Source organism: Saccharothrix violaceirubra (assembly GCF_014203755.1).
In the GTDB taxonomy this organism is placed as follows: Bacteria; Actinomycetota; Actinomycetes; order Mycobacteriales; family Pseudonocardiaceae; genus Actinosynnema; species Actinosynnema violaceirubrum.
Genome location: NZ_JACHJS010000001.1, coordinates 3,196,419 through 3,252,319 on the forward strand (window position 1 = coordinate 3,196,419; position 55,901 = coordinate 3,252,319).

Annotated in this window: 57 protein-coding genes (1 of these 57 only partly in view); 19 read left to right on the forward strand and 38 right to left on the reverse strand. The window is 71.9% G+C overall.

The window, feature by feature from the left end:
- Positions 1–151 carry the 3' portion of a DUF397 domain-containing protein gene (locus F4559_RS15185; RefSeq protein ID WP_312865664.1) on the forward strand. It extends 17 nt beyond the left edge of the window, so only the last 151 of its 168 coding nucleotides appear in the window; its start codon lies off the left edge, out of view; it ends in the stop codon at positions 149–151.
- 38 nt (positions 152–189) lie between these two features.
- On the opposite strand, the gene F4559_RS15190 is transcribed toward F4559_RS15185, so the two are convergent.
- Entirely contained in the window at positions 190–597 is a 408-nt protein-coding gene (locus F4559_RS15190) for an Imm1 family immunity protein (RefSeq protein WP_184669349.1), read from the reverse strand.
- Positions 591–1,316, reverse strand: a complete 726-nt coding sequence (locus tag F4559_RS36360) for a DddA-like double-stranded DNA deaminase toxin (RefSeq protein WP_221447243.1) — start codon at positions 1,314–1,316, stop codon at positions 591–593. Before F4559_RS36360 ends, F4559_RS15190 begins: the two co-directional genes overlap by 7 nt.
- Positions 1,317–1,651: 335 nt before the next feature.
- Here F4559_RS36360 and F4559_RS15200 point away from each other — a divergent pair, with 335 nt between their 5' ends.
- Positions 1,652–2,230, forward strand: coding sequence for a TetR/AcrR family transcriptional regulator (locus F4559_RS15200; RefSeq protein WP_312865665.1), 579 nt, complete (start codon positions 1,652–1,654; stop codon positions 2,228–2,230).
- Positions 2,231–2,300: 70 nt separating this feature from the next.
- A complete protein-coding gene (locus F4559_RS15205; protein ID WP_184669351.1) occupies positions 2,301–3,449 on the forward strand; it encodes an MFS transporter in 1,149 nt (382 codons plus the stop codon).
- On the opposite strand, the gene F4559_RS15210 is transcribed toward F4559_RS15205, so the two are convergent.
- From F4559_RS15210 to F4559_RS15220, 3 genes are read right to left on the reverse strand one after another with little or no spacing between them, the layout of a single operon-like run.
- Complete coding sequence (locus F4559_RS15210) at positions 3,424–3,864, reverse strand: SRPBCC family protein (RefSeq protein WP_184669353.1); 441 nt, start codon at positions 3,862–3,864, stop codon at positions 3,424–3,426. The two genes, F4559_RS15205 and F4559_RS15210, sit on opposite strands and share 26 nt — an antisense overlap.
- A gap of 10 nt (positions 3,865–3,874) precedes the next feature.
- A complete protein-coding gene (locus F4559_RS15215; protein WP_312865666.1) occupies positions 3,875–4,624 on the reverse strand; it encodes an SGNH/GDSL hydrolase family protein in 750 nt (249 codons plus the stop codon).
- Positions 4,625–4,677: 53 nt separating this feature from the next.
- Positions 4,678–5,397: a class I SAM-dependent DNA methyltransferase gene (locus F4559_RS15220; protein WP_184669357.1), complete on the reverse strand. Its 720-nt coding sequence runs from the start codon at positions 5,395–5,397 to the stop codon at positions 4,678–4,680.
- 121 nt (positions 5,398–5,518) lie between these two features.
- Here F4559_RS15220 and F4559_RS15225 point away from each other — a divergent pair, with 121 nt between their 5' ends.
- Complete coding sequence (locus F4559_RS15225; RefSeq protein ID WP_184669359.1) at positions 5,519–5,818, forward strand: DUF1540 domain-containing protein; 300 nt, start codon at positions 5,519–5,521, stop codon at positions 5,816–5,818.
- A gap of 169 nt (positions 5,819–5,987) precedes the next feature.
- The gene (locus tag F4559_RS15230) at positions 5,988–6,479 is read left to right on the forward strand and encodes a Gmad2 immunoglobulin-like domain-containing protein (protein WP_184669361.1); all 492 of its coding nucleotides are present in this window, start codon (positions 5,988–5,990) and stop codon (positions 6,477–6,479) included.
- A 1,165-nt stretch (positions 6,480–7,644) separates the two neighbouring features.
- Here the strand turns inward: F4559_RS15230 and F4559_RS15235 are convergent.
- From F4559_RS15235 to F4559_RS15245, 3 genes are all read right to left on the reverse strand, one after another.
- Entirely contained in the window at positions 7,645–8,487 is an 843-nt protein-coding gene (locus F4559_RS15235) for a beta propeller repeat protein (RefSeq protein WP_184669363.1), read from the reverse strand.
- A gap of 329 nt (positions 8,488–8,816) precedes the next feature.
- Entirely contained in the window at positions 8,817–9,332 is a 516-nt protein-coding gene (locus F4559_RS15240; protein ID WP_184669365.1) for a hypothetical protein, read from the reverse strand.
- A 67-nt stretch (positions 9,333–9,399) separates the two neighbouring features.
- Positions 9,400–10,053: a Crp/Fnr family transcriptional regulator gene (locus tag F4559_RS15245; protein ID WP_312865667.1), complete on the reverse strand. Its 654-nt coding sequence runs from the start codon at positions 10,051–10,053 to the stop codon at positions 9,400–9,402.
- Positions 10,054–10,222: 169 nt separating this feature from the next.
- Here F4559_RS15245 and F4559_RS15250 point away from each other — a divergent pair, with 169 nt between their 5' ends.
- Positions 10,223–12,007: an ABC transporter ATP-binding protein gene (locus tag F4559_RS15250; protein ID WP_312865668.1), complete on the forward strand. Its 1,785-nt coding sequence runs from the start codon at positions 10,223–10,225 to the stop codon at positions 12,005–12,007.
- A 176-nt stretch (positions 12,008–12,183) separates the two neighbouring features.
- Positions 12,184–12,873: a G1 family glutamic endopeptidase gene (locus tag F4559_RS15255; RefSeq protein WP_184669367.1), complete on the forward strand. Its 690-nt coding sequence runs from the start codon at positions 12,184–12,186 to the stop codon at positions 12,871–12,873.
- Positions 12,874–12,882: 9 nt separating this feature from the next.
- On the opposite strand, the gene F4559_RS15260 is transcribed toward F4559_RS15255, so the two are convergent.
- The 16 genes from F4559_RS15260 to F4559_RS15335 form a co-directional block, all read right to left on the reverse strand.
- On the reverse strand, positions 12,883–13,188 hold the full coding sequence (locus tag F4559_RS15260) for an STAS domain-containing protein (RefSeq protein ID WP_184669369.1): 306 nt from the start codon (positions 13,186–13,188) through the stop codon (positions 12,883–12,885).
- Complete coding sequence (locus F4559_RS15265; protein WP_184669371.1) at positions 13,185–17,234, reverse strand: SpoIIE family protein phosphatase; 4,050 nt, start codon at positions 17,232–17,234, stop codon at positions 13,185–13,187. The genes F4559_RS15260 and F4559_RS15265 overlap by 4 nt, the downstream gene beginning before the upstream one ends.
- Before the next feature lie 102 nt (positions 17,235–17,336).
- Complete coding sequence (locus F4559_RS15270) at positions 17,337–17,975, reverse strand: response regulator (RefSeq protein WP_184669373.1); 639 nt, start codon at positions 17,973–17,975, stop codon at positions 17,337–17,339.
- Positions 17,972–18,892 (reverse strand): sensor histidine kinase, encoded by a 921-nt coding sequence (locus tag F4559_RS15275; RefSeq protein ID WP_184669375.1) that lies wholly within the window; start codon positions 18,890–18,892, stop codon positions 17,972–17,974. Before F4559_RS15275 ends, F4559_RS15270 begins: the two co-directional genes overlap by 4 nt.
- A 4-nt stretch (positions 18,893–18,896) precedes the next feature.
- Entirely contained in the window at positions 18,897–20,249 is a 1,353-nt protein-coding gene (locus F4559_RS15280) for an alpha/beta hydrolase (RefSeq protein WP_184669377.1), read from the reverse strand.
- 56 nt (positions 20,250–20,305) lie between these two features.
- Positions 20,306–20,986 (reverse strand): energy-coupling factor ABC transporter ATP-binding protein, encoded by a 681-nt coding sequence (locus tag F4559_RS15285; RefSeq protein ID WP_184669378.1) that lies wholly within the window; start codon positions 20,984–20,986, stop codon positions 20,306–20,308.
- Positions 20,983–21,534 carry a biotin transporter BioY gene (locus F4559_RS15290; RefSeq protein WP_184669379.1) on the reverse strand — a complete coding sequence of 184 codons (552 nt, stop codon included), beginning with the start codon at positions 21,532–21,534 and terminating at the stop codon, positions 20,983–20,985. Before F4559_RS15290 ends, F4559_RS15285 begins: the two co-directional genes overlap by 4 nt.
- Positions 21,535–21,578: 44 nt before the next feature.
- Positions 21,579–22,196: an energy-coupling factor transporter transmembrane component T family protein gene (locus F4559_RS15295; RefSeq protein WP_184669380.1), complete on the reverse strand. Its 618-nt coding sequence runs from the start codon at positions 22,194–22,196 to the stop codon at positions 21,579–21,581.
- Positions 22,197–22,341: 145 nt separating this feature from the next.
- Positions 22,342–22,623, reverse strand: coding sequence for a helix-turn-helix domain-containing protein (locus F4559_RS15300; RefSeq protein WP_184669381.1), 282 nt, complete (start codon positions 22,621–22,623; stop codon positions 22,342–22,344).
- A gap of 151 nt (positions 22,624–22,774) precedes the next feature.
- The gene (locus F4559_RS15305) at positions 22,775–23,953 is read right to left on the reverse strand and encodes an alpha/beta hydrolase (protein WP_184669382.1); all 1,179 of its coding nucleotides are present in this window, start codon (positions 23,951–23,953) and stop codon (positions 22,775–22,777) included.
- Positions 23,954–24,024: 71 nt separating this feature from the next.
- Positions 24,025–25,239 (reverse strand): MFS transporter, encoded by a 1,215-nt coding sequence (locus F4559_RS15310; RefSeq protein ID WP_184669383.1) that lies wholly within the window; start codon positions 25,237–25,239, stop codon positions 24,025–24,027.
- Positions 25,240–25,303: 64 nt separating this feature from the next.
- On the reverse strand, positions 25,304–26,632 hold the full coding sequence (locus F4559_RS15315) for a sodium/calcium exchanger protein (RefSeq protein WP_184669384.1): 1,329 nt from the start codon (positions 26,630–26,632) through the stop codon (positions 25,304–25,306).
- 120 nt (positions 26,633–26,752) lie between these two features.
- Complete coding sequence (locus F4559_RS15320; RefSeq protein WP_184669385.1) at positions 26,753–27,919, reverse strand: class I tRNA ligase family protein; 1,167 nt, start codon at positions 27,917–27,919, stop codon at positions 26,753–26,755.
- 129 nt (positions 27,920–28,048) lie between these two features.
- On the reverse strand, positions 28,049–28,684 hold the full coding sequence (locus F4559_RS15325) for a GGDEF domain-containing protein (protein WP_184669386.1): 636 nt from the start codon (positions 28,682–28,684) through the stop codon (positions 28,049–28,051).
- A gap of 130 nt (positions 28,685–28,814) precedes the next feature.
- On the reverse strand, positions 28,815–29,870 hold the full coding sequence (locus F4559_RS15330; protein ID WP_184669388.1) for a GAF domain-containing protein: 1,056 nt from the start codon (positions 29,868–29,870) through the stop codon (positions 28,815–28,817).
- A gap of 298 nt (positions 29,871–30,168) precedes the next feature.
- On the reverse strand, positions 30,169–31,605 hold the full coding sequence (locus tag F4559_RS15335; RefSeq protein ID WP_184669390.1) for an MFS transporter: 1,437 nt from the start codon (positions 31,603–31,605) through the stop codon (positions 30,169–30,171).
- Between the two features lie 79 nt (positions 31,606–31,684).
- Between F4559_RS15335 and F4559_RS15340 the strand changes: the two genes are divergently transcribed.
- Positions 31,685–32,383, forward strand: a complete 699-nt coding sequence (locus F4559_RS15340) for a TetR/AcrR family transcriptional regulator (RefSeq protein WP_184669392.1) — start codon at positions 31,685–31,687, stop codon at positions 32,381–32,383.
- A gap of 39 nt (positions 32,384–32,422) precedes the next feature.
- Here the strand turns inward: F4559_RS15340 and F4559_RS15345 are convergent, their stop codons facing one another.
- Positions 32,423–33,232, reverse strand: a complete 810-nt coding sequence (locus tag F4559_RS15345) for an SDR family NAD(P)-dependent oxidoreductase (protein ID WP_184669394.1) — start codon at positions 33,230–33,232, stop codon at positions 32,423–32,425.
- A 256-nt stretch (positions 33,233–33,488) separates the two neighbouring features.
- Here F4559_RS15345 and F4559_RS15350 point away from each other — a divergent pair, with 256 nt between their 5' ends.
- From F4559_RS15350 to F4559_RS15365, 4 genes are all read left to right on the forward strand, one after another.
- A complete protein-coding gene (locus F4559_RS15350; RefSeq protein WP_246445215.1) occupies positions 33,489–34,418 on the forward strand; it encodes an ABC transporter permease in 930 nt (309 codons plus the stop codon).
- Between the two features lie 30 nt (positions 34,419–34,448).
- Complete coding sequence (locus F4559_RS15355; RefSeq protein WP_184669397.1) at positions 34,449–35,504, forward strand: sugar ABC transporter substrate-binding protein; 1,056 nt, start codon at positions 34,449–34,451, stop codon at positions 35,502–35,504.
- Complete coding sequence (locus tag F4559_RS15360; RefSeq protein WP_184669399.1) at positions 35,504–37,000, forward strand: sugar ABC transporter ATP-binding protein; 1,497 nt, start codon at positions 35,504–35,506, stop codon at positions 36,998–37,000. The genes F4559_RS15355 and F4559_RS15360 overlap by 1 nt, the downstream gene beginning before the upstream one ends.
- 346 nt (positions 37,001–37,346) lie before the next feature.
- Complete coding sequence (locus tag F4559_RS15365) at positions 37,347–38,633, forward strand: MFS transporter (RefSeq protein WP_184669401.1); 1,287 nt, start codon at positions 37,347–37,349, stop codon at positions 38,631–38,633.
- A 37-nt stretch (positions 38,634–38,670) separates the two neighbouring features.
- On the opposite strand, the gene F4559_RS15370 is transcribed toward F4559_RS15365, so the two are convergent.
- Positions 38,671–39,555, reverse strand: coding sequence for a PLL family lectin (locus F4559_RS15370; protein ID WP_312865669.1), 885 nt, complete (start codon positions 39,553–39,555; stop codon positions 38,671–38,673).
- Between the two features lie 328 nt (positions 39,556–39,883).
- On the opposite strand from F4559_RS15370, the gene F4559_RS15375 reads away from it, so the two are divergent.
- Entirely contained in the window at positions 39,884–40,330 is a 447-nt protein-coding gene (locus tag F4559_RS15375) for a MarR family winged helix-turn-helix transcriptional regulator (protein ID WP_184669405.1), read from the forward strand.
- A gap of 57 nt (positions 40,331–40,387) precedes the next feature.
- On the opposite strand, the gene F4559_RS15380 is transcribed toward F4559_RS15375, so the two are convergent.
- Positions 40,388–40,975, reverse strand: a complete 588-nt coding sequence (locus F4559_RS15380) for a snapalysin family zinc-dependent metalloprotease (RefSeq protein WP_184669407.1) — start codon at positions 40,973–40,975, stop codon at positions 40,388–40,390.
- Positions 40,976–41,235: 260 nt separating this feature from the next.
- Between F4559_RS15380 and F4559_RS15385 the strand changes: the two genes are divergently transcribed.
- Both F4559_RS15385 and F4559_RS15390 read left to right on the forward strand, forming a co-directional pair.
- On the forward strand, positions 41,236–42,672 hold the full coding sequence (locus F4559_RS15385) for a GMC family oxidoreductase (RefSeq protein ID WP_184669409.1): 1,437 nt from the start codon (positions 41,236–41,238) through the stop codon (positions 42,670–42,672).
- A gap of 237 nt (positions 42,673–42,909) precedes the next feature.
- The gene (locus F4559_RS15390) at positions 42,910–43,758 is read left to right on the forward strand and encodes a class I SAM-dependent methyltransferase (RefSeq protein WP_184669411.1); all 849 of its coding nucleotides are present in this window, start codon (positions 42,910–42,912) and stop codon (positions 43,756–43,758) included.
- Positions 43,759–43,776: 18 nt separating this feature from the next.
- Here F4559_RS15390 and F4559_RS15395 read toward each other — a convergent pair whose 3' ends face one another.
- Genes F4559_RS15395 through F4559_RS15405 form a run of 3 tightly spaced genes read right to left on the reverse strand, consistent with a single transcriptional unit; the run spans position 43,777 to position 46,272 of the window.
- The gene (locus tag F4559_RS15395) at positions 43,777–44,568 is read right to left on the reverse strand and encodes an ABC transporter permease (RefSeq protein WP_184669413.1); all 792 of its coding nucleotides are present in this window, start codon (positions 44,566–44,568) and stop codon (positions 43,777–43,779) included.
- On the reverse strand, positions 44,565–45,332 hold the full coding sequence (locus F4559_RS15400; protein ID WP_184669415.1) for an ABC transporter permease: 768 nt from the start codon (positions 45,330–45,332) through the stop codon (positions 44,565–44,567). The genes F4559_RS15395 and F4559_RS15400 overlap by 4 nt, the downstream gene beginning before the upstream one ends.
- A gap of 1 nt (position 45,333) precedes the next feature.
- Positions 45,334–46,272 carry an ABC transporter ATP-binding protein gene (locus F4559_RS15405; protein WP_184669416.1) on the reverse strand — a complete coding sequence of 313 codons (939 nt, stop codon included), beginning with the start codon at positions 46,270–46,272 and terminating at the stop codon, positions 45,334–45,336.
- Between the two features lie 118 nt (positions 46,273–46,390).
- Between F4559_RS15405 and F4559_RS15410 the strand changes: the two genes are divergently transcribed.
- On the forward strand, positions 46,391–47,545 hold the full coding sequence (locus F4559_RS15410) for a hypothetical protein (RefSeq protein ID WP_184669417.1): 1,155 nt from the start codon (positions 46,391–46,393) through the stop codon (positions 47,543–47,545).
- Here the strand turns inward: F4559_RS15410 and F4559_RS15415 are convergent.
- The 5 genes from F4559_RS15415 to F4559_RS15435 form a co-directional block, all read right to left on the reverse strand.
- Positions 47,476–48,264 (reverse strand): MBL fold metallo-hydrolase, encoded by a 789-nt coding sequence (locus tag F4559_RS15415; protein WP_184669418.1) that lies wholly within the window; start codon positions 48,262–48,264, stop codon positions 47,476–47,478. The two genes, F4559_RS15410 and F4559_RS15415, sit on opposite strands and share 70 nt — an antisense overlap.
- A complete protein-coding gene (locus F4559_RS15420; RefSeq protein ID WP_184669419.1) occupies positions 48,261–49,463 on the reverse strand; it encodes a M16 family metallopeptidase in 1,203 nt (400 codons plus the stop codon). Before F4559_RS15420 ends, F4559_RS15415 begins: the two co-directional genes overlap by 4 nt.
- A gap of 306 nt (positions 49,464–49,769) precedes the next feature.
- Positions 49,770–50,027 carry a transcriptional regulator gene (locus tag F4559_RS15425; protein ID WP_184669420.1) on the reverse strand — a complete coding sequence of 86 codons (258 nt, stop codon included), beginning with the start codon at positions 50,025–50,027 and terminating at the stop codon, positions 49,770–49,772.
- Positions 50,028–50,053: 26 nt separating this feature from the next.
- On the reverse strand, positions 50,054–51,136 hold the full coding sequence (locus F4559_RS15430) for a hypothetical protein (RefSeq protein WP_184669421.1): 1,083 nt from the start codon (positions 51,134–51,136) through the stop codon (positions 50,054–50,056).
- Between the two features lie 118 nt (positions 51,137–51,254).
- Positions 51,255–51,467, reverse strand: coding sequence for a hypothetical protein (locus tag F4559_RS15435; RefSeq protein ID WP_184669422.1), 213 nt, complete (start codon positions 51,465–51,467; stop codon positions 51,255–51,257).
- A gap of 409 nt (positions 51,468–51,876) precedes the next feature.
- On the opposite strand from F4559_RS15435, the gene F4559_RS15440 reads away from it, so the two are divergent.
- On the forward strand, positions 51,877–53,226 hold the full coding sequence (locus tag F4559_RS15440) for a helix-turn-helix domain-containing protein (RefSeq protein ID WP_184669424.1): 1,350 nt from the start codon (positions 51,877–51,879) through the stop codon (positions 53,224–53,226).
- Positions 53,227–53,248: 22 nt separating this feature from the next.
- Entirely contained in the window at positions 53,249–53,641 is a 393-nt protein-coding gene (locus F4559_RS15445) for a hypothetical protein (protein WP_184669426.1), read from the forward strand.
- A 283-nt stretch (positions 53,642–53,924) separates the two neighbouring features.
- Here the strand turns inward: F4559_RS15445 and F4559_RS15450 are convergent, their stop codons facing one another.
- Positions 53,925–54,419: an Imm1 family immunity protein gene (locus F4559_RS15450; RefSeq protein WP_184669428.1), complete on the reverse strand. Its 495-nt coding sequence runs from the start codon at positions 54,417–54,419 to the stop codon at positions 53,925–53,927.
- On the reverse strand, positions 54,416–54,922 hold the full coding sequence (locus tag F4559_RS15455; RefSeq protein WP_184669430.1) for a DddA-like double-stranded DNA deaminase toxin: 507 nt from the start codon (positions 54,920–54,922) through the stop codon (positions 54,416–54,418). Before F4559_RS15455 ends, F4559_RS15450 begins: the two co-directional genes overlap by 4 nt.
- Before the next feature lie 48 nt (positions 54,923–54,970).
- On the opposite strand from F4559_RS15455, the gene F4559_RS15460 reads away from it, so the two are divergent.
- Positions 54,971–55,210 (forward strand): hypothetical protein, encoded by a 240-nt coding sequence (locus tag F4559_RS15460; protein WP_184669432.1) that lies wholly within the window; start codon positions 54,971–54,973, stop codon positions 55,208–55,210.
- A gap of 243 nt (positions 55,211–55,453) precedes the next feature.
- On the opposite strand, the gene F4559_RS15465 is transcribed toward F4559_RS15460, so the two are convergent.
- Positions 55,454–55,858 carry an NUDIX hydrolase gene (locus F4559_RS15465; RefSeq protein WP_221447244.1) on the reverse strand — a complete coding sequence of 135 codons (405 nt, stop codon included), beginning with the start codon at positions 55,856–55,858 and terminating at the stop codon, positions 55,454–55,456.
- Positions 55,859–55,901: the final 43 nt, after the last annotated feature.

The following is a 55,901-nucleotide window of genomic DNA, read 5'->3' on the forward strand; positions in this document are numbered from 1 at the left end:
TCGTTCCGGCGCGAGCAACGGCGGCGGCGACGCCAACTGCGTCGAGGTCCATGCGAACCTCGACGCGATTCGTGACTCGAAGAACCCGACGGCCGCGTTGAGGTTTCCCGTAGTGGCGGTGCGCAACTTCGTTGCCGCCATCAAGCGCTGATCTGTCGGGGGCACCCTACGTCGGGTGCCCCCGGCCGTTCAGGGAATGCGCTTTTGCCACTCGACCCCGGTGGGTCGTTCACCCCTGGTGGTCATGAACTCGTGTGCGGCCTGCCGTGCGACGTCGATCGGAACCTCGCTGTGCGGCGGGTATTCGTGGTCGTTGTCCATGTAGTAGTAGAGGATCGTCTCGGCGTTCGACGGCTGCGACGACCTGCTGAACCACCCGGTCTCGTCGCCGGAGTAGTAGACGACCCCGACTCCCTTCCCGCCGTTCAATCCGACCTCGAACACCGCGCGCAGGATGTCGTCCTGGACGTAGAGGGCCACGAGGATCGGGTCTTCCCACCCCACGACGATGTCCAGCACCGCGTCGAGTTCGGCGGCAGTGGTCACGATCGTGGGATCGTCGCTGTCCCCGTCGAACCAGGCCCTCAGTGTCACCACGTCGTCGATCCTCCTGTGTAACGGGTCTTGGTGCGGTTGCCGCGCCGGTCGATGCCGTGAACGGTGAGTGTGTACCCCTCGGGCAGCAGTACTGGCAGGAGCGTGTCGCAACTCAGGTCTCCCCGGCAAACCCGGTGGTTGATCACCAGGGTGGCGTGCCGAATGCCGGTCGCCGCCATTTCCGCCGCGATCTTCATCTCGACATCGCTCAGGACCGCCACTGTTCTGCGCACGCCGGCGTCGTACAGCCGCTGCCTGGCGAGTTCGGACCGATGGTCTTTTCCGCTGACCACGTTGCGTACTTGGCCGTCCGGACCCAGCCACCGTCCGTGCGTCTTCTGTCCGCTTCTCGGCGTCACACGCGGAGGCAGGCTGTTCCGCATCGATTCGACAAGGTGGTCGGGCGTCGTCGTGCGTTCGTCGACTGCCGCTGAACTTGGCCCGGTCGCGTCGAGTCGCCCGGTCAAGCGGGCGCGGATTCGTATCATCGCGTCCGACAGTCGGTCGACATCGGCGAGCAGAACCGCGACACGGTCGAGGACCGCGCCGAAAGCGTTCGCCGCAGGCCCGATGTCGACAGAACCGTCCAACACGCCGACGAGGTCCGTCCGTGCCGCCTCGGCCAGGTCTCGTGCGGCCACCAGTTCGCGGCGACAGCGCGACAGGAGCCACCACGCCCGCCCGATCTGTTCCGCTACGTCGCCGACCGAAGTCACCACGGCACCGACGCTGCCGGCCGGTGCATCATCGGCGGGCGGGAATGGGGTGCGGTAGTGGGGAATTCACGCGATCGAGTGGCAGGACGCGCACCCGGCCCGCCACGGCCGGGTGTCGCGTCCTGGCGGCCGACCGCCGGGGGTCGTGGGTCGGCCGCCATGGGGAGCGGTGTTCTGGGGGTGTGTGCACCGCTCGTGGCCTCGTGGTTTCACGATGGCACGGGCTATCGGGTCCGCGCAGGGTCGTAAGTCCCGTCCGTTCGGGACGTCGGGCGGCGTTCGTCACCCGACCTCGAATTTTTGACCCATTGGTACACAAGGGGCTACGCTCCGGAGTCGTGGGTCGACCACGGGAGTTCGACGACGCGACGGCCGTCGAGGCCGCGATGGACGTGTTCTGGTCGAAAGGCTACGAAGGCACCTCGACCCAGGATCTGTGCGAACACACCGGTCTGGGGCGGGGGAGCCTTTACAACGCCTACGGCAGCAAGCACGCCTTGTACGAGGAGGCGTTGCGGCGCTACGCCGACATCGGGTTCGGCGGCCAGTCGGAGATCCTCGACCGGCCGGGGTCGGTCCGGGAGCGGTTGCGGGCGTTGATGATGTGGGTCGTCGACACCGATCTCGACGACCCGTCGCGCCGGGGTTGCCTGGCGGTCAACGCGGCCGTCGACGTGGCCGGTCGGGACGACGCGGTCGCGGAGCAGGTGCGCCGCCAGTTCGCCCGGCTCGAAGGGGTGGTCGCCGACCTGATCTCGGTCGGGCAGCGGTCCGGCGAGCTGTCGGCCGACCAGGATCCGCTCACATCGGCCCGGTTCTTCCTTGGCGCGTACTACGGGCTGCGGGTGCTGGCCAAAGTCGTGGACGACCGTAAGGCGTTGGTCGACGTCGTGGAAGGCGCTCTCGCCCGGCTGTAGGTCGCGGTCCGTGTCGGGGCGAGCGCTGCCCACATTTTGTACAGAACGGTAAACAAAGGGGGATCCGCATATGCCACCGGCCGTCTACGTGCTGAGCCTGGGCATCTTCGCCATGACCACCAGCGAGTTCATGGTGTCGGGGATGATGCCCTCGCTCGCCGCCGGGTTCGGCGTGTCCGTCGCCGCTGTCGGCTACCTGGTCTCGGCCTACGCCGCGGGCATGGTCGTCGGGGGACCGCTGCTCACCGTCGCCCTGCTGAAGGTGCCGCGCAAGAACGCGTTGCTGCTGCTCACCGTGATCTTCCTGGTCGGCACGGTGCTCGGTGCCGTCGCCACCGACTACGCGGTCATGGCCGTCGCGCGCGTGATCACGGGCATCGCCTCGTCCGCGTTCTTCGGCGTCGCCCTCGCGCTGTGCGCCGATCTGGTCGGGCCGTCGCTGCGTGGCCGGGCGTCGTCCGTCGTGCTCGGCGGCCTCATGGTCGGCACCGTGCTCGGCCTGCCCGCCGCGACCCTGCTCGACCAGCACCTGGGGTGGCGGGCCGCGTTCTGGATGGTGGCCGCGCTGACCCTGGTGGCCGGGTCGGCCATCGCGAAGATCGTGCCCGACCTGCCCAAAGCCGCGGAGATCGGCCTGCGCGCGGAATTGGGTGCGTTCCGGAACGGCCGGTTGTGGGCCGCCTACGCCGTCAGCGGTCTGACCATCGGCTCGGTGTTCGCCGCGTTCAGCTACTTCACGCCGATCTATCTCGACGTCAGCGGGTTCGCGGCGGGCGTCGTGCCGCTGCTGCTCGCGGTCTACGGCGTGGCCACCGTCGTCGGCACCGCGGTCGTCGGCCGCCTCGCCGACCGGCACGCGACGCGCACGATGGCCGTCGGCCTGGCCGCGATCGCGGTGTCCCTGGCGCTGTTCGGACTGTTCGCCGGGGACAAGGCGGTCGCCGTGCTCTGCACGGTCGTGCTCGGCCTGGTCGGCGTGTCCCTGAACCCGGCCATGGTCACCCGCGTCATGCGCGCGGCCAACGACCGGCCGCTGGTCAACACCGTGCACACGGCCGTGATCAACGTCGGGATCATGGTCGGCCCGTGGGTCGGCGGCCTCGCCATCACCGCCGGGTTCGGGCTGACCGCACCGCTGTGGGTCGGGGTGGGACTGGCCGTGCTCGGGCTGTCGGCTGTCCTGTTCCGGACGTCTAGCGCCGTTCGGCCACGGACTTGACGTGGTCGTGCCGCACCCGGACCAGCCGGGGCAGGTAGCGGTCGAGCACGACCCGTTCCACGAGCCGGCCCAACGGGCCCAGCGGCGCGGCGAAGTCGACCAGGTCGTGCATGACGGTGCCGCCGTCGCCGTCGGAGGCGAACCGGTGCTCGTGCCGCCACCGGCGGAACGGGCCCGACACCTGCTCGTCGACGAAGAGGCCCGGCGGCGAGTGCACGACGACCCGGGCCGTCATCCGCCACCGCAGGCCGAGGTGGCGGGCCTCGAACGTGATCGTGTCGCCGAAGTCGCGCACCCCGCCCGCCGAACCGACCACGCGCTCGCCGAGCGCGGTGTGCGTGGCGATGTCCAGGCACAGTTCGAAGACGCGCGTGGGCGGCGCCGCGATCGCCGTCACGACCTCGAAGCGGGTCATGGCCCGGAGTCTAAGCCGGGTGCGGCGTCTCGACCGTCGTCCACGCCACGTGCTTGCCCAGGCGGTTGTCACCCGAGGACCGGCCACGCGCCCGACGGGCCAGCCACGGCAGCACGTGCTCGCGGTAGTAACGGACCTCTGTGGACAGTCGGCGCGGATCGGCGGGCGTCGGGGCGACCGCGTGCGCGGCCACGTCGTGGCCCAGTGCGGCCAGCACCAGCGACGCGACCCGGCGGTGGCCGTCCGGTCCCAGGTGCAGGCGGTCGGGCGACCAGTACGGCGCACGGCGGATCTCGGCGTCGTTGAACACGTCCACGAACACGAAGTCGTGCCGCCGGGCCAGACCGGCGACCGCCGCGGTCAGGGCCTTGCCCCGGCGGCGCACCGTGCCGCCGAACGGCAGGCCGTCCGACGGGTCCGCGCCGGACAGCAGCACCAGTCGCACCCCGGCGGCGGCGCAACTGCGGATCACGTGCTCGGTGAGGTCGACCAGCCGCCGACCGTCCACGCCTTGGCGCATCATGTCGTTGCCGCCGCCGTTGAACGTGATCAGCGTGGGCGCGGGCGTGAGGGCCAGCGCGGCCTCCAACTGGCCGGTGACGATCGGTTCGAGCAACCGGCCGCGCACCGCCAGGTTCGCGTACTCCACGGGTGGGCCGCCGGCGGCCAACCCGGCGGCGACCAGGTCCGCCCAGCCGCGCGGCGAGCCGTCCACGCGCTCGTCGCCGATGCCCTCGGTGAAACTGTCGCCGATCGCCACGTACCGCACCCGTACCCCCGATTTCCTCGACCGCCCAGCATAGGCGTCGCGGATCAGGCCGGGCGGCGGGTGGTGAGCACGGCGAACGCGGGACTGCGGCGCAGATCGGCCCAGAACGCCGGGTCCCCGGCGGGGACCACCGTCGGGTGCCGGACGGGCTCGGCCAGGCCGACCCGGGCGACGGCCGCCTCCACGGCGCCCGGCGCCCAGAAGTACGAGGCGAAGTCGAACGGCGGCTCGCCCGACACCTGGACCGCGACCGGTTGACGGCGCGCGGGCGGGCCGGTGCGCACGATGCGGTAGCCGTAACGGGTGTAGTCGGCGACCACGTCCCAGTCGACGTCGGGATTGGGGATCAGCAGGGCGAGCGTGCCGTCCGGGGTGAGGTTCGCGGCCAGGTTCGCGATCATGCGGTCGAGGTGGGCGTCGTCGTCGGCGTAGGCGAGCAGCCAGATCGCGGTCACCACGTCGAATTCCCCGAGCACGGGCAGGTCCGTGGCGTCGAGGTGGTGGTAGTCGATGTCGTCGCCGGCGCGGCGGGCGCAGGCGAGCATTTCGGTGGAGGAGTCGACGCCCACGATCCGCGTGGCGCCGAGCGTGCGGAAGAGGCGGGGGTAGAAGCCGGTGCCGCACCCGACGTCGAGCACGGTGCGGCCGGCGAGGTCCGGGAGCGCCTGGAGGAGCGTGGCGCGTTCGGCCAGGCCCGAGGGGATGTGCTTGACCCGCTCGTAGCGTTCGCCGAGTTCGTCGTACTGCGCGTCCGACCACGACATGGCGTCGAGCTTATCGGATTCGTGAATTAGGTTAGGCGTTCCTAATTCTTTGCCGGGTTGCGGGCGCACTGGGCCGGTGGCAGCGTTTTCTGTACCTGGTACAAGGTGAAAAGGAGTTTCCATGACCACCACGGAAATGCCCGCCGTCCACGAGTGCACCGTCACCGGATGCTCGTACAACCACGACGGGTGCCACGCTTTCGCGATCACGGTCAGCGGCACGAACGGCGCGGCGGACTGCGGCACGTTCGTGCCGTTGCAGACCAAGGGCGGTCTGCCGAAGGTGATCGCCCAGGTCGGAGCCTGTTCCCGGGCGGACTGTACGCACAACACGAATCTGGAGTGCACAGCGTCCGGCGTCCGGGTCGGACCGGGCAGCGGTGATCACGCGGCGAACTGCCTGACCTACGACCCGCGCTGATCGAATACTCCTCGTCCCGCCCGGTCGGAGCCGGGCGGGACGTTTTTGTTTTCGACTCGAATAGGCAGGCCATCACCCGAACGCACCCGGGCCTTTGGACCACTTACGCCCGGACCGCCGGCCGGAGGATCGTGGGAGATCCTTGTTCTCCGCGCCGGAGGTGGACTCCATGTCGATCGACGTCCAGATGCCCCGCCCGTACTCGCTGGTGGACAACCACATCCGCATCGGCGGCGTCGCGGGAGGCGCCTTCGAGGCCCAGTACTCATACCGCGTGCACGAGGGGCACGACGAGGTGACCGGTGGCTTCATGGCGGGTGACGGCGTCGGGGGACACGGGCAGTTCCAGTTGGTGGTCGACGTGTCGTCGGCGGCGTTCAAGCTGGAACGGATCTTCGTCGAGGTGTTCCACACGTCGCCGAAGGACGGCGCCGAACTGGACCGCGTGGTCGTGCCGATCGTGCTGGGCCCGATCATCCTGCCGGGCTACCGGGTGTACCTGGAGCACGTGGTGGTGGCAGGCGAAACCTTATGGGGCCTGTCCACCCGCTACTACGGGTCGGGAAACCTGTACCACCGCATCGTCGCCGCCAACCCGGGCACCATCACGGACCCCAACCTCATCCGGCCGGGTGACGTGCTGCGCATTCCGCAGACGTGACACGAGGGCGACTCGTGATGTGGCGGTCGGTTCCGGCAGTGGTCCGGTGACCCTCGTGGTGTGAGAGGGGAAGTCGCTCCGGATTCCGGGACAGCGGTGCGCCGGTCGGTGGCGGACGTTTCGGCTCGTGCGTGCTGCTGCCGCCCTACGGCTCCGCGTCGCCCGCCTCGGACCGGGCCGGCCGCGCATCCGGCCCGAGGCGGGCATCGTGGCCACGGCCTACTCGGGCCTACTCGCACAAGTCGGCCGGACAGGCCCTGCGAACCCGCCGTGTCACCTTCACCTGCCTCGAACGCAAGGGCCGGATCGCCCGCCGCGCGACACTGGGCTCACGCGGCGGACGGCCACCGGCCTTCGACGCCGAGCGCTGTAGGCAGTGCGACGCGATCGAAGGCCGGTGGGTGTTCGAGGGTTCGGCTGCGGCGCCGTTGGCTGGTCGACCGGCTCCGTGCTCCGGGATCGTGGCCGGGATGCCCCGTGTCGCGCAGGTGGGTGCGGAGTGTCTTGGACGACTGGCCTTGTCCGCAACGGCATGGGCCGGCCCGGCCGTGGGCACCCCATTCAGCCATGACGGTGGCGAACGAGGTGCGGTTGTCGATATCGCCGCCGGGGTCGGGACGAGCGACCGCAGTCGGCCGTGGCCGTCGCGGACCGGGTGGATTTCGTTGGTGAGCCTGCCTTTCGGGCGAACGATGGCACTGTCACCCGGCTCGCCGTGCCCGCCGCACGACCCGACCATCCCCGTGTGAGCGGCGGTCGGGCTTCGGCGGCGGGCCGGAACGATGCCGGAATCGACCGGGACACCTCGACCTGCCTCGGCGACCACCCGTACCCTCGCCGCCGACACGGTCGGAATGCCATCGAGTGGCCGACATCGGGACCGGTGCGCCGCACCGCTGGCGTCGGGACCGGTCGTGGACCGTCGGCCACGGCCACGGCCACGGCCACGGCCACTGTCAGGTCCGGCGGGCCACGCCACCTCCGTCCCCACCTCGGACGACATCCCGTCGGCCATCCGACGGTCGACCGCCTGTGCACGGCCCTTCGCGGCCGAAGCGGGTGGCGACGGTCCGATCGCCCGCCACCGCCCATCGGTCGACTCGTCCCCGCGCACCGCGACCCAGGGCCGAGCCGGATCGACCGCGGCCACTGTGACGACACGCCCCTACCTGATGGGGAGTGGGTGCCAGGTCGTGCCGCCGTCGGTGGTGTGGAAGAGGTTGTCCGGAAGGGCTGGTCGGAGGGTGTAGCCATGGTGGTCGTCGGTGAACACCAGGTCGGTGAGAGGGGGTTCCTCCACGATCAAGGGGGAGGTCCAGGTCGTGCCGTCGGTGGTGGCCAGGTGGACGAAGGTGGCGCCCAGGCCGACCGAGGTCAGGGCGACGCGTCCTTCCGGGCCGGGTACCGCGGCGAATGACTGGGTTATGCCTTCGCGTGGAGCCTCGGAGACGTCGACGAAACCGGTGTTTGTGTGGCGGCGGAGCAGTTTGTGCATGCGGCCCATGCCCGGGTCGTCGCCGCACAATGCGAACAAGGGTGTGCCGGGGGCGGCGGACAGGTCTGTGGCGGCGTTGGCGGGGCAGGGTGGGGTGGATTCGGTCCAGGTGTCCCTGGCGCCGCTCCAGTAGCGGCCGGCCAGGGTGGTGTGCACCCGGCCCTCGTGCACGGTGACGTCGCCGTCGGGGACGCCCGACGCGGCCACGCCGGGGACGGCGGACCAGCGGGTCGACCGGGCAGGCAGTCGGTACAGGGCGGTCGTGGTGGTGGTCGCGGCGACGAGGTATGTCGCGTGGTCGAGGGTGGTGAACGCGATCGCCCTGGCCGTGCCGGTGGCCTCGAAGGTGGTCCGGTGCCAGGTGTGACCGTTGTCGCGGGTGACGTGGACGTGGGAGCCGTCGGCGACGAAACCAGTGCCGTGGTCGGTGAAGTACACGCGGAAGCGGTCCGCCTCGCCCAGGGTGGGCAAGGTCGTCCGACGCCAGGTGTCGCCGGTGTCGTCGGTGCGCACCAGAGTCGGACAGGACCGGGTGCCGCAGGGGGCCTTGCCCAGGACCCAGCCGTGGTGGGTGTCGGGCCAGGAGGTCGCTTCCCCGACAAATCCTGGCGGTACCCGGCCGCCCTGAGTGAAACCGTCCGGCTCTGCCGTTGCTACGCCGGATGATGTTCCCAGCGCGAGCAGAACGACGGCTGCGAGGCATTTGAAGAACGACCACGCCACGATTGCCACCTCCCCCATTCCTTGGCACGAAGCCATGTTCGATCCCTTTGACTGTCCACAGCGGACTTTTATCCCCTGGTGCCAGGGTATCGGGTGGATCTTCTTTTTCGGGGTGGAAATCAACGGGGGTCGGTGGATTCCCTCGATCGGGCGCCGGGGTTCCCCGGTGGCGTCCAGAGGTAGGCCGCGTCGCCGAAACCGGGCAGTCGCTCCGACACCCGCACGATCTCCACGACTCGCGCGGACAGGACGGCCGCGAGCCGCACGGTCGGCGCGAACAGCCGCTCGTCCGGCGGACGACGGGCCGTGCGCGGGTCGGGTGGTCCGACGTCCAGGCTGACGTGCAGGCGCAACGGCGCCGGGTCGACGTTGATGTCGTCCCGGTAGTCCAACTCGTCCCCGAGCGCGGGCAGCACCGGGTCGACCAGGTCGGGCAGGAACCTGGTGTGGAAGCCCAGCGCGAAGCCGTCCCCGACGCCGGGCAGGGCACGACGGCGGTGCCACACGCGGTCCAGGCCGCACCGCTCGAACGCCGAGCGCAGGACGCGGGGGACGGCCTGGGTCAGCTTCGCCCGGACGTCCGGACCGCCGGGCACGTCGACGGTCAGCAGGGCGCGATCTGGTCCGACGGACACGGGACGAGCCTGGCGAACGGCGATCGTCCGGGTTGTCCGCCGCCGGACAGTCCGATGGTGTTCCAGGTCACATGCCGGCCACGTGGCGCAGCGCGGCCATGTCGACGACGTCCAGGCGCGGTCCCGGCCGCAGCGCGCCGACCTCCTTGAGCCGGCGCAGGTGGTCGGCCACGGTGCTGCGGGCCAGGCCGAGCGACAGCGCCAGGTCCCGCTGGGAGAACGGCACGCGGGTGGGCGGGTCCGCGGCCTCGTCGGCGAGCGCGACCACCTCCAGCAGCAGTCGGGCGATCCGGCGTTCCGGGCCGTGGTGCACGGTGTCCAACTGGTGGCGCACGGTCTGCGAGAGTTTCGCCGCCATGTAGTCGAGCAACGCCGACGTGCCGCCGTGCTCGTCGAGGAACGCCCCGAACGCCGCCGCCGGGATCACGCGCGTGGTGCAGCGGTCCAGGGTCTCGACGGTCGCGGTGCGCCCGCCGGCCGACCGGGCGGCGACCTCGCCGACCAGGTCCCCGGCGCCGCGCAACGTGATCAGCGCCTGGCCCCCGTCCCGTTCGACGCCCAGCACCTTGACCCGCCCGGTCACCAGCACGACCACGTCCGTGCCCCGGTCACCCTGGCGCATCAGCACCGTCCGTGCCGGGTACCGGCGTTCCACCCCCTGGCGCAACAGCAGCCGCCAGCCGTCCTCGCCGAGCAACCCCCGGAAACCCCTGATTCGCACACGACGTGCATACCGTCCCGGTGCGTGCCCGCGACAGTGATCGACACAGGTTCCTCCGGCCACCGCGACGAGGAACGAGTCGCATGTGGATGGTCATATTCGATCGCGCGCGGCCGGACCGGCGGGGCAGCATGGAGCATTTGGTACCCCTGCGGAAGGAACGGACGACGTGCGGGTGGACGAGGAGGGACGGGGTGCGGCGGTTCGGGTCGTGCTCCGGTACTACTGGCGGGAACTGTGGCGGCTCCGGCGGCTTTCCTTACCGGGACTGATCTTCCCGGCGTTGGGGTCGACGGTGATGATGTACGTGGCACCCCTGGTGGTGGCCATGCTGGTGGGGCGGTTGGCCGCCGGCGGTGCGGACGCGGGCTCCCTGGTGCCCTACGTGGTCGCCTACTGCTTGTCGATGCTGGTGGCCGAAGGGTGCTGGCGGGTCGGGTTCCACCTGCTCAACCGGGTCGACGGGCGGGGCATGGAGCGGTTGGCCGTCGTGGCCATGGACGAACTGCTGGCCAAGGACGCGGCGTTCTTCCACGACAACTTCGCGGGTGCGCTGACGAAACGGGTCATCGGGTTCGCGTCGCGGTACGAGGACTTCGTCGACACCCTCGCCTTCCAGGTCCTGGCGAAGGTGGTGCCGCTGGGCTTCGCCTGCGTGGTGCTGTGGCGGTACGACCCGCTCCTGGTCGTGGTGCTGGTCGGGTTGATCGTGGCCACGGGGTTCGCGGTACTGCCGTTGATCCGACGCCGGCAGGCGCTCGTGGACCGGCGGGAGGCGGCGAGCGTCCGGGTCTCCGGGCACGTGGCGGACACGTTGACGAACATGGACACGGTGCGGGCCTTCGCCGCCGAACGCCGTGAGGCGCTCGAACACCGCGGTCGCGTCGCCGAACTGCGCCGGCACTCGATCCTGTCGTGGGACTACGCGAACCTGCGCATCGACCCGATCGTCGCGGGCATGTCCGTGGTCGCCAACGCCGTCGGGCTGCTCGTCGCGGTGCTGGTGACCGACGGGACGCTCGGGGTCGAGGCGTTGATCGTGACGTTCACCTACTTCACCAACGCCACGCGGATCATGTTCGAGTTCAACCAGGTCTTCCGCCGGCTGGAGAGCTCGATCACCGAGGCCGCGCAGTTCACCGAACTGCTGACCGAGCCGCCCCGGGTGGTCGACCCGGTGGACCCGGTGCCGCCGGGCGCGCGGGCCGACGTCCGGTTCGCGGGGGTCGAGTTCGCGCACTTGGGCTCGCCGCCGTTGTTCACGGGGCTGGACCTGGAGGTGCCGCAGGGCACGCGGATCGGGTTGGTCGGCCGGTCCGGCGGCGGCAAGAGCACGCTGATCCGGTTGCTGCTGCGGATGAACGACGTCCAGGGCGGGCGGATCCTGCTCGGTGGACGGGACATCTCACGGCTGCGCCAGGAGGACCTGCGGGGCCTGCTCGCGTACGTGCCGCAGGACCCGGCCATGTTCCACCGGACGTTGCGCGAGAACATCGCGTTCGCCCGGCCCGGCGCGACCGACGCGCAGATCCGGCGAGCGGCCGACGCCGCGCACGTGACCGAGTTCGCCGAAGGGCTGCCGCGCGGGTTCGACACGCTGGTCGGCGAACGCGGTGTCAAGCTCTCCGGCGGTCAGCGCCAGCGGATCGCGCTGGCGCGGGCCGTCCTGCGCGACGCGCCCGTGCTGCTGCTGGACGAGGCCACCAGCGCGCTGGACTCGGAGAGCGAGGTGCTCATCCAACAGGCCCTGTGGGAGTTGATGGCCGGCCGCACCGCGCTGGTGGTCGCGCACCGGCTGAGCACGGTCGTGCGGATGGACCGGCTGGTCGTGCTCGACCGCGGCCGGATCACCGAGCAGGGCACGCACGACGAGCTGCTCGACGCGGACGGTGCCTACGCCCGGTTGTGGCGCCACCAGTCGGGCGGGTTCCTGGCGGACGACGTGGTCGGCTGAGCGGCGGGGCGGGGTGCGACCGACCACCCCGCCCCGACTCCACCGTGGTGGGTGCGGCCCCGTCCGGTACGGCCTTCGCGGCACCCGTCGTCACCGTCGGACACAGGGGAGTGAATCCCGGTTCGGACGGTCCGGGACGGGCGCAGACTCGGTCCCGACGAAAGGGGACCGGGGACATGCGCCGCTCGATCATCGTCAGTGCCGTGGTCGTCACGGCCTTGGCCTTCGCACCGCCCGCCTACGCCGACAACCGGGACTCGTTGCGCTGGGCCGGGTACACCTCGGACGTCGACGAGGGTTCGTTCGACCGGATCAGCGCGCGGTGGTTCGTGCCGAGGATCGAGTGCGCGGACGGCGAGGACGGCACCGAGGTCGCCCAGTGGATCGGGCTCGACGGCGTCGGCGACGATTTCGTCGAGCAGGTAGGCACCACGTCCGAGTGCGCCGGCGACTCCCGCGGCCGCCCGAAGTACTTCGCCTGGGTGGAGAGCTTCCCCGAACCGGCGAAGCGGCTGTTCCAGGTGCGTCCCGGCGACGAGATCCGCGCGTGGGTCGACCTCGACGGCGGCCGGTTCCGCTACGAGGTCCACGATGTGACGCTCGAGCGCCTGGCGGGCGGCAAGCTCGCCACCCACGGCCCGGGGAGGTCCGCGGAAGCAGTCGTCGAGGCACCGCCGGGCGCGCGACTGCCCGACTTCGACACGGCCCGGTTCCGCGACGTGCTCGTCGACGGCGACCCGATCGGCGACCTCGACCCCGACCGCGTGACCCTGGTCCGCGCCGGTGAGCCGCGCGTGGTCCGGGCGAAGCCGACCGCGTTGAGCGACGACGGTCGCGACTTCGACGTCCGGTTCCGCGCCCGCTGACCCGGCGGGTCAGGGCCGCGCCACGACCTCCACCGGCACCAGGTCGGACAGGCCGCAGATCGACAGCAGCGTGCGCAACGTCCGGTCGATGCGCAGCGACAACGACGACGCGTGCTCGAACAGCACGGCCAGCGCCGCGCTGTCCAGGTACCCGGTCGCGGTGAGGTCGACCAGCAGCGGCCGGCCCCGCTCCAGGGCCGCGCGCAACGCCTGGTCGAACTCGGCCGCGTTGGACATGTCGATCTCGCCGTGCACCGCGAGGACGGTGCGTCCCTCGGGGTCCTCGTCGGCGGTGAACCTCACGGGTGTCGTCATGGGGTGGTGATCCTCGTTCGCAGTTCGACGGTGGTCCCGGTGGCGTCGGAGGTGATCCGGACGTCGTCCGTCAAAGCGCGGATCAACGGCAGGCCCCGACCCCGGTGCGGATTGGCATTCTCGTCCGGTCGCTTCCACGTGCCGCCGTCGGCCACGGTCACCAGCAGGTCGGCCGCGGTCGCGGCGGCCGACAGGACCACCGTGCCCGCCACGTCGCGATGGCCGTGCTCGACCGCGTTCGCGCACGCCTCGCCCACCGCGACCAGCACCGACTGGGCCTGCTCGGTCGGCACCGCGCACCGGGCCAACCAGTCACGCAGCCGGGCGCGCACCCGGGCCAGGTGGCCGGGCTCGGCGGGGAAGCCCACCTCCAGCGGACCGGGGTGCCGGTAGAGCAGCAACGCCACGTCGTCGGAGTAGCCGTCGGCCGGTGCCAGCCGCGCCATCAACGCGGTGGCCAGGTCGTCGGTGGGCAGCGCGTGTTCCTCGGCGACGGCCCGACCCGCTTCGGCGATCCCGTCGGCGAGGTCCTGCCCCCGGCGTTCGACGAGGCCGTCGGTGTAGAGCAGGACGGTGCTCCGCGCGGACACCGTCGTCGTCACCTCGGGCCGCTCCCGTCCCGGCCGCACGCCCAGCGGCAGCGACCGCCCGCCGTCGAGCAGGGCGCGCGTGCCGTCGGGTCGGACCACGATGCCCGGCGGGTGGCCCGCGCTGGAGTACGTCAACGCGCCGGTCTCCGGGTCGAGCACGCCGCAGAACACCGTGGTGCAGCGCGCGCCCCGCAGCGTCGCCGCGAACACGTCCATCGCCATCAACGTGCGCGCCGGACCGGAGTCCTGGAGCAGCAACGCCCGGCACGCGCTGCGCAACTGGCCCATCACGGCCGCCGCGTCCAGCCCGTGCCCGACGCAGTCGCCGACCACGATGCCCAGCCGCCCGTCGGGCAGCCCGACCGTGTCGTACCAGTCACCGCCCACCTCCAGCGGACGGGTGGCCGGTTCGTAGCGCACCGCGAACCCGCCCGGCAGCGCCGGTCCGAGGATCGCGTGCTGGAGCGCCAACGCCGCCTTGCGCTGCTGTTCGCCGCGGTGGATCCGGTGCAGCGCCTGGCCGACGTGCCCGGCGAGCAGGGCCAGCAGCATGCGGTCCTCGGGGGCGAACGGCCGCCGCCCGTCCGGTTCCACCCACAGCACGAGCCGGCCCTCGGGGTGGTCCAGCGCGATGCCCACGCCCTCGTCGCCCCGGTCGACCGGGGTCAGCAGCGGTGCCGTGCGCAGGTCCGCGATCGCCGACGGCAGGTCGGCTTCCGTGACGTCGCCGTCCGTCGACGTCACGGAGTCGTCGGTGCCCACCACGATGCCCAGCACGCGCCGGGCCTGCCAGATCAGGCGCAGTTCGGCGATCGTGCCCGCGAGTGCCTCGGCCGGGTCGTCGGCCGCGGCCAGCCGCACACCCACCGCGCTCAGCGCGGTGTCGCGCCGCACCCCGTGGTGCTCGGCCGTGACGTCCCGGAACGTGCCGACCACGACCCGGCGGTGGGTGTCGGGATCCTCGACCCGGCTGAACGACAGGGCGATCCACCGCCGCCGTCCCGACCGGTCGGTGACCGGTGCCGTGCAGTGCCCGCCCTCGCCGCCCGCCACCCGGTCGAACGCCTCGACCGCGAGCCGGCGTGCCTCGGGATCGGCGTCCCCGTCGGGCAGCCACGGCAGCGGCGACCGGTAGGGCAGCCCCTCGGGGCCGTGGCCGAGCATGCGGGTGAACGCGGCGTTGATCTCGACGACCGCGCCGGTCTCGTCGCAGACGAAGAACGCCTCCTGCAACGACTGGGTGATCGCGGTCCGCCACCGCACGTGCCGGTTGCGCAGCCGCGCCAGCTCGACGTTCGCCCGCACCCGGGCCAGCAGTTCCGCCGCCGCGAACGGCTTGACCAGGTAGTCGTCGGCGCCCGCCGCCAGCCCTTCGATCGACGCCTCCTGCCCGGCCCGCGCGGACAGCAGCAGCACCGGGACGCCCGCCGTCGCCGGGTCGGCCCGCAACGCGGCGACCAGGTGCAACCCGTCCAGGCGGGGCATCATCACGTCGCTGACCACCAGGTCCGGTGGTGCGGCCCGCACGGCTTCGAGCGCGGCGAGCCCGTCCGGCACGGCCTGGACCGCGTAGAAGGGCACGAGCAGCCGTTCCAGGTACTCGCGCATGTCCGCGTTGTCGTCGGCGACCAGGACGCGCACGCCGGTGTCGGGTCGGTGCGCGACGACCGGCGGTGCGCCGGGCACGTCCTCGGGCAGCCAGCGCAACGCCTCCTGCAGGAACGGGTCGGCGGTCGCGGACACCCCGACCGGCCCGGCTTCGGCGTGCACGAGTTCGGCGGGCAGGTGCGCCGACCCGAACGGCAGCCGCACGGTGAACACCGTGCCCACGTCCTCGGTGCTCTCGGCGGTGATCCCACCGCCGTGCAGCAGCACGAGTTCACGCACCAGCGCCAGGCCGATGCCGCTGCCCTCGTTCGATCGCGACCGGGCGGTCTCGATCCGGTGGAACCGCTCGAACAGCCGGGGGATCTCGGCCGCGGCGATCCCGACCCCGGTGTCCGCGACGGTCACCACCGCGTGCCGGTCCTCGGCGCGCACGACGACCCGCACCGAGCCGTCGAACGTGTACTTCACCGCGTTGCTGAGCAGGTTGAAGACGACCTTCTCCCACATACCCCGGTCGACGTGCACGGGCTCGGCCAGCGGCGGGCAGTCCACCTCGAACGCCAGGCCCGCCTTCTCCACCGCCGACCGGAAGACCCCGGCCAGCTCGGCGGTGTACCGCGCCAGGTCGACCGGTTCGTAGCGGGCCCGCATCCGGCCCGCCTCGATCCGGGAGAAGTCCAGCAGCGCGGTGACCAGCTTGCCCAGCCGCAGGCCGTTGCGGTGGATGACCTCCAGCTCCTCGCGGACCGCCGGGTCGTCGGCCGCCGGACCGGACCGCAGCTCCTCTGTGGGGCCGAGGATGAGTGCCAACGGCGTGCGGAACTCGTGGCTGATGTTGGAGAAGAACGTCGTCTTGGCCCGGTCGAGTTCGGCGAGCTGCTCGACGCGTCGTTGCTGGGCCTGGTAGGCGACGGTCGCGTTGACCAGGGCCGCGATCTGCTGGGCGACCAGGCCCAGGAACGCGGTGTGCGCCTCGTCCAGCATCCGGCCCGGTCCGGCGCCGAGCACGACCGCGCCGATCGGCCGGCCGTCGTCGCCGGTGAGCGGCAGCACCACGGCCTGGGTCGGCGGGGCGGCCCACCCGCCGGCGGGCAGCGGACCGAACCGCGCGGCCAGGTCGTCGACCACGGCGGGACGGCCGGTCCGCACGACCTCGGCCGACGGCCAGCCGTCCGGACTCCCGGTGAACGGCGCCGGCCCGGCCGCGACCGGTACCAGTCCACCGGACTCGGGGTCGGGCAGGTGCACGGCGGCGAACGGCACGTCCATGCCCGCGTGCGCGAGCGTGTCCACGACGGACCGGCACGCCTCGTCGACCGTGCGCGCCCGGCCGGCCAACGCGCCCAGGTCCCGCAGCACGGCGAGCCGCCGTTCGCCGACGACGCGTTCGGTCGTGTCGCTGACCGCGGTGAACACGCCGCGCACCACGCCTTCGTCGTCGTGCAGCGGACTGTAGGAGTACGTCCAGTACGTCTCCTCCAGGTAGCCGTGCCGGTGCATGGGCAGCAGCAGGTCCTCCGACCACGTCGCCTCGCCGGTGGCCACCACCGAGTCGAGCATCGGCCCGATGATGTGCCAGATCTCGTCCCACACGAGCCGACCGGGCTTGCCCAGGGCCGGGTGGTTGGCGCCCAGCAGCGGCAGGTACGCGTCGTTGTAGAGGAAACGCAGGTCGGGGCCCCACCACACGATCATCGGGAACCGCGAGGTCAGGCAGATGCGCACGGCGGCGCGCAGCACGGAGGGCCACCGCGGCGGCTCGTCCATGTCCGCCTCGGCCCAGGGGTAGGCGCGCAGGCGTCGGGACATCTCGCCGGTGCCCGGGAACGTCGGCTCGGACGGGTTCATCGCACTACCCCTACCCCCGGGCTCGGCCGACGACACCACGTGTGGGTGTGATCATGGCAGAGGGCGGGTGATCAGGCCCCCGCCGGTGACCGGGGAAGGCGCTCAGCGGCGGTCGACCAGGCCGTGCTCGTAGGCGTAGATGACCAACTGCACGCGTCCGGGCACGTCGAGTTTCGCCAGGATGCGGGCGACGTGCGTCTTCACCGTCCCCTCGCCGATGGACAAGGCCCGGGCGATGGCCGCGTTGCCCAGACCGCGCGCGACGTGCCGCAGCACCTCGTGCTCGCGGTCGGTCAGCAGGTCCAGCTCCGGGGACGGCGGCAGCGGCGACAGGCGGGCGAAGCGGCCGATCAGGCGACCGGTGACACGGGGGTCGACCAGGCCGTGGCCGCGGTGCACGGCGTGGACCGCGGCGATCAGCAGGTCGGGGTCGCTGTCCTTGAGCAGGAAGCCCGACGCGCCCGCGCGCAGCGCGCCGAACAGGTAGTCGTCGAGGTCGAACGTGGTCAGCGCGAGCACCCTCGTCCGGCCGGTCAGCGCGTGGATCGCGGCGATGCCGTCCACCCTCGGCATCCGCAGGTCGACGACGGCGACGTCCGGGCGCAGCCGGTCCGACTCGACGATCGCCGCCGCGCCGTCGGCGGCCTCGCCGACCACCTCGATGTCGGGTTCGGCCGACAGCACGGTGCGCAGCGCGTCCCGGACCGCCGCCTGGTCGTCGGCGACCAGCACCGTGATCACCGGCGCACCGGCAGGCGCGCGTCGACCCGCCACCCGTCCGACCACCCGATGTGGACGGTGCCGGCCAGGGCGGCGACCCGTTCCCGGATGCCGCGCAGGCCGTTGCCCTCCACGACCCCGCCCTCCACGACCCCGCCCCGCGCGGAACCGTTGTCCGACACCGTCACGACCAGCACGCCCCGGCGGCGGCGCAACTCCACCTCGACCCGGTCGGCGTCGGAATGGCGCACGACGTTCGTCAACGCCTCCTGCACGATCCGGAACGCCGTGTCGCCCACCGCCTCCGGCAGCCCCGACGTCGTACCGCGCGTGGTGATCCGCAGATCCGGGCCGGACAACCGCGTGGCCAACGCCTCGACGTCCGGTTCGGCGCGCAGTGCGTCGACCAGGCCGCGCACCTCGGCCAGCGCGGCCGCGGACAGGTCCGAGATGGTGGCCAACGCCTTGTCCCCGGCCGCCGGCACCCGTCGGCCGGCCGCCGCCTGGAGCCGGATCGCGGTGAGGTGGTGGCCGACGCTGTCGTGCATGTCGCGGGCCAGCCGCGCCCGGTCCTCGGCGACCGCCAGCCGGGCCTGGTGCGCGGCACGTTCCCGTTGCGCGCGGATGCCGTAGCCGACCGCGACCGGCGCCACGCCCATGATCACCAGGTCGGTCACGGGCGCGGTGCGGCCACCCCCGCCGGAGCCCGTCGTGGCGAACAGGAACGTCCACGCCACGGCGCCGACGAGCACGGGCACCGTGCGCGGGCGGTGGTAGGCGGCCACGCAGAACGCGGCGACGGCGACCAGGCGGCCCGGCCACGCGGCGTCGACGCCCGTGCCGACGAGCGCGACCGCCGCGCACAGCAGCGCGGCGGTCAGCGGGAACCGGCGGACGCCGAGCAACGGCAGGCACACCGCGACGCTCAGCACGATCATGTGCTCAGTTTCCCGGACACGACGCCCCCACCGGGGGCAGTTCGCCGGTGCGGAAGTAGCGGTGCACGTGGTCGCGGACGCACCGGTTGCCGACCCAGTACACGGCGTGCCCGGCCGGCACGCGCACGTACCGCGATCCGGCCATGCGCTCGGCGACCCGCAGCCCGTGGGCGGGTGGCGTGGCGTGGTCGTGGTCGCCGTTGACCACCAACGCCGCGGTGGGGGAGTGGAACGAGCGCTGGCGGAACGTCGGCGCGGGCATCCCGGCGCAGTGGTTGGCCATGACCCAGACGTGGCGCCAGCCCAGCAGCGGCGCCGTGCGGCGGGTGCGCTCCTCCAGGGCCTTCAACGCCGGGTAGTCCTGCGGGTAGGCGAAATCGGCGCACATCGCGACCCGGGACATGTCGGGGTCGCGTGCGCCTTCGAAGACGGTGAACCGCGTCGCGTCCCCGGCGTCCGCCTCGGCCAGCGCCAGGGTCGTCGACGCCCACCCCGGTTCCTCCACGTACATCCGCGACACGATCATGGCCGCGTCCACCGAGCCGCCCGCCGCCGTCGGGATCGGTGCCCGCGCGAGCAGGTCGGCGAACACCTTCCGCACATCACGACCGTGCAGCGCGCACGACCGCTCCCGGTCGCACCACGACGCCATCCGGCCCAGGTTCGCCTCGTCGACCGCCGCCCGCGCGCCGACCCACCGGGCGACGTCCTGGTCGGTGTGGTCGAGGGCGCTGTCCAGGTACATGCGGCCGATCCGGTGCGGGAACAGTTGGGCGTACGCCTGCGCGTAGACCGTGCCGTAGGAGTTGCCGAAGTAATCCAGGCGCCGCTGCCCCAGGGCTGCCCGGACCGCGTCGAGATCGTGGGCGACCTGCCGGGCGTCCAGGGCCAGGGGGCCGGCTTTCTCCAGGCACCCGGCGGCGAAGGCGGCGTTGTCCCGCTTGTAGTTCTCGTAGTCCGCACGGTCGGTGAACACCCACCGGGGACGTTGGGCCGACGCCGTCGGGCAGGTGACGGGCGTGCTGCCGCCGAGCCCGCGCGGGTCGACGAAGACCAGGTCATGGGTCTCGGTCAGCTCGGCGAGCACGGGCTTGAGGTAGGTCAGGTACTCGACCTGCGGGCCGGGGCCGCCGAGGTTCACCACGATCGTGCCCTGCCTGGCGCCCCGTGCTTTCAACCGGCCCACGTGCACGGACGCCTTCGGCCCGGCGCGGTGGTCCCAGTCGGCGGGCACGGTCAGGTCGGCGCACTCGACGCCGTCCGCGCACGCCCGCCAGTCCAGGCCCGGCGAGGCGTGGGCGGGCGGCACGACCACCAGCCCGAGGACCGCGGCCGTGAGGGTGACAAGTCGTCTCATGCGGCCCAGGCTGGCCGTCCGGGACAGTCGCCCGCGTCTGCCTCAGGACAGATCGTTCACGCCGGCGGGTTCATCGCGACGTACTCGGCGACGGCGTCGGCGGCCGGACCGTCGAAGACCACCCGGCCGCGGTCGAACACGAGCACGCGCTCGAAGTCGGACACCAGGTCGAGGTCGTGCGTCACCACGACCACGCGGCGGTCCAGCCCGTGGATCAGCTTCGCGATCCGGTGCCGGTTGCGCAGGTCGAGCAACGTCGTGGGCTCGTCGAACACCACGCAGTCGGGTTCGAGCACGAGCACGGCCGCGATCGCCAGGAGCTGCTTCTGCCCGCCGCTGAGCAGGTGGGCGGGGTGGTCGCGGAACGCGGTGAGCCCGTACGCGTCGAGCGCGGCGTCCACCCGGCGCCCGATCTCCGCCCGGTCGAGGTCGCGGTGCCTGAGCCCGAAGGCGAGGTCCTCGGCCACGGTCGGCATCACGATCTGCACGTCCGGGTCCTGGAACACGAATCCCACCCGGCGGCGGACCTCACGGCCGCGCTTGCGGGTGTCCAGGCCGTCGACGAGCACCCGGCCCGAGGTGGGCACGAGCAGGCCGTTGAGCAGTCGGGCGAACGTGCTCTTGCCCGAGCCGTTCGCACCGATCACCCCGATCCGGTGCCCGGTCAGCCGCAGGTCGACGTCGGCGAGGACGACCCAGTCGCCGAAGCGGTGGCCGACGCCGGCCAGTTCGATCATCGCCGGTCGGCGTCGATCAGCGGGTACGCGCGGCGCACCGCCACGGCCGCGAGCGACGCGATGACCACCTTGACCGCGTCACCGGGCAGGAACACCGCGGAGCCGACGAGCGTCGGGCCGAAGGGCAGGTCGGCGGCGACCGACATCCACGGGATGCCGATCGCGTAGAGGACGAGCGCGCCGCCCACCGCGTTGCACAGCAGCGCCCAGCCCAGGTTGTAGCGCTTCCACAGGCGTTCGGTGAGCAGGCCGACCACGAACGCGCCCACCGGGTACGCCAGCACGAACCCGCCTGTCGTGCCGAGGATGACCGAGAGCCCGCCGCGCCCGCCCGGCAGCACCGGCAGGCCGATCACCACCAGGACCACGAACAGCAGGATCGCCAGGCCACCGCGACGCGCGCCCAGGATCGACCCGGCGAGCATGACACCCAGCGTCTGCGCCGTGAACGGCGCGGGCACCAGCGGCAGTTCGATCAACGGGAACAGGCCGAGCACGACCATGATCGCCGCGAACAACGCGATCCGCGCGAAATCCTTACTGGGCACCACACCACTCCCGGGACGAGCCACCGTTCGGCGGTCATCATAGGTTAACGATCGTTCGCATCGGGCCGGGGGTCGTCGAACCCCCGCGCGTCCAGGGCCTCGCCCAACGCGTCGGCCAGCCGGAGCGTCTTGATCAGCAACGGGGTGAGGAACGAGATCCCGCGCTCCACGCCCCGCGCCTTCTGCGCCGCCCGCACCTGGTCGACCTGGGCCTTGATCACCGGCACGAACCGCAACGTGATCGCCACCAGCAGGCCGACGCGTTCGGGCCGCACGCCCAACGGCCGCAACGGGCGGAGCGCCGCCTCGACCGCGTCCACCATCGCCGACGTGCGCGTGGTCAGGGTGACCAGGACGGCCAGGCCGACCACGACCAGCAGTCGTTCGCCGACCATCAGCGCCGTCCACCAGTCCGTGACCAGCGTCTGCGCGACCACCACGGCGGCGGCGAACGGCAACACCGGGGCGAGCTGCCGCCAGGCGACCCGGACGGGCACCCGGGCCAGGGCGTACAGCAGCACGACCACCGCGAGCACCCCGGCGAGCGCGCCGACCGACCGGACGAAGAACACCGTCGCGCCCACCACGAACAGGACCGCCAGCTTCGCGCCGGCGGGCACGGCGTGCACCGGGCTGCGGACGTCGTGGTAGAGGCTGAGCACGGACCCAGTGTCCCAGCGCCGGACGCACTGGCCTTCGACCGGTCCGCCGGGCAGGGCCTCCGGCCGAGCCCGGTCGTGGACGGTCCGACCGGACCCGCTTCCGCGCGGATCCGCAGGCCCGGCTCGCCCGCGAGCGGCCGGGGACTCAGGGCGGTCGGGCCACCAGGCCCGCGTCGTGGGCGAGGACGGCGGGCTGGACGCGGTTGGCCAGGTCGAGTCGGGTGACGATCGCGCTGACGTGGCCCCTCACCGCACCGGTCGACGTGTGCCCGTACCCGGCCAGGTGCACGACCCGGTCGCCGCGGGTGATCGCCACCGCCACGCCGGGGTAGGCGGCGTTGTCCGCGTACTCCCGGACGTACCGGTCCACGGCGTCCGGGTCGAACTGTGGTTCCGCCACGGCGGTGGGTGCGATCGTTGCCGCCACGATCGCACCCACCGCCGCCACCGCTGTCCGACGCACTGCCCGCTCCCGACTTCCCGGTGACTCGATGCGGCCACGCCAGGAATCGGCGGGTGGTCGGCGGATCTCCCGGACGTCAGGTCGGGTGCCGGACTTTCGTCAGGGCCCGGACGGCTCAGCGCTGTCCGGCGAAGAACTCCAGGACCAGGGGGTAGGCGCGCTTCGCGGACGTGTTGTGGTTTACGGGGCCCAGGTCGACGATCGGCGCGTCGGCACCGTGCTCCAGGAATTCCGCGCGGCACCGGGTGGAGTTGCCGAGCGGGACCAGCTCGTCGCCCTCGGTGCCCGCGTACAGGCGGACGGGCACGCCCGGGTCCCACCCGACGCACGAACCGTCGGTGGCCCGTGCCGCGCGCACCATCGGGCCGGTCGGCCGGCGCAACTGCCCGACGGCCCACCCGGTGAGCAGGTCGGCCGGGGTGGCGGGCAGGCTCGCGGCGATCTCGGGCCCGGAGTGCAGGCCGTCGAAGAGGTTCTCCACGATCGCGTCGTAAGGCGCGCGGAACGCCCGGGACGCCCGGTCGTAGAGGTGGTGGAGTCGGTTCGCCGCCACGAGATAGTAGGCCGTGGAGATCGTGGCGAGCTTGGGCGTGACCGTGCCGTCCAGCGCCGCCGGGAACTGGGTGCCGAACAGGTCGTGGACGCCGCTGATCGATGCGACGGCCCGCGGTGCGAAGCGGGGGTGGTCGCGTAAGGCCCGGCCGAGTGCCATGGCCGCCGGTCCGCCCTGGGAGAACCCGGCGACGAGCACCCGGCGGTCGAGCGTGCGGCCCGCGCGGCGCACGAAGGTGTCCGCCGCGCGCAGAAGGTCCACGGAGGCGCCGGTCTCCGTGGGCAGGTCGAGGTAGGGATGCGTGCCCTCGCCGGTGCCCAGGCCGAGGTAGTCGGGCGCGACGGTGGTGTAACCGGCCGCCGCGAAGGTGATCGGGGCCGTCCGGTTGGTGTCCGGGCCCACCGAACCGGCTTCGGCCTTCGCGGCGATGGTCCCGTGCTGGAACGCGACCGTCGGCCGGGCCGGCCCGCCGTCCCGGGGCAGGACGACCGCGCCACTGGCGGTGATCGGGCGTCCGTCGGGCCCGGCGGTCCGGTACTCCAGTCGGTACGCGTCCACTCCGTGCCGCACGGCACCGGTGTCGATCGCCTGGCGGGCGAGCAGCGCGGTTACCTCTGCCACGCTCAGGCCGGTGATCGGCATGGCCGACAGGAGATCGCCCCGGCCGGGACGGGCGGACGCGGGCACGCCGAACCCGATCAGGCTCGTCGACACCACGGCGACCGTGAGGTATTTGATCATGGAAGCCAGTCTGGGTGCCGGTCGTCGTCGCGACCAGGGGCGTAGCACCCATACACGCGGTTGGGTCTGCCTCAGGAACCACCCGCGCGCAGGCCGCGCACGTCCTTGCTCAGCAACGTGGCGGCGGTCGCGGCCACGACCAGCGCCGCGCCCGCGACCAGGGTCGGCGCGGTGCCCAGCCGGGTCGAGATCGGGCCCGCGGCCATCTCGCCGAGGGGGATCGCGATGAACGAGCCCATGGCGTCGCACGAGTAGACCCGGGCCAGCTTGTCGGCGGGCACGTTCTCCTGCAACGACACGTCCCACGCCACCGCGAACTGCTCCAACGCGATCCCGTTCGCGACCATCGCGCACACCAGCGGGACCGGGTTCGAGGTGCCCGCCAGCGCCAGCAGCGGGACGGCTTCGACGGCGGTGACCGCCACGCCCAGCCGCAGCGGGTGGCGTACGCGGGTCCGGGCGGCGATCAGGGCGCCCAGCAGCGCCCCGGCGGTCTGGGCGGCCAGGAGCAGACCCCAGGTCGTGCGGCCGAACGTGCGGTCGGCGATGGTCGGGCCGAGGACGTGGAGGCCGCCCGCGACGGCGGCGTTCACCACCAGGAACTGCACCACGACGACCCACACCCACGTGCGCGAGACGAACTCCGCCCACCCTTCGAGCAGATCGGTCAGGGGGTGGGTGCGCTGCTCGGGCGGACGGGCCGTGCCGCCGACCGTGATGCCCAGGTAGCACAGGGCCGACCCGGCGAACAGCAGCGCGTTGACCGCGATGCCCCAGCCCGGTCCGGAGAACCCGACCAGCAGGCCGGCGGTCGACGCGCCGGTCACCAGGCCCAGGTTCACGCCGACGCGGGCCACCGCGTTGGCCGGGCGGATCTCGTCCGGCGGGACGGTCTGCGGGATCAGGGCCGCGACCGCCGGCAGCGACGCCGCCGCCACCACGCCGTTCGCCACGCTCAGCACCACCAGGACCGCGATCGAGGCGAAGCCGAGCAGCACGGCGGCGGCGATCACGGCCTGCACGACCGCCGCCGCCGCGCTCGTGCCCTGGAGGATCAACCGGCGGGGCAGCCGGTCGGCGAGCACGCCGCCGAACAGCAGGACCACGACGTTCGCGACGGACCGGGCGCCGACCACCAGACCGAGGTCGACCACCGAACCGGTCAGGTCCAGCACCGCGAACGACAGCACGATCGGTGCCATGGCGTTCGCGAAGTGGTTCAGGGAACGACCGCCGACCAGGCGGCGGAAGTCGCCGTGGCGCAGGGGGTGCAGGAGCTGGGACACCGGGCGACGATAGATCGCGTACCCGGTCTGGAACCCGGATTTACCGGTGACTGAAGAGTGCCGGTCAGTGCCCGTCTCCGGGGTGGTCGCTCAGCTCCTTGAACGGCGTCCGGAAGCCGTCGCGCACCGTGCGCGTGGTGTCGCGGTGGTGGCGCACGAACTGGACGACCGCCAGGACCAGGTAGAGCCCGGACAGCACGAGCGTCACGACGCGATTGGTCTCGGCCGACAATGTCACGCTCGCCGTGAACTGGACCGCGAACAGCGCGAACAGCACGCTCGCGCCGACGACCGTCAGGCCGAGGTCCATCAGGATCGCCACCGCGAACAGCGACTGGGCACCGGTGAGCAGGAGTTCCAGGCGCTGGTGCCCGTCGATCGGCAGGCCTGACAGCGAACCCGACGACAGGGCGAACACCACCGGGATGGTGCCGACCAGCAGCGTCCACTGGTTGACCTTGCTCGACAGCAACGTGCCCAGCGAGTGCGATGCCTTCAGCCGGATCGCGTACAGGCACGCCACGATCAGCTCCGGCGCCTCGCTGGCCAGCGGTGCGACCCACTGCACCAGCAGGAACTCGTCCACGCCCAACTGCTGCCCGCTCTCGACCAGGCTCTGGGCGAAGTGCTCGGCGCACGCCAGGACGACCAGCCCGGCGACCGCGAACAGGCCGACCACCCACCGCCGTCGCGCGTCGAGTCCGCCCAGCCACGCCGAGACGCCCAGCAGGTCCGGCGACTCGACCGGGGCCTTCGACAGACGCCACACGTAACCCGCGAACACGGCCACGAACACGACCGCGTCGACCAGGGTCAACGACGTGCGCAGGGGCAGGGTCAGCGAGTAGAGGGTCGCCACGCCCAGGAACGCCACCTCGGCGGACATGGTCGGCGCGAGCCGCACCCGACCCGGCGCGGTCGACTCGCTCGACCGGTGCTTGCGGACCGTCGCGATCGTGGCGACCAGGACCACGAGCGGCCAGCCGATGCCGACCAGCACCCGGTTGGCGCCGGTCATGTTGGCCAGGGCCAGCGAGCACGGGTCCGTCGCGCCCTGGGCGGCGCACCTGCCCTGGTCGGCGAACTCCTGGCCCGCCTCGAACGTGAACACGAGGTCGACGGCGTACTCGGGCAGCACGGCGACGATCGCCAGCAGGGCGATCGCCAGGCCCGCGCTCACGTCGACCTGGGCGGCTTCGGCGGCCCAGGACAGGAGGAACGCGGCGCACACGATGGCGACGCCGTAAACGAGCGCCGCCAGGGCCGGTGGCAGTCCGGCGTGGAGGAAGCCCAGGTACTCGCCCGCGCCGAGCACCGTGCCGGGCACGGTCCCCAACCCCGCCGCCGTCAGCCGCCCCGCGACTCCCTTGCCCGCCCCGCTCTCATCGACCACCGCGGGACCCCGTGATCTCGTCCATGCCCGCTGTCTTCCCCCGCGACCGCCCGCTCGAAACGCGCGAGTCCTCCACTCAGGCGCCCTGAAACACGCGTTCAGGCACCCTCGACCGGGTGATCAGGCGAGACCGCGTTGGTCGGGCAGGCGGGGGTAGACGGCACGGGGGAGCGGGAGGACCCCGGACAGCGTGACGGCACGTTCCGCCACGCGGGCAGCCAACGTCGGCACGAACGGGGTCAGCTGGTCGGCCAACGTCCGGCACACGCGCAGCAACACCGTCAGCGCCGCGTCGAGGTGTTCGCCCGCCGTCACGTCGCCGTCGCGTTCGGCGCGCGCCGCGTCCCAGGGCCGGGTCTCGCGCAGGAAGCGTTCCGCCTCGCCCGCGAGGTCCACGACCACCTCCGTCGCGGCCCGCAGATCGCCGGCGGTGAACGCGGCGGCCACGCGTTCCGGCGTCGCGCGGCACGACTCCACCAGGGCCCGGCCCGGACCGGTGGGCTCCACCGGGGTCGGCGTGCGGCCGTCGCGGTAGCGGTGGACCAGCACGACCACGCGGTCCACCAGCGAACCGAACACGTCGGCCAGCTCCCGGTCCGCCCGTGCCGGGGACGCCGCGTCGCGCAGCAGCCACCAGCGGACCGCGTCGGTGCCGTGGCGGTGGGCCAGGACGTCCGGCGCGGTCGGGTCGGTGGGCCGGTCGTGGACCAGGAGCCGGGTGGGTGCCGGCTGGCCCGCCGACTCCAGCACGGCCGGCCACAGCCCGGTGTGCGCGGGCAACGCGTCGCTGTCGACCACGTGCACGCGTTCGTCGCCCTCGACCCACCAGCGGCGGTGGTGGGCGCCGTCGGTGCCGTAGCCCAGGCTCGTCACGTAACCGGCCAGGACGGAGAACCCGTCGTCCACCTCGTGCCCGGGGTCGTCCGGCACGGGGATTCCCGCGCCGGTGCGCGGTCGGGAGACCAGGGCGTCCGCCGTGGCGGACAAGCGGAACACCCAGCCTTTGTCCGTCCGGCGCAGGTCGGACGCGCACGCCTGCCAAAGGCGGGTCACACCCGTACGGTGCCGCGCGTCCTCGGCCAGGTACACGAAGTCGTTGGTGCACAAGGCAAGGGGTTCGCGCAATGCGGCGTACGCGGCGGTGGAACCGGACAGGAAGCGCACCCGTGCGCCCCGCATCCGGTGGTGCCGGGCGAGCGCGTCGGCCCGCACGGCTTCCAGCGCGTACGCCAAATCCGGCCGCGTGTCGACGCGGGGGAGCGTGGTGGTCACGTAGACCCGTGACATCGGGACCTCCCCGTGGGGTGGCGGTGTCGGCACGCTAGCAGCGTCGGCCGATCCGCCGGGACGACTCGCCCCGATCGACGCGGCCCGGTCCCGGCGGGGACCGGGCCGCGTCGAACCCCCCTTACCCGGTCACCCGACGCGGAGTCGCCGCTCCTGCTGGTCGGGCATGCGGTCCCGACGCGCCCCCCGGCGCTTCGCGGCGTACATCGCCGCGTCCGCCCGGCGCACCAGCGTGTGCAGATCCGTCTCGCCGTGCGCCGGTGCGCAGCCGACCGACGCGGACAACCCCCGGATCGTCACCGCGCACCCGTCGGCGTCGAGCACCGGCACCACGAGTCCCCTGATTCCGCGGGCCACGCGGTGCGCGACGGTCTCGGCGTCCTCGGCGGCGGAGAGCAGGACCACGAACTCGTCCCCGCCGTATCGGCCGACGAGGTCGTGCGCCCGCGTCGACGAGCGCAACAGCCCCGCGACGGCCGCGAGCACCGCGTCCCCCGCGAGGTGGCCGTACTCGTCGTTGACGTCCTTGAACCGGTCGAGGTCGAGCAGCAGCACGGCACGCGGTCCCCCCGGACGGTGCAGCGCGGCTTCGGCCTCGATCCGCCAGACGTCCCACGTCGGCACCCCGGTGCGGCTGTCCAGCGTCCACCGGGTGTCCACCGGCGTTCCGCACACGTGGCACCGGGCGTGGTGCCCGGCCGGGCGGCTGAACAGTCGGCGCACCCGCGCCGCGATGCCACCGTCCCCACTGATCTTCCGGTGCATGGCGATCCCCCCATCACACGGCACACCGGGTCACCCGGCAGGACCGGATGACCTGATCGACATCGTGCGGGGATCGACCCGAGGGCGTCAGGGTCGTGCCCAACCCACGGCAGTGGGAGCGACCTCCAGGTTATGAATCTTGGAACATGCCGTCAACCTGGACAAACGATTCCCCGTCGCCCGGCTCGGGCCGGGACACGGTCACCAGCGCCGCCGTCGTGTGCTGGTCGAGCAGCATCAGGTTGGCCGCGATGTCGACCCGCATCCAGCCGCCGGAGGCCGCACGCAGCCGGAGCACCGCACGCACCCGCCCGGCCGTCGCCAGGCCGTCGGACAGCTTCTTGGCCAACGGCACGTCGTCCGGGTGGATGGCCGGCGGGTTGACGTCGTCGAGCTGCCACGCCACACCCGGCAGCGGATCGTCGAGCCACCGCAGCAGGGTCAGCGTGCGCAGGTTGACGATCGCCCGGTGCCGACCCGGTTCGCGGGCCGCCACCAGCACCTGCTGGGCCAGCGCCACCGGGCGCGGCGGCGGCGCGCTCGGCGTGGACTCGGCCGGGCCGATGTCGAGTGCGAGACCGCGCAGCACGACCTCCCGGCGCCCGTCGGGCAGTATGTCCTCGACCGCGCGGCACGAGTAGTCGGCCGCGCGCAGCACGCCGTCGTCACGCCGCACGGTCCACGTGGCCTGGTGTTCGGCGCCCGGCCGCGAGGTGACGATCTTGGCCAGGACCGCCGCCTCGTCGGCGTTGCCGACCAGGCGGCCGAACGCCTCGGCCGTGACCCGCTGCCGCCGCCGGTTCTCCGGCGCCACCCCGTACAGGTCGAGCAGGTCGTCCGAGCCGCCGATCTTGTCGGTGCTCAGGTTGAAGTACCACGCGCCGACCGGGTCGCGTGGCGGCGGTTCCTCGTCGGGCCGCCCGATCCACAGGTGCACACCGTGCACCCGGCCGGTGAACGTGGGCAGCGGCACGGCCAGCACCCGGCGCTGCCGGTCGGCCGTCCGCCCGTCGAAAGGCTCGGCGTCGGCCACGACCTTGGCCACCGCCGACCGGGCGTCCTCCAGGTACCGGCCGCGCCCCAGCACGGATCTGAGTGCCACCATCCGCCTCGGCGCGTTCCCCACACCGACCACCGACGGCTCGACGCCGCCGAACGTCTCGATCAGCAGCCACTTGTCGGCCACCGTCACCACCCCCGAAGCGAGCCTATCGCGTGTTCGGATGACTACCCGGTACGGCGTGATCGGCACTCCCGAATTGGTCCACAGTGGACTTTTCGAGGGCGGGGGTGTCGTTGTGACGGGGAATCGTCGTCCCTGAACCCGTTCGGCCGATGGATCCTCGGTTTCGCTCTCGTCGCCCGATGGCGTGGGGTGACGAGCCGGGCCGCACCGCGGTGGTACCCGCCTCGCCGTGCCTGAATGCACATTTCACAGTGCCTGGACGCACAACTCGCGGTGTCTGAGTGCATGACTCGCGCGGTCAGTCCACAGTGGAGTCTTCGCGGGCGCGTCGGGGCAGGGCGAACGCCAGGACCGCCGTCACCAGCAGCAACGCGGCCGTCGACCACAGCACGGCGTGCAGCGCGCCCGCCTGGTCGCCCGCCTCGAACCGGGTGAAGAAGACCGTGCCCAGCACCGCGACCCCGGCGGCGCCGCCGAGCTGCTGCACCGCGTTGAGCACCCCCGACGCCGAGCCGACCATCGGCAACGTCACGCCCGCGAGCACGATGTCGAAGAACGGCGCGATCAGCAGGCCCATGCCCAGTCCGCACACCGCCAGACCCGGCGCCAGGCTCCACCCGGTCACCGCGCCGTCGACCTCGGTCAGCACCACGACGATGCCCGCCGCCATCACCACCGCACCGACCTGGAGCACCGGACGGCCGAACCGGCGTGCCAGGACCGCGCCCGACAACGCCGCGCCGACCGCGACCCCCAGTGCCCACGGCGCCTGCGCGAGTCCCGCGTCCAACGCGGTGAACCCCAGTCCGAGCTGGAGGTACAGGCCCAGGGCGAGCATCAGGCCGCTCGTCGCGCCGAAGAACAGCACGCCCACGGCCAGTCCGCCGGTGAACGCGCGGGACCGGAACAGCACCGGTTCGACCAGCGGCGAACGCCCGGACCTCGTGCGCCGCACCTGGTGCACGGCGAACAGCAGCAGCACCGGCACGGAGGCCGCGAGCAGGCCGTAGGCCCAGCCCGGCCACCCCAGTTCGCGGCCCTGCACCAGCGGGTACACCAGCGCCAGCAGGCCGACCGTCACCAGGCCCATGCCCACCGGGTCCGGGCGCGTGCCGCGTTCGGCGCGCGACTCGGGCAGCACCTTCCACGCCAGGGCCAGCGTCGCCAGGCCGATCGGCACGTTGATCAGGAACACCGTGCGCCACCCGGCGTCGAACAGGTCCCAGTCGACCAGGGCGCCGGCCAGGATCGGGCCGCCCACGGCGGACAGGCCCATCGCGGGGCCGAAGGCGCCGAACGCCGCGCCGAGTTCGCGCGGCGGGAACGTGGCCCGGATGATGCCGAAGCCCTGCGGGATCAGCATCGCGCCGAACAGGCCCTGCGCCACGCGGCTCGCGATCAGCACGCCGGGTCCGGTCGCCAGGCCGCACAGCGCCGACGCGACCAGGAACCCGGCCAGGCCCAGCAGGAACATGCGCCGTCGCCCGTAGAGGTCGCCGAGACGTCCGCCGGTGATCAGGCCGACCGCGAAGGCGAGCGTGTAGCCGGCCGCGATCCACTGGACCGTCGTGCTTCCGCCGCCGAGGTCGGCCTGGATCGACGGTGCCGCGACGCCGACGACCGTGGCGTCGAGCAGGTCCATGATCTCGGCCGCCAGCACGGCGACCAGGGCGTACCACCGCCATCGGTACGGCGTCGCCGTGCCGTGTGTGCCCGCGACCTGCGTGTCCGTCATCCCAACCCCCTCGAACGGTGTTCGTTAACGAACGCTGTTCTACTTACGAACGCTGTTCGTGTCAACTAGGCTGTCGGGCATGCCACGACCCGCAGACCCCGTCGAGCCGCCCTGGTGGACGCCGCGCAAGCAGCCGACCGCACGGCGCAACCTCACCCGCGAGGCGATCGTCACGACGGCGCTGGCGGTGCTGCGCGAAGAGGGCGTCGACGGCCTGAGCATGCGGCGGATCGCCGCCGACCTGGGCACCGGACCCGCCTCGCTCTACGCGCACGTGGCGAACAAGGACGAGTTGCTGGAACTGCTCGTCGACGAGGTCATGGGCGGGATCGAGGCGCCGGCGGTCGACCCGGCGCGGTGGCGCGAGCAGCTCACCGGGCTGTGGGTCGCGGCCTACCAGGGACTGCTGGCCAACGGCGACATCGCGCGGGCCATCATGGCCCGGGTCCCGTTGGGGCCGAACGCGTTGCGCCTGTCCGAGGCCGCGACGGCGCTGATGGTGGCGGGCGGCGTCGAACCGCGCACGATCGCGTGGTCGCTGGACATCATCAGCCTGTACGTGGTGGGCAGCGCCGTCGAGGACGCCGTCAGCACCGCGTTGGCCCGCTCCGGTCGGGACGCGGGGGAGTACTACCAGGGCATCGCCGACTACCTGGCCGCCCTGCCGGCCGAGCGGTTCCCGCACCTGGTGGCGTTGAGCGCCGAGCACGCCCAAGGCGACCGCGACGAGCGGTTCCGCTTCGGCCTGGACCTGTTGGTGCGCGGGCTGACCGCGTAGAGCGGCCCCTCGGGGGAAGGCCGCCCCACGCGGGCGTGATCAGATGACCAGACCGCCGTTGGGGCTGATCGTCTGGCCGGTCAGGTAGGCGCCGTCGGGGCCCGCGAGGAACGCCACCACGGCCGCGATCTCGGCCGGCTGCCCGAAGCGCCCCAGCGAGATCTGCCGGTTCAGGTCCGCGCGCACGACGGGCGCGATCACGTCGCCCAGCGGGGTGTCGATGTAGCCGGGCGCGATCGCGTTCACCCTGATCCCCAGTGGAGCGACGTCGCGCGCCACCGCCTTGGTCAGGCCCTCGATGCCGCCCTTGGCCGCCGAGTAGTGCGGGATGTGCGCGCAGCCGGTCAGGCCGCAGATCGACGTGATGTTCACGATCACGCCGTCGCCCTGCTCGCGCATGTGCCGCACGGCCGCGCGGGTGCCGTAGAACGTGCCGTCGAGGTGCACCGACAGCATCCGGTGCCAGGCGTCGTCGGAGATGTTGACCGTGGCGTCGATGGTCGTGGTCGGCGTGCCCGACGCGGACTCCTCGATCCGCTTCGCCAACCTGCCGAACGCCTCGTCGGCCTCGGTGCCGCCGCGGATGCCCGCGTTGTTGACCAGCACGTCGAGCCGCCCGAAGTGCTCGACGACCCGCGCCACCGCCGCGTCGACCCGGGTCGAGTCCGCGACGTCCGCGGTCACCGCGAGGCCGTCGCGCACCAGCCCGGCGGTCAGCCCGGCCGCGCCCGCGTCGATGTCGAGCGCGGCCACCCGCGCGCCCTCGGCATCGAGTCGCAGCGCGATCGCCTCGCCGATACCCGAACCCGCGCCGGTCACCAGCGCCACCTTGCCGTCCAAGCTGCCCATGGCGGCTGACGGTAGTGATGTCGAGTTCGGACTTGACAGGTCGGCAAGCGCCGATGCGCTGTTGGTCAAGTGGTGTTCACCATTGGGCAAGCGTTCTGCATCACACCGCTTCAGTCTTGGGCCCCGGACAAGGCGGTCCAGGCAGGTGGACGGAGGCGGCATGACCGAGGTTGACCGACGGAAACCCCCAACAGGTGCGGTACGCGCCGTCGGTGGATTCGGAAAGCAAGCGCTGCGGGCGGAGTCCAGCAGCGTCTTGATCGCGACGATCGTGCTCGTTCTGGTGATCGGCGTGTTGCGCCCGACCTTCCTGAACCCGGGCCAGTTGCTCGACGTGCTCAACAACTCCGTGTACGTCGCGCTGCTCGCGGCGGGTATGGCGTTCCTGCTGGCGATGCGCGAGATCGACCTGTCGGTCGGCGCGACGTTCGGCCTCACGCTGATCGTCACCGCGCTGCTGATCAGGTCCGGGGTGAACTCCTGGCTGGCGATGGTGGTCGGCATCGGCCTGGGCGCGGTGCTCGGCCTGGTCAACGCGATGGTCGTGCGGTACATCGCGATCCCGGCGTTCGTGGCGACCCTGGCGACGATGCAGGTGTTCCGCGGCCTGGCCGTCGCCCTGGGCGACGGCCAGCAGGTCAACGGCCTGCCGCTGGACGACCCGTTCTTCGTCGTGCTCGGCGGCGACTTCCTGGGACTCCCGGTCAGCGTCTGGATCCTCATCCTCGTGACGGCCGGGCTCACCGCACTGCTGCGGTGGACCCCGTTCGGCTACCGGGTGCGCTCGATCGGGTCCAACCCGGACGCGGCGGCGTTCTCCGGCATCTCGATCGCCAACACGCGCACCCTGGTGCTCGTGCTGGTCGGCGCGGTCGGCGGGCTCGCCGGCGTGCTGGGTCTGGCGTTCTTCACGTCGGGTGACCCGAACATCGGACTGGGCTTCGAACTCCAGGCGATCGCCGCGGCGGTCATCGGCGGCACGCCGCTGCGCGGTGGCGTGGCGACCGTGGTCGGCGCGGTGTTCGGCGCCATCCTGCTCGGTGTAGTCGACAGTGGACTCGTGTACTTCAACATCCCCGCGAACTGGAGCGCGTTCACGACCGGCCTGGTCGTCCTGCTCGCGGTGGGGGTTGACAGCGCGTTGCGCAGCAGGCGTCGCGCGCGTGAATCAGCGTTCGGTCTGTAGAACCCCACCACGGCAATGAAAGAGGTCTCGATGCGTCCCCATCGGTTCGTGGCGGGTATCGCCGCAGTCATGATGCTCGCCGCGTGCGGGTCCGGCAACGAAGCCGGGAGTTCCGATCCCAACCGCAAGCTCAACCTCGCGTTCGTGTACGCGACCTCGACGCAGAACCCGTTCCAGGAGATGGCCTTCGGCGCGAAGGCGGCCTCCGACGACGCGGGCAACGTCAACCTCACGCTCAGCGCGCCCAGCGGCATCAACGGTGCCCAGCAGGTCACCATGTTCCAGTCGGCGGTCCGCAACGCCACCGACGGCGTCGCCCTGGAGACGTTGACGCCGGACCTGTTCGTGCGCCCGCTCAACCAGGCGACCGACTCCAAGATCCCGGTCGTCGCCGTCGACACCGCGCCGCCCGCCGGCACCAAGGTCGACCTGTTCATCGGCAACAGCAACACCGACCTGGGCAAGGCGCTCGGCGAGGAGTTCATCAAGAAGGTCCCCGAGGACGCGACCGGCGAGGTCGTGCTCGGCAACGACATCCCCGGCCTGGGCGTGCTGGAGGACCGGCTCAAGGGCGTGCAGGAGGTCATCAAGGCCAAGCGGCCGAAGCTGACCATCAAGGGTCCGTTCGACTCCGGCTCGGAGCCGACGACGAACTTCGAGAAGTGGAACGACATCGTCAAGGCCAACCCGAACGCCCTGGCCTACCTCGGTGTCGGCGCGCAGGACGCGGTGTCCCTGGCGCTGATCCAGAAGAACACCGGCCGCAAGTTCCTCGCCGGCTCCTGCGACCCCGACTCGTCGGCGCTCCAGGCGGTCAAGGACGGCTACGTCTTCGCGCTGGCCTCGCCCGAGCACTGGCTCAAGGGCTACGTCGCGCTGCGCCTGCTCGCCGACCACGCCCGCGGCAAGGAACTGCCCAAGGGCTGGTGGAACACCGGTCAGCTGGTGATCACGTCCGAGAACGTCGACCAGATCATCGCGCGCCAGCAGAACGAGGACACCCGCAAGTCCGCGTTCAAGACCGAGGTCGACAAGCAGCTCGCCGACCCGTCCAAGTACATCCGGCCCATCGGCGAGGCGAACTGATGACAGCCTTCACCGCACGCGGGGTCACCAAGACCTACGGCGGGGTGACCGCGCTCGCGGGCGCCGATCTCACGCTGCGCGCGGGCTCGGTGCACGCCCTGCTCGGCGAGAACGGCGCGGGCAAGTCCACCCTGATCAAGGTGATCACGGGTGCGGTCGCGCCGGACGGCGGCGAACTGCGCATGGGCGAGGAGCCCGTGACGTTCGCCAGCACGGCGCAGGCGGCGGCCAACGGCGTCGCGGTCGTGTCGCAGGAACTGAACCTGTTCCCCGACCTCGACGTCCTGGCCAACCTCTACCCGATGCGCGAGCCGACCAAGACCGGCTTCGTGCACCGGCGGGAGATGCGCGAGCGCGCGCTGCCGGTGTTGCAGCAGCTCGGGCTCGACGTCGACCCGAAGGCGCGGCTGGGCTCGCTGTCGCTGGCCCAGCGGCAGCTCGTCGAGATCGCCAAGGCGCTGCTGGTCGAGCCCAAGGTACTGATCCTCGACGAGCCGACCTCGGCGCTGGACTCCGACAGCTCCGAACGACTGCTCGGCGTGCTGCGCGTGCTGCGCGAACGCCAGGTGGCCGTGGTGTTCGTGTCGCACATCCTCGAAGAGGTCATGAGCCTGTGCGACGAGATCACGGTGCTGCGCGAAGGCCGGACGGTGCTCGACGCCCGGCCCCGCGCGGAGCTGGAGATCGGCGACATCGTGCACGCCATGCTCGGCGGGCGTGAGGTGTCGAGCGTGGCGCGGGCCGCGTCGACGCCCTCGGGTCCGACGCTGAGCCTGGCGGGCGTGACCGTGCCCGACCGGCTGGCCGACGTGACGCTGTCGTGCCGGGCGGGCGAGATCGTCGGCCTGGCGGGACTGGCCGGTTCCGGGAACACCGACGTGCTGGAGGTGATCGCGGGGCTGACCAAGGCCGCGTCGGGCACGGTGACCCTGCCCGACGGCAAGGGTGCGCCGCGCGACTTCCGCTCTGCCATCGCCGACGGCGTGGCCCTGGTGTCGGGCGACCGGCGCCGGGTGGGTCTCATGCTGGACAAGCCGATCTGGGAGAACATCTCCCAGGTCCAGCCCGTGGCCCTGGCCGGTGCGACCCGCAAGCTCAGCTCGAAGGCACTCCGCGGCACCGCCCACGGCCTCGCCGAACGGGTGGGCGTCCACCCGATCGACGTGGACCTGCGGGCGGGCCTGCTCTCGGGCGGCAACCAGCAGAAGGTGGTGCTGGCCAAGTGGCTGGCGGCCGACCCGACCGTGCTGCTGCTGGACGACCCCACCCGAGGGGTCGACCTGGGCGCACGGGCCGAGATCCACGCGTTGCTGCGGTCGATCTCGGATTCGGGCAAGGTCGTCGTGCTGTGTTCGACGGACCTGGACGAGTTGGCCGCGATCTGCGACCGCGTGCTGGTCTTCCACCGGGGCCGGCTGTGCGCGGAACTGGCGGGCGATTCGATCGACCAGCACACCCTGTTGCACACGATGAATACGGGGACCACCACCGAGTAGTACCCGTCCTCGGCGCCCGTCGCGGTTCTGCCGCGACGGGCGCCTTTTCGTGCGCCGGTCCACGCGAATCGACGGGAAAGGGACGGAACGGAACCGGTCCAGGTCGGCGGCCGTCTTCTTTTACGGGAGGCACCGCGGACCCGGTCACCGGCGGTGGCCGCCCACCGGGGGTGTGCGGGTGCGGGCGGTCGGCGAGGGGTGTCGCCCGCACCCGCCCGGCCCGACTTGCGGGACGTGAGAGTTCCCACCTGTGCTATGCGGGAACTAGTTCGCGGGCCTAACTTAATCGGGTACGGAATCCGACCGCCCGCCGTGGCGCGACGAACCGAGAGGACCCGACCGGATCATGTGTGCCGCCTGCGGTGTACCGACGCACGACCCCCAGGCCGCGCCGGTCACCGGTTCCGCCGCGCCGCCGCGCAAGTTCGCGGCCCTGCGCAACAAGGACTGCCGCCCGTACCTGATCGGTACGGGCCTGGCGATGATGGCCGACAACATCGAGCACGTCATCACCTACTGGGTGCTGTGGGAGAAGTTCCGGTCGCCCGCGCTGACCGGGTTCCAGGTGATCAGCCACTGGGTGCCGTTCCTGCTGTTCTCGCTCTGGTTCGGCGCGCTCGCCGACCGCTACGACTGCCGCCGGGTGATCCAGGCGGCGCAGGTCCTGTTCATGGCCGTGTCGGCGGCGTGGGGCGTGCTGTTCCTGACCGACTCGCTGACCGTGGAATGGGCGTGCGTGCTGCTCGTCCTGCACGGCCTGGCCGGCTCGCTGTGGACACCGGCCGAGCAGCTCATGCTGCACGACTTCGTCGGCCCGGAGGAGCTGCCCAGCGCGGTCCGGCTCAACGCCACGTTCCGCAGCCTGGGCATCCTGTTCGGACCGGTCGTGGGCTCGGCGCTGCTGCTGGGCCTCGGTCCGACCTGGGGCATCTTCGCCAACATCGTCTTCTACCTGCCGCTGACCGTGTTCCTGTTCCGCACGAAGTTCACCGGCCACACCCGTGACAGCGCGCCGCGCACCCGGATCGGCGCGCTCGAATCGCTGCGCGTGCTGCGCGAGGTCGGTTCGAACCGGACGCTGGTCAGCATGATCATCCTGGCGGGCCTGGGCTCGTTCTTCGTCGGCGCGTCGATCCAGTCGGCCATGCCCACGTTCGCCAACGACCTGGGTGCGGGCAGCGAGGGCACGGCGTACGGCGTGCTGCTGTTCGCCAACGGCATCGGCGGTGTGATCGGCGGCATCCTGCTGGAGGCGACGAACCGGGTCAAACCGGGCGTGACCGCCGCGGTGATCGCGACCGTGATCTACGGCGTGTCCACGCTCGGGTTCGCGCTCACCGGCAGCTACCTGCTCGCCGTCGTGCTGCTGGTCGTCGGCGGCGTGGCCAACCTGGCGTCGATGTCGATCTGCCAGACGGTCGTCCAGCTCCAGAGCCCGCCGGACAAGCGCGGACGCGTGCTCGGCGTCTACGGCATGTCCTCGGGCGGCCTGCGCGCGGGCAGCGGGTTCACCGTCGGCGTGTTCGGCGCGTTCGTCGGTCTGCACACCTCGCTCGCCATCAGCTCGGCGGCGTTGTGCGTCGGTACGGCCGCCGCGGGCGTCCACGCGCTGCGCGGTCGGCGCGCGAAGTAGGCGGTGACGGGCGCTTCCGCGCCCGTCACCTCAGGACTCACGCATACCACTTGTGCCACAGGTGGTTGTCCAGCCCGGCCACGAACACGTCGATCCGGTTCGGACCCCACGACACCGCGCCCGGGTTGTGCAGGAACTGGCCGCCCAGGCTCTCCCAACCGCGCCACGCCACGCCGTCCCACCAGCGGTGCCAGAGCGCGTTGTCGGTGCCCTTGGCGAACACGTCGAGCCGGTTGGCCGACCACGAGGACACGGTCGGACCGGCGGTGATGACGCCGCCGAGGTCCTCCCAGCCCGACCACGAACCGTTCCACCACCTGTGCCACAGGTGGTTGTCCGTGCCCGCGCCGAAGATGTCGATCCGGTTCGGACCCCAGGAGACCGCGGCCGGGTTGTCGATGATGATCCCGCCGAGGCTCTCCCAGCCCTGCCAGGACGAGCCGTTCCACCACTTGTGCCAGACCGCGCCGTCCGTGCCTCTCGCGAACACGTCGAGCCGGTCGGCCGACCAGGACGAGACCGCCGGACCGGCGGTGATGATGCCGCCGAGGTCCTCCCAGCCCGACCACGACGAGCCGTTCCACCACCGGTGCCACAGGTGGTTGTCGGTGCCCCGGCCGAACAGGTCGATCCGGTTCGGGCCCCACGACACGGCCGCCGGGTTGTCGATGATCACGCCGCCCAGGCTCTCCCAGCCCTGCCACGAGGAGCCGTTCCACCACTTGTGCCAGACCGCCGAGTCGGCGCCCCGCACGAACACGTCGAGCCGGTTCGACGACCACGACGACACCGTCGTGCCGGCGGTCAGCGTCCCGCCCAGGTCCTCCCAGCCCGACCAACCCGCCGCGCGCGAGGGCGACGCGGCGACCGTCGACGAGCCGAACAGCACCAGGCCGGCCGCCACCGCCACGAGGGACTTCACGATTCGAGTGCGCAAAGCATTCCTCCGTCCGGATACGTGAAATGCGGCGACCCGGGGCGACGCTAACACCACCGGCCCGGTCCGGACGAGTGAGAACGGAAGGAAAACCGGTTGTCGCCCAACTTTTGCGGACCCTGTCACCTGCGCGTTCGTCCAATTCGCCCGACTGTCCGACGGGTCGCGCCCGATCGGACCGCTACGATCGGAATTGCCACGGAAGGCGGAATCGTGGGAAACAATTCGACCCGGGGCCGCCGGAGTCGAACGCACGCGGCGTAAGATGCATCCGCATGCTAATCGACCGCGACGGCCGCAGCAGGGGAACGCGATGACCACGCAACGGGACCTCGACCGCGCCGACTGGCACCGGCTGCACGCGCTGCACGACCGCGTGGAGGCCGCGTTGGAGCGCTCGTTACAGCGGCGGTTCCGGTTCGGGCTCTCGGAGTTCGGCGCGCTGTGCGCGCTGGCCGCGTCGCCGACGGGCGAGCTGCGGATGCAGGACCTGACCGACACCGTCGGTCTCAACCAGAGTTCGGTGAGCCGGCTGGTCGCGCGGCTCGAACAGGCCGGCCTGTGCACGCGCGTGCTGTGCGAGACCGACCGGCGCGGGGTGTACACGGTCATCACGGACGAGGGCCGCAGGGTGCACGACCAAGCGGCCCCCGTCCACGACGACACGCTCGCGGAGATCTACCTGAAGCTCACGGAGGACCCCGATCTGGGCCCGGTGCTCGACGCCGTGCGGTCGGCGTCGACGACCTCGGCCCGCTGAGGCCGGGCGGGTGGCCCGGAGGGCGGCGGTGCGCACCGCCCCCCGGTGTGTCCCGCGTCAGTACACGTAGCACTCCGTGTTCTTCGTGCCCTTCACGGTGAGCGACGCGCCGAAGCCCGCCTGGGCGGGCGCGGCGAGCGAGCCGCGGAACTTGCGGTCCACCTCCGCCTTCTCGGCCGCGTTGGGCAGGTCGTTCTTGCACGTCGCCGGTGCGCTCGACCCGGACATCAGGTCGGTGCACAGGCCGGTCCGCCGGTCCGGCAGGCCCAGGATGTGCCCGATCTCGTGGGTGGTGATCCGGGGCTTGTAGTGGCCCTGCTGGACCGCCTGGCGTCCCATGTAGACGGTGCCGTTGCCCAGCGTGGACGGGATGGCCCGGGGCCAGCCGTTGTCCGCGAGGACCCGGATGTTGGTCGGCGAGCCGGCGGTCTTCTTCGCCAGCTTGACGTTCACGACCGACTTGTTCCAGTTCTCCGCGGCCTTGTCCCAATCCGCGACGAACTCCTGGGCCTGGCTGGTGTCGTAGTACAGGGTGCGCACCAGCGCGTTCGCCTCCGCCGCCGGCGCGGCGGTCGCGACGGCGGCCATCGGCGCCATCAGACCCACGGCCAGGGCGGCGACACCGGCCACCTTTCGGAGCTGCATGTCGATCTCCTTGTGAGCAGGGAAAAGCAGGGAGCGGGTGACAGGGGTGCTCCCGTCCCCAAACAACCAGGGCCCTCCGACGCGCACCAGAGCCGTCCGTATGGTCGTGTTGACGGTGGGAATCCCAGGTGTCAGCACCGTCCACTGCATGCGTGATTGACGCGGCGGGCGTATCGACTGGCGGCGTGGTGCGCGGCACACCAACGGCCGTGCGCTGCGTGGCATGGCGCGGTGGCGTCGGCTTTGTTAGACCACATCACATGGACGCCGACTACATCGTCGTGGGCGCGGGCAGTGCCGGTTCGGCCCTGGCCCGCAGGCTGCTGGACCGCACGGCCGGCACGGTGCTGCTGCTGGAAGCGGGCGACAGCGACACGAACCCCGCCATCCACGACCCGATGCGCATGCACGAGCTGTGGGACAGCCCGCAGGACTGGGGGCTGCGCACCGTGCCCCAGGCCGACGCGGCGGACCGCAGTCTGCACCTGCCGCGAGGCAAGGTGCTCGGTGGTTCCCACGCGCTCAACGCGATGATCCACGTGCGCGGCAACCCGATCGACTACGACGACTGGGCCGCGCGGGGCTGCACGGGCTGGAGCTGGGCGGACGTCGAACCCGTCTTCGAACGCCTGGAGAAGGGGCCGCTGACGATCCTGCGCGAACCGGCCGTCGACCCGGTGCAGGAGGCGATCCTGGCGGGTGCGCAGGCGGCGGGGCTGCCCTACAACCCGGACTACAACAGCGGCGACCAGCTCGGCGTGAGCCGCATGCAGTTCACGATCGACGCGGGCGTGCGGCACACGACGGCGCGGGCCTACCTCGGTCCGGTGCTCGACGACCCGCGCCTGACCGTCGTGACGGGTGCTCACGTCCGCCGCCTGCGGATCGAGGCCGGTCGGTGCGTCGGTGTCGAGTGGACGGTGGGCGCGGAGTCCTTCGACGCGCGGGCGAACGCGGAGGTCGTGCTCAGCTCGGGGGCGATCGGGTCGCCGTTGCTGCTGCTGCGGTCCGGCATCGGCCCGGCGGACGAACTGCGTGCCCTGGGCATCGACGTGGTCGTGGACCTACCGGGCGTGGGCCGCAACCTCCAGGACCACTGGCTGGTGCCCGTGGTGTTCGGCTCGACGCGGCCCGTCGAGCACCTGCCCGGCCTGCCGCACGCCCAGACGCACCTGTTCTGGCACAGCCGTCCGGGACTGCCGGGACCGGACCTGCAGCCGCTGCACTTCAGCGTGCCGCTGTACGACTCGTGGATGAAGGGTCCGGCCGAGGGCTTCTCCCTGATGGCCGGCCTGATCCGCCCGGAGAGCACGGGCCGCATCACCCTCGGCGGTCCCGACCCGGACGCCCTGCCGCTGATCGACCCGCGGGTCCTGTCGGAGAAGTCCGACGTGGACGCGCTCGTCGCCGCGGTGGAACTGTGCCGGGAGATCGGCAACTCGACCCGCTGGGAGTCCACCGAGCTGTACCCGGCTTACCACGACGTGCGCGAGTACGTGCGGCGCACCGTGGTCACCTACCACCACCAGTCGGGTACCTGCGCGATGGGCTCGGTCGTCGACCCGGACCTGAAGGTGCGGGGGATCGAGGGGTTGCGCGTGGCGGACGCGTCGGTGATGCCGTCGATCGTCTCGGGCAACACGAACTCGCCGACGATCATGATCGCGGAGAAGGCGGCGGAACTGATCGCGGGGTAGCGGCGCCAGGCCGGAGGGCGCCCGGTTCGGGCGCCCTTTCGGCACGGCGGCGGAATCGGCCGATGTCGGGACCTTGGGGGGTGGTCGACCGGCCCGTCGCGGACTAGAAAGGGTTCCGCGTGTTTTGGGCATGGGCAACGGAAACGGGGGGATCTGATGTCGGCTTCCGTCGGAGCGGGACGGTCCGAAGGGGAGACCCGGTCGATCCCGGCTGGCCCGGAAACGTTGCGCGAGGTCATGTCCCGATTCCTGGACACCGGCGAGGTGCCGTCGCCGGACTGCGCCGCCGTGGCCACGGTCTCGTGCACGACGCTGTACCGGGACGACGCCGCGTTCGCCGCCTACGCCGTATCACGGCAGACCTCGACCACCACCGACGACGGCGCGCGCCGGGAATCGCTGTGCCGCGGTGAACTCGACCTGGCGGGACGCGGCGACCTGGGCCGGGTGATCGACCTGATGTGCGGGGTCGGCGGGCACCTCGCCGCGGTGAAGGGCTCGGACCTGGGCTGGACCTCCTACACCGGGATCGACGTCAACCCCGTCGCGGTGGAGGCCGCGCGACAGGCGCACGGCGGGGACGACCGGGTCGACTTCGTCGAGGCCGACATCGCGACCTGGCGGCCCGAGCCGGGGACCGCCGACACCGTCCTGCTCATGTACGAGGCGCTGAACGCGCTCGGCCCGACCCGCACGGTCGCCCTGCTGGAGGTGATCGCGGGCGTGCTGGCGCCCGGTGGCGTGGCGTTGGTCGACGTCGCACCGCCGGCCGACCGGGGCGCGGCGCGCGAGGCCGTCCTGCTGCCCGACCCGCAGACCGCGGTCCTGAGCGGTGTCGACGACGCGGGATCGGACGCCACCCAGCGGCTCTCCGCGCACACCGTGCACTTCGTCGGTGCCGACGGCTGTCGGCTGCACTTCAGCCACCTGTGGTGGGAGCCGACCGCGGACCTGCTGCGGGCGCTGTTCCACCGAGCCGGTCTGGACATCCGGTCGGAGCACCGGGTCCACGGGGACGTGGTCAGCGACAAACCCTCCACCGCGCAGTCGATCCAGTTTGTGCTCACCAGGGCCGGAGACCGCTGACGGGACCCGGCCCCGGGGTCACTCGTCGAACTCGATCGACCCGTTCCGCCGGCCGCCGTCCACCAGGCGGCCGAACACGCCGAGCGCGACCGCGAGCCACGCCGCACCCACCAGCGCCTCCGTGCCGGCCTGGAGCAGCACAGCGCCGGCCTCGCCGCCGGCGAGCACGAGTCGCACCGCCGCCAGTCCGTGGGTCAACGGAAGCACGTTCGCCACCACCCGTACCACCGTCGGCCAGTAGTCGACCGGCACCTGCACGCCGCAGATCGCCATCAGCCCCAGGTAGGCCAGGTTGCCCACGACGTTGCGCAGCTCCATGAAGCGCAGCACCACGGCCGCGAGCACCAGCCCGAAGCAGTACGTCGTGATCGACACCAGCAGCACCAGCGGCAGCACGGCCAGCGACCGGATCCGGATCAGGTCCGGCTCGAACACGAGTCCGACCGCGAACAGGGACACCGACGAGGTCAGGGTGCCGCTGAGCACCCAGTGCACGCTCCGGCCGCAGAACACGACCGCGGGCCGCGCGCCCGACGCCACCAGCAGCGGCAGGGTGCCCGCGCGCCGCTCCCAGGTGGTCGAGGCGACCACCATGCAACTCTCCAGCGCCGCGATCAGGACCGCGTTGCCCACCAACAGGTACTCCCGGTGGACCGCCGGTCCGACCAACCGGCTCACCAGGGTGAAGAACGCGACCTGGCACAGCACCCGGAACAGCCAGCCCGCCAGCCAGCTGCGCACCGTGTAGACCGAGGCGTAGTCGGCGAACCCGGTGATCGCGGAGAGGCGCAGGACCCGCAGGGTGTTCACGACAGCGTCACCGCCCCGGTCGCGCGGACCCTGGTGAGCACCCGCCGCATCAGGACCACGCCGACGGCGAAGCCGCCGCCGCCCAGCAGCAGGATCATCGCGATCCCGGTGCCCGTCGCGACCACGCGCGGGCCGCCGAGGCTCTGCCGCAACAGGTCGGTCGACCAGGACAGGAACACCAGACGGCTCACCGGTCGCAGCCAGTCCGGCAGCAGCGCGGTGGGCACCATCGCGCCGCCGAGCAGGAACACCGGGTAGCTCAGCGCGTTCTGCAATACCCGGGCCGACCTGGCCAGCACGAACAGCCCGGCCAGTGCGGTGGCCGTGCCGACCATGGCCGCCACCGTGCAGAGCAGCACGCCGGCGAACAACGCGGGATCGGCCACGGGCAGCAGCACACCGGTCACCGCCCAGCACACCAGCCAGCTCTCCGCGACGGACACCAGGCTCAGCGCCGTGATGGTGCCGACCCGTCCGAGCACCACGACGGTCAACGAGACCGGTGCGGCCACGAGCAACTCCAGGCTGCCGTTCGCGCGCTCCTCGTCGACCGTCTCGCCCGAGACCGTCAGGCCGATCGACCACAGGGCCATGACCCCGGGCGCCAGCACCGCGTACGCCATCAGGTCGGGGCGCCCGGCGAGGTCGACGATCGACAGGAAGACCAGGCTGTACAACGGGGTCGCCACCAGCGCCTGCAACGATCCCGGTGACCGGCGCAGCCGCTCCAGCTGGAGTCGGACCGAGGCGAGGAAGATCGTCATCTCACACCCTCAGCCCGCGGTCGCCGATCACCCGCAGGTACACCTGCTCCAACGACGGGGGCGTGGTGGCGACGGTGGACACGCCGGCGTCCAGCAGGTACCGCAGCACCACCGCCACCGCGCCCTCCTCGGAGGTCTCCACCAGCACGGTCCCCGGCCGTGGCGACCGCACCGCGGCGACGCCGGGCAGGTGTTCCAGTCCGGCGGCCACCGCCGCCGGCACCGCCTGCGCCTCCACCTGCTCGTAGCGCGAGATCCACCGCCCGATCGCGGCCGGCTGTTCGGTCGCGATCAGGCGTCCACCGTCCAGAATGGACACCCGGTCGCACAGCGCCTCGGCCTCGGCCATGTCGTGCGTGGTCAGCAGCACGGTCCGCCGCTCCGCACGCAACCGCTCCACCAGCACCCGGAACTCCCTGGCCGCCACGGGGTCCATGCCGGTGGTCGGCTCGTCGAGGATCAGCACGGACGGGTCTGCGATCAACCCTCGGGCCAGGTGCAGCCGCTGCTTCATGCCCCGGGAGTAGGTCTGCACCCGCTCGTCGGCCCGCTCGGTCAGGCCGACCCGGTCGAGCAGCGGGTCGACCCTTGTGCGCGGAACCCGGTACAGCGCGGCCCAGAACCTCAGGTTCTGCCGGGCCGTCAGGCGCGCGTACAGGCCGCGCTCGCCGCCGAACACCACCCCGATGAGCCGCCGCACCGCCGCGGTCTGCGTGACGACGTCGTGGCCGTCGACCAGCGCGTACCCCGAAGTGGGCAGCAGCACGGTGGACAGGACGCGGCACAGCGTGGTCTTGCCGGCACCGTTCGGCCCGAGCAGGCCGTGCACCTCGCCGCGGTCCACCGTGAGGTCCACACCGGCGAGCGCGCGCCGCCCGCCGTCGGAACGGAAGCTCCGGCCCAGATCCCGGACCACGATCGGTGGCTGCTGGGTGCTCATGCGCCCATTCTCGGTACCGCGCGGTGTCGGCGCCCCGTCCCTGTCTGGGGACGTCGTCACCGCCTGTCGGCGTCGGTAGTTTCGGACGCCGGTGCCCGGGACGCGAGAGGAGACCGCCATGTGGCTGCCGCCCGTGGAGGAGATCGTGGCCGCCTTCCTTCGGCTGGAGGTGCCGCGCGTGCCGTTCCGGTTCGTGCAGTTCTCCCGCAACGAGCAGCGCGCGATGCCGACCCTGGTCAGCTACTGGGAGGCCACCGGGATCGAGGTGCCCGAACCGCTGGCGCTGGAGACCCGGTACGAGCGGGAACGGCAACTGGCCTACGGCGCGGTCCTGGACCGGATCACCACCGTCGACCCGGCGGCCGTGCCGATGAAGGGCCCGATGATCTGCCGGTTGTACCCGGCCGGGCTGGTGCGCGAGACGGCCGACCTGGACGTCCTGTGCTCCTCGGTGGACACGCTGTGGGCGGTCGCCGACGACCTGATGGGACTGGGCTGGACCCTGAACTCGGTGTCGGTCAACGGTATCGACGGTCAAGCGCATCCCAGTGTGCAGCTCGCCCGGCCCGCCGCACACCCCCGCCTGACCAACAAGGACCGCGTCGAACTGACCACCGTGTGCTACCGCGGCGACGGCTACCGCACGCCGCCGCGGCTGCGCACGCTGTCCGGGCCGCCGACCATCGAGGACTGCTTCACCTGGTTCGTCGACGAGATCGCCGACCGCGATTTCCGGATGCGCGACATGGTCGACCTGGCCGTGTTCGACCACCACTTCGGCACCGGCGAGGTCGACCTCGTGCTGATCGGCCACCACCTCGTCGACTACGGGCTGCGGACCGCGTTCGCCCGGCTCGCCGCGGAGGCGGCGAAGCGCTATCCGGCCGCCACGCCGATGCTGACCCGGGTGCGTGCGGCAATGCCCCGCCGGGCCACCACGAAGCGGCTTCGCGCGCCCCGGACCAGCGGGCTGCTGGCCGGTTCGGTGGCGATCGCCAACTACACGATCAGGGAGACCAACCGGCCCGCCGTGCTCGCCCGGTGCGAGCGGTGGCTCGCGGGTCTCCAGGAGCGGTTCGGCGCGCGGAAGCTGTTCGAGCGCGGTGTTCCGCTGCACGGCGTCGAGGTGTCCGACGAGCGCTCGGCCGGCACCGGGATCGAGTTCCGCGGTGCCGGCGCGCTGCTGCGCAGCCCCGTGGGCACCTACGCGCTCGCGGCCGGGCCCGTGGTGCGCAGCACCTGGGTCGAGCCGTTCGAGTTGGTCGTCCAGTAGGTGTGGCACACCGTCCACCCCCGGCGCAGCAACGAGTCCAGCACCCGCTGCCCGCCCGAGTGGTGCACGACGTTGCCGACCAGCGGGCGGCCCAACTCCGCCGCGACCCGCCACGACGCCGCCACCAGCTGCGCCGTGGCGTCGCGGCGGTCGGGTTCGGAGTCGACGAGGATGTCCACCAGGTCGACGAAGTCGTCGCCGGTCGCCTCGTCGTACGCGTCCGTCAGCAGCGTCGCGTGCCCGATCGTCGTCGTGCCGCGGCGGACCACCAGCGTGCGTCGGTCCGGCGCGTCCCTGATCGCCGCGACGGCCGCGCGCACATCGGCGGGATCGGCCGTCGCCTCACCGGCGAGCAACGCGCGGGCCAGCCACTCGGCGACCAGCGGACCGTCCCCGTCGGCCTCCGGTCCACAGTGGAGCGCGGAGGTGCCGGCCGTCGGCTCCTCGTCCAGTCGGAGGTAGGTCAACCGGCGCGTCCACGGTCCGGTCAGGACGCGGTCGCCTTCGGTGCGCAGCAACACGGTGTGTTCGGCTCCGAGTTCGGTGAGCATCGCGTCCAGCAGAGCCGGGTCGTCGAGGATGCGGTCGTCGGCGTACTCGACCAGCCACCGCGACGTGCCCAGCAGGGGATCGGCGGACTCACCGGCCACGTACTCGGCGCCCGCCAGGCTCCTGAGCAACCCGGCCCGCGCGGCGGCCTCCCGGTAGGCGGTGTTCACGGTCGCACGACCTCCACCAGTCCGTCGAGCACCTGTCGGGCGGCGAGCCGGACGCGTTCGGCGGACACGCCGGTCACTCCCGCGATCCCGCCGTCCACCGTCCAGTCGACCGCGCCCGCCCAGGTCCGCTTCAGCAGGTGCACGGCCAGGTCCAACGGTGCCTCGGCGGTGCGCACCAGGTCCATCCTGGCCTGCCGGCGGGCCGCGTCGAGATCGGCCGAGGCGGGACCGCCGGTCGCCATCTCCGTCAACGCCGCGCGGACCGCGACCCGGCAGTCGTCCACAGTGGACGAATCGGTGCCGACGAGGACCCGCCAGACGCCGGACTCCGCGTAGGCGGTGGTCCACGCCTGGAACGAGTACGACAGGGCGCGCTCCACACGCAGCTTCCGGTACAGCACCGACGCGGGGCTGGAACCCAGCAGGCACGCCAGCACGACGTACGCGCTGTGGTCGCCCTCGTGTCGGCTGGGCGCCCGGGAACCCGTGCACAGCCAGGAGAACCCGTCGTGCGGACCGTCGGCGACGACGGGGGACAACGGCTCCGGCGTGGTCGGGACGAACTCGGCGGCCCGGCGTCGGGGCACCGCCCCGGCGATCAGGTCCACCACCCGGTCCACCTCCAGCGGACCGACGGCGACCAGGGCCGCCGGTCGGGTGGAGAACACCCGCTCGTGCGCGGTCACCACGTCGTCCAGGTTCAGCGCGCGCAACTCGTCGGGCACGCCGCCGACCGGGCGGCCCAGCGGGTGCCCGGCGAACGCCGCGGCCAGGAAGGCGTCCTGGACGACGTCGCCCGGATCGGCGGCGGCACCGGCCAGCTCCTGGAGCACGACCTCGCGCTCCCGGTCGAAGTCGGCGGCGCCGATCTCCGGCGCCAGGACCGCCGCGCACAGGTCGGGGGCCACCCGGTCGACGTCCTCGGCGGCCACCTGGGCGTAGAAGGCCATCGTGTCCGGAGCGGTCTGCGCGTTGGCATGCCCGCCGAGCCGCTCGACCTGCTCGCAGAAGGAGTGCTCCCGCCCGGTCTCGCCGGCCATCAGCACGTGTTCCAGCAGGTGGGCGACACCGCCCTGGCCCGGCGGGTCGAACCGCGCGCCGTAGGCCAGGCCGAGCGCGAGACTGACGGTGCGCAGCCGGTGGTCGGGGACGCAGAGCACCGTCAGCCCGCCGACGGTGCCGCGGTGGATCTCGGTCATGGCTCTCCTCCGGCGGTTCGTGACGACCGCCGCGGGACCGCCGGTCCCGCGGCGGTCTTCGGTCAACGACGCTTGGTCGTGACCTTCTCCAGGCGTGGCCGCAGCAGGCCGACGTGGTTGCGGTTCATCGGAAACCTCCCTCGATGCCGAGTGATGGGAACGATGCCCGGGAAATGCCGGGCGTGATGATCGTCCCCGAGCGCGCGACCGGGCACAGCGTCCCTTTTTCTGGACTGGCAGTGCCTCGGCGCGTCGTCGCAGGGGAGGCGGATCGGTGGACCGGTGCCGTTCGAAGATCTGCTTCGACTATTCGAATGCCGCCGAAGAACCGTTTTCCGGCCGACGGGAGGGCCCCGGTCGCGCCGGCGGGGCGTCCGTGAAGCACTCGAAGAGGTCCTCGAAGGTCAGTGGTGGGAAGGCGCGGAGTGCTCCGGCGATGAAGGCGGGGCCGGGGTGGAGTGTTCCGGCGCGGACGCGGGTGACGGTGGAGCGGTTGACGCCCATGGCTTGGGAGACCGAGTAGTCGGAGGGGTGGCCGGCCAGGCGTGCGGCCTTGTCGAACATGCTGTCGCGGAGTCTGATCCGGGGGCTCACGGGTGGTTCTCCGGGTGGTGTGACGTGGCGAGCAGGTGGAGGGCGTCGGGGTTGTGGATGGTGCGGCCGTAGGGGCGGGGGTCGATTCGGGCGAGGCCGAGGGTGCGCAGTGCGGTGGCCGTGTTGTAGCCGGTCTTGGTGGTGAAGCCGTGGCGTGTGGCGAGGTCGGTGGCGGTGACGGCGCCTCGGGTGAGCAGGTCGGTCCAGACGGCGCGGAGGTTGCGGGTCCGGGTGGCGGCGGGGTGGTCGTGCAGCCTGGTGAGGACGTCGAGGACGGCGATCTCGGCGTGGCAGGTGCGGGTGAGGGCGTCGGCGATCCGGCCGACGGCGGCGAGCACGTCGGCCCGGCGCGGTCGGGGTGGGTCGGTTCCGCGGTGGTGGGTGCTCAGTGGCAGCCAGGGGCGGGTCAGCCATCGGGCGCGGACCAGGGCGACGGGCAGGGCCAGGCGCAGGGCGTGACCAGTGGCCGGCGGGGTGCGTACGTGCCGGGTCAGGACGTCGGCCAACGGCTCCGCGACGAGCGGCGCTGTCGGGGTGTCGAACAGGCCCAGCGTGGCGGACAGGTAGCGGGCGAAGGCCGGTTCGCGCCACTGGCCCACCGGGCTCGTGGACAGGACGTGGTGGAAGACCTCGATCAGCGCGAGGTGCACGCCGTCCAGGTGCGCCGACGCGCGGGTCTCGCGCAGCAGGGCGGTGCGGGCCCAGTCGTGGGCGAACGGGGAGGTGGTGACGCGGTGGTCGAGCCAGCGCAGCGCCTGTTCGGCACGACCCATCGCGTAGTGCGCCCGCTCGGGTGGCATCGCCGACTTCCGTGCGTCGTCCGGGTGGCGGGGGAGGTCGGGGATTTCGATCGGCGGGTGTCCGTCGGGGAGGGTTCGTCGGGCGAGGTCGCGGTAGTAGGCGGCGCCGAGCGGGCGCCCGGCGCGGCCTGCCAGTTCCGCGATGAGGAGGAACCGGCGGCCTGGGGCGTGGGGTTCGGTGCCGAGCAGGTGAAAGGCGTGGTCGAGGGCGTGGTGCGGGCGTCCGGTCGCGAGACAGCGTCCGATCTCCCGGAGGGTCCGGCTCTCGACGCACATCATGTCGACTGTCCTTTCCGGACTTTCCTGGTGGGAGGGGAGTGCTTCGCGGGAGGAGGTGGAGCACTCCCCGCCCTTCGGGACGGCCGTCGGCTTGGTCGCGCCGACGGCCGGTGTCTTGTCAGGCGGTGGTCAACTGCTCGTCGGCGGTCAGTTCGTCGCGGGCGCGGACGAGGTGGCCGGTGAGGTCGACGAGGGCGGCTTTCGTGATGACCAGGTCCAGGGCGCCGCCGATCGTCAGGTGGGCCTCGTCGCCGACGACGTGGCAGGAGATCGGGGCTTCGCTTTCGATTCGGGCGAATGACGAGATGCCGAATCCGGGGTGCATGGACACGGAGAGATTCCTTTCGCGGTTGGTCTTCCTGTCGACGAAGACGAGTCGGTCACCTCGCCGGAGGAAATCGATCGCCGGACCCGGACCCGGTCCGGCGGCGTGGCAAGCATGGAATCGGCGACGCGGGTACGACAGGGCCGGTGTGGTGCCAAAGTGGGACCTTGGGCCGTCACAGCCGTTGCGAGCTGGGAAGACCTGACGGGAAAGAGTGACTATTCGGACTGGGCATGACCTGACCGGATTACGTGCGGTGGGCGCGACGGTCCGCCGCTGACACCCGATCGGTGTATGCCCTGCGGCGGTCTCCGGGAAATAGGATTACCGCCACAGATCGCGCCAAGGACTTTGTCGGTGCACGAATCCGTGCGTCGGCCCCTCGCCGATCTCGCTCACCACGGGAGTTGGTTCCATGGCGGTCAGACGCACCGGTCTGGTGCGTGCCAGGCAGGCGGCCGGGTTCACCCAGGAGACCTTCGCCGAGGCCATGGGCGTCGACCGCAGCGCGGTGGTGCGGTGGGAAGGCGGCACGCGGAGGCCCTCGCCCCATCAACGACCCAGGATGTCGGGATTGTTGGCGATCACGACGGGTGCCTTGGACGACCTGCTGCATCCCCCGCCGGGGGACATCGCGTCGACGCCGCCATCCGGGGGTTCCGGTTCGTTGCCGATCGCGATGTTCCACGCCGACGCGCCGTCACTCCAGGAGGAGGCGGATCGGCTCGGACTCGCTACGGTGGGCTGCGCAGATCATCTTCCGGATGGTGGTGACGACGTGCTGCGACGTGAACTGCTGGCAGGAGTCCTCGGTGTCGCCGGTGCCGCGCTGATCGGCCCGAGCCGCGCCGATGCCCAGGCACTGTCCAGGGTTCCCGCGACCGTCAACGGGCTGCGCCGGCTCGTCGAGAGCGTCCAGTCCGACTACCTTGCCTGCCGCTACTCCCGGCTGGCGGCGGGCCTGCCGGAGGTCGTCAGGTACGCCCACGCCCTCCGCGCCTCGGTCGACTCCGCTTCGCACGCCCGGGTCGACGGGCTGATGGCGACGGCCTACCGGCACGCCACCTGGTTGGCGCTGCGCCTGGGTGAGGACGGTCTGGCAGCCGGCCTGTCGAACCAGTCGCTGTCGATCGCGCAGGCTTCCGGCGATCCGCTGGTGGAGGCTGAGGCCGCACAACTGGGGGCCGTGGTGCTGCGCCGGTTCGATCAGACGGACCAGGCGCAGCGCCTGGTGCTGGACACCGCCGGCCGGCTCGACTCGACGGGACTGGTCGAACCCGGTCACACCGCTGCCTACGCGATGCTGCTGGAAACCGGCGCCTACACCGCCGCCATCGCCGGACGACGTGACACCGCCTTGGACCTGCACGCCGAAGCGTCCCTCGCGGTATGCACCATCGGCGGTGCCCAACCCGTGACCCTCACGCCGTCCTGGATCGACTCCCGACACCTCGGTCTGTACGAGATCAGCGTGCACCGCAAGCTCGGCGACTTCGGCACGTCGATCGAGGCCGCCCGCGCCATCCGACCGGGCTCGATCACCGTGACCGAACGGCTGGTGCGCTACTGGGAGGACGTCGCCCTCACCTTCGGCGCGTGGGGCAAACGGGAACAGGCGTTCCACGCCCTGCTCGCGGCGGAACGGGCCGCACCCGAGGAGGTCCGCCTGCGGCCGTGGGCCCGCGATCTCACCCGTCGGCTGCGCTCGTCCGGCCCACGCCTGCCCGGCCTGACCGAGTTCGCCGCCCGCGCCGCGATCACGTGACCACCCCGACCGAGGAGACCTCTTGTCGAACCACGAACCCGGCCGCGTCTTCCGGCAGGCATGGATCGACGGCGTCCGCCGCCACCACCCCGGCGAACCCAAACCCGGCTACGTGACGGGCTGGGACGACACCCCCGAGTGGGAACGCTCTTCGGCCGCCGCCGTGTACGACCAGGTCCGAGCCTTCCTCACCGCCACCGAAGGCCGCGCCGTCCGCCTGAGCCGTACCCAGAAGGGCCAGTTCGTCGCCTCCTGCTGGACCGGGCAGATCCACCGACACTTTCCCGACCCCAAGCCGTCCTACGTCGCCGAGTGGAACGACCTGCCCACATGGCAACAGGAAACCGACGCCGACATCTTCGAACGCATCGAACAGGACCACGCCGACTCCACCTCCGGCGACTTCCCGCTCTGACACCGCTGTCGCACGAGCCGAACTCGGCGCGGTCGGTGGCGGGAACGCGGCGGGTGACCCGGTAGGCGAACCCGGTGTCGCTGTAGCGGGCCGGTGTGCCCCACAGCGCCCATCGCTGACCAGGAGTTCGGCCGGGCACACGACACGTCCCAGTCCCAAGATCACGCGCCTACTTGAGACAAGGACAAGTACCCGCTCGTCGGCAGATGCGGATGTTCGCCGCTGACCGCTCCGCGGCATGAGCGGACGTTCGTCGGAGATCGTGCCGGTGCTTCGATGCGGGTCAGTAGACGTCGGAGGGTTGCCAATCCACTGTGGTGGGTCGCAGACCGGTGTGGAGGAGTTCGTGCAGGGCGATGCGCCAAGTCGCCAGTGGGAGTGCGGCGTCGTGGGGGTATCGGGTCCGGGTGGCCTTGTCGATGTACAGGGGTGGTGCCGTATCCGGTGCGGGTGGGTCGGTTCGGGTGACCCAGATGCCGCCTTCCGGGTCGATGCGGTCGTGGTCGAGTGCGGTGGTCGGGACGATGTCGAGTGGGCCGAGCAGGAGGATCGCGCCGAGTCCCGCGGACCGGTCCGTGTCGATCTTGACGAGGTGGTCGGGCGTGGCGTGCGGTCCGACGAGGGGGCGGGTCGTGAGGGTCATGTTCGGGGGGTGGGGAAGGTCGCGGTCGACCAGACGGTCCAGCAGCGCGTCCAGTTCCGCGTCGGTGCGGACGAGCACGGGGACGGTCTCGTCCTGTGCGGCGTCGAACCACACTTCGAGTTCGTGAGGGCTCACGGGGCCTTCCCGTGGAATCGGTGCGTCCTGTGGGGGTCGTGCACGACCAGGGTCTGCCCCGGCAGCGGGATCACCGGGATCAGGGCAGCACACGATGGCCGGCCGGTGCACAGCGGGAAGTTCACCACGACCGTCGCGTCGCGGGTCCCACTGTCGCGCAGCCGCCACGCGGCCTTGACCTCGACATGCCGCGCCGTGGTCGGCGACCCGATCGGGGGGACCACGCCGGCGGCCTTGAGGTGGCCGGGGATGCGTTTGTCCTCGCCGTCGGGTTCGGCGCCGCTCTGGACCAGGTCGTGGTGGCCGTCCTCGTCCACCACCGGGCCGCTGGTGACGTAGGCGGGCAGGCCTCTCCTCTGCCCGTCCGCCCACTCCCGGTCGACGTCCCCCTCGGTGGTGGCCGATGTCCATCGTGAGACGTAGCGCGCCGGCGCTGTGGTCGCGTGGTCGAGCGTGCCGGCCAGGGTGTCGAGACCGACCGCGCCTTCTCTCAGGGTGGTCACCGCTGCCACCGACTCCGCCTCAAGGCCGGTGGTACCGCTCGTCGCATCGTGGAGCTGTTCTGCTGCTTCCTCGGCAAGCCGGGCGGCGGCGCGGAATGCCGACGACGCTTCGTCGGCAGTGTCCATCACGACGCGCACAACGTCGAGGACCTCGCCCAACGTCGTCACACCGAACCCCCGAACCGCACTCTGAACGATGCTGGCACGGCACACCGGAACTCTGTCCGCATTCCGACGGGAACCACTTCAGACCAGCCGCGTTGGAAGGTTGGGGTTGACCCGTTCTGAGGATCAGGATGTCCGTCAGAACGGGTCAGGCCCAACTGCCGCGTGCCCCACGTCGGCGGGCGGCCCGGTTCGGCGCCGACGGGCAGCGGGGGTCGTGGCGCGGTCCACCGCGCGTCGGTCAAGTCAGCCCGCCGCGAGGTCGCCGGTACCGCGGTGTCGCTCGGGAGCCACACCGCGGTACCGGCGACCTCGCCATGTCCGGGCACCGACACGCCGCCGGTCACGGCACCTTCGGAAGTCGGCCTAGCCGACCACGCGGTCCAGCAACGTGCCCTGGCCGACGACCAGCTCGGCCAAGCCCGGATCGTCCAGGGGCAGCCAGCGGAAGTGCAACGGCGTCGGCGCACGCTGCCCGTCGTGCAACTCCGCGCTGTCCCACCGCGCGGGCGGCGGCACGTCCACCGCGAACTGGAACACATGCCGGTCCTGGACCTCCTCCCGGATCGGCGAGATGTCCCACCGGTAGCGGCCGAGGAAACCGACCAGCCGTAACCCGGCCAGCCCGGTCTCCTCGACCGCCTCCCGCAGCGCGCCCTCCTCCGGCCGCTCGCCGTCGCGCAGCGTGCCGGCCGGCACCTGCAGGCCGGAGTCCTCGTCGTCCTGGGTGAACACCGCCACCCGGCCGTCGTGCACGACGAAGGCGACCACTTTCTGGACCGTGCGTTTCACTGGACCTGCCCGAATTTCGTCG

What these genes read in the sequence shown, in the direction of transcription:
- F4559_RS15205 (WP_184669351.1), top strand. Translation starts at nt 2,301, where the DNA reads ATGCCACCGGCCGTCTACGTGCTGAGCCTGGGCATCTTCGCCATGACC.
- F4559_RS15210 (WP_184669353.1), bottom strand. Translation starts at nt 3,864, where the DNA reads ATGACCCGCTTCGAGGTCGTGACGGCGATCGCGGCGCCGCCCACGCGC.
- F4559_RS15220 (WP_184669357.1), bottom strand. Translation starts at nt 5,397, where the DNA reads ATGTCGTGGTCGGACGCGCAGTACGACGAACTCGGCGAACGCTACGAG.
- F4559_RS15225 (WP_184669359.1), top strand. Translation starts at nt 5,519, where the DNA reads ATGACCACCACGGAAATGCCCGCCGTCCACGAGTGCACCGTCACCGGA.
- F4559_RS15230 (WP_184669361.1), top strand. Translation starts at nt 5,988, where the DNA reads ATGTCGATCGACGTCCAGATGCCCCGCCCGTACTCGCTGGTGGACAAC.
- F4559_RS15255 (WP_184669367.1), top strand. Translation starts at nt 12,184, where the DNA reads ATGCGCCGCTCGATCATCGTCAGTGCCGTGGTCGTCACGGCCTTGGCC.
- F4559_RS15260 (WP_184669369.1), bottom strand. Translation starts at nt 13,188, where the DNA reads ATGACGACACCCGTGAGGTTCACCGCCGACGAGGACCCCGAGGGACGC.
- F4559_RS15265 (WP_184669371.1), bottom strand. Translation starts at nt 17,234, where the DNA reads ATGAACCCGTCCGAGCCGACGTTCCCGGGCACCGGCGAGATGTCCCGA.
- F4559_RS15275 (WP_184669375.1), bottom strand. Translation starts at nt 18,892, where the DNA reads ATGATCGTGCTGAGCGTCGCGGTGTGCCTGCCGTTGCTCGGCGTCCGC.
- F4559_RS15280 (WP_184669377.1), bottom strand. Translation starts at nt 20,249, where the DNA reads ATGAGACGACTTGTCACCCTCACGGCCGCGGTCCTCGGGCTGGTGGTC.
- F4559_RS15285 (WP_184669378.1), bottom strand. Translation starts at nt 20,986, where the DNA reads ATGATCGAACTGGCCGGCGTCGGCCACCGCTTCGGCGACTGGGTCGTC.
- F4559_RS15305 (WP_184669382.1), bottom strand. Translation starts at nt 23,953, where the DNA reads ATGATCAAATACCTCACGGTCGCCGTGGTGTCGACGAGCCTGATCGGG.
- F4559_RS15320 (WP_184669385.1), bottom strand. Translation starts at nt 27,919, where the DNA reads ATGTCACGGGTCTACGTGACCACCACGCTCCCCCGCGTCGACACGCGG.
- F4559_RS15325 (WP_184669386.1), bottom strand. Translation starts at nt 28,684, where the DNA reads ATGCACCGGAAGATCAGTGGGGACGGTGGCATCGCGGCGCGGGTGCGC.
- F4559_RS15335 (WP_184669390.1), bottom strand. Translation starts at nt 31,605, where the DNA reads ATGACGGACACGCAGGTCGCGGGCACACACGGCACGGCGACGCCGTAC.
- F4559_RS15340 (WP_184669392.1), top strand. Translation starts at nt 31,685, where the DNA reads ATGCCACGACCCGCAGACCCCGTCGAGCCGCCCTGGTGGACGCCGCGC.
- F4559_RS15345 (WP_184669394.1), bottom strand. Translation starts at nt 33,232, where the DNA reads ATGGGCAGCTTGGACGGCAAGGTGGCGCTGGTGACCGGCGCGGGTTCG.
- F4559_RS15355 (WP_184669397.1), top strand. Translation starts at nt 34,449, where the DNA reads ATGCGTCCCCATCGGTTCGTGGCGGGTATCGCCGCAGTCATGATGCTC.
- F4559_RS15360 (WP_184669399.1), top strand. Translation starts at nt 35,504, where the DNA reads ATGACAGCCTTCACCGCACGCGGGGTCACCAAGACCTACGGCGGGGTG.
- F4559_RS15365 (WP_184669401.1), top strand. Translation starts at nt 37,347, where the DNA reads ATGTGTGCCGCCTGCGGTGTACCGACGCACGACCCCCAGGCCGCGCCG.
- F4559_RS15375 (WP_184669405.1), top strand. Translation starts at nt 39,884, where the DNA reads ATGACCACGCAACGGGACCTCGACCGCGCCGACTGGCACCGGCTGCAC.
- F4559_RS15380 (WP_184669407.1), bottom strand. Translation starts at nt 40,975, where the DNA reads ATGCAGCTCCGAAAGGTGGCCGGTGTCGCCGCCCTGGCCGTGGGTCTG.
- F4559_RS15385 (WP_184669409.1), top strand. Translation starts at nt 41,236, where the DNA reads ATGGACGCCGACTACATCGTCGTGGGCGCGGGCAGTGCCGGTTCGGCC.
- F4559_RS15390 (WP_184669411.1), top strand. Translation starts at nt 42,910, where the DNA reads ATGTCCCGATTCCTGGACACCGGCGAGGTGCCGTCGCCGGACTGCGCC.
- F4559_RS15400 (WP_184669415.1), bottom strand. Translation starts at nt 45,332, where the DNA reads ATGACGATCTTCCTCGCCTCGGTCCGACTCCAGCTGGAGCGGCTGCGC.
- F4559_RS15405 (WP_184669416.1), bottom strand. Translation starts at nt 46,272, where the DNA reads ATGAGCACCCAGCAGCCACCGATCGTGGTCCGGGATCTGGGCCGGAGC.
- F4559_RS15410 (WP_184669417.1), top strand. Translation starts at nt 46,391, where the DNA reads ATGTGGCTGCCGCCCGTGGAGGAGATCGTGGCCGCCTTCCTTCGGCTG.
- F4559_RS15420 (WP_184669419.1), bottom strand. Translation starts at nt 49,463, where the DNA reads ATGACCGAGATCCACCGCGGCACCGTCGGCGGGCTGACGGTGCTCTGC.
- F4559_RS15425 (WP_184669420.1), bottom strand. Translation starts at nt 50,027, where the DNA reads ATGTTCGACAAGGCCGCACGCCTGGCCGGCCACCCCTCCGACTACTCG.
- F4559_RS15430 (WP_184669421.1), bottom strand. Translation starts at nt 51,136, where the DNA reads ATGATGTGCGTCGAGAGCCGGACCCTCCGGGAGATCGGACGCTGTCTC.
- F4559_RS15440 (WP_184669424.1), top strand. Translation starts at nt 51,877, where the DNA reads ATGGCGGTCAGACGCACCGGTCTGGTGCGTGCCAGGCAGGCGGCCGGG.